The sequence below is a fragment of the Pseudomonas sp. Lz4W genome (genome assembly GCF_000346225.2).
In the GTDB taxonomy this organism is placed as follows: Bacteria; Pseudomonadota; Gammaproteobacteria; order Pseudomonadales; family Pseudomonadaceae; genus Aquipseudomonas; species Aquipseudomonas paraversuta.
Genome location: NZ_CP017432.1, coordinates 3,738,357 through 3,795,179 on the forward strand (window position 1 = coordinate 3,738,357; position 56,823 = coordinate 3,795,179).

Here is a 56,823-nt window from a genome sequence, read left to right on the forward strand (position 1 = left end):
GCTAGGAATGGGTTGCGCACACGCCGCCAGCGCCCCAGACGCATCCGAAGCAGCCCTGGCCAGCGCTCATGGCATCCCGCATCCGGCAGTCATCGCCCATCGAGGGGCATCTTTCGACGCACCGGAGTCTACCGCTGCGTCCTACAAGCTTGCCCGTGACCTGGGTGCCGACTACCTGGAGATGGATCTGCAACGCAGTAAAGACGGAGTGCTGTTTGCGCTACATGACAACAGCTTGTTACGCACCACGGATGTTGCGCAAAAATTCCCCGAGCGCAAAGACAGCCCGGCCAGCGCCTTCACCCTGGCAGAGCTGAAAACCCTGGATGCCGGTAGCTGGTTCAACCAGGCCTATCCTGACCGCGCCCGCCCCGCCTATGTCGGACTGCCAATCCTGACGCTGGACGAAATTATCGATATTGCCCAGGGCAACCCGCAGCACAAGCCAGGCCTGTACATCGAAACAAAAGAGCCCAAGCAGTTTCCGGGTATTGAGCGCGACCTGAAAAACAAGCTGGGCGAACGCGGCTGGCTAAAACCGGTCGTTTCAACTGCTGACAAGGGTGCGCTTCAAACCGGTGAGGGCAAAGGCCGGGTGATGCTGCAAACCTTTGAAAAAAGCAGCCTTGAATTACTGCAAAAAGAAATGCCCGAAACACCAAAAATCTTGCTCCTGTGGGTCGGCGAAGGCGGCATGGCAGCAAACTCCAGCGTCAGCTTTGCCGACTCGGGCGCGAAGGACAAAGCAGCCTATTACGCCAGACTTCAACCCAGGGACAAAGCCGAGTTCATGCAGTGGCTCGACTTTGCCAAGGCCAACGGTGCCATCGGCACAGGCCCGTCTGCGGCCTTGACCGCGGGAGGTGCCCAGAGCTATTTCGACCTGATTCAGCCGTGGATGAACCAGGCGACCCACGACAAAGGCATGCTGGTCCATGTCTACACCCTTGACGAGCCAGTGGACTTCAAGAAGGCCATGGATGTCGGCGTAGACGGCATCTTCACTAACCGCGCCAGCGAACTGCTCAAGTACTACCAGCGCCCCGCGACAAAGAGCGTGAACCAACTATTGGAACAGAACGGCTACTAAGAACTTGAGTAAGTGATTCAGACACAGGGCGAAAATTAAGGATTAATTAAGTTGTCATGGTTAATCTGATCCCACTTAAAGAGTTCACCCTGGAGGGATTAAACATGAAACCACTTAACCTGATGTTCGCCGCTGCCGCCCTGACCCTGACTGCCGGCCTGGCCCAGGCCGATGTACGCCCGGACCATATTCCGGGCCTGCTCAAATCGGGTGAGATCGCTTCATTTGAAAAACTCAATCAAGCGGCACTGGATAAACACCCCGGTTCGACCATTGTCGACACCGAGCTGGATCACTCCTACGGCAAACTGGTTTATGAGGTTGAACTGCGTGACGCCAAAGGCATCAAGTGGGATGTAGACCTCGATGCAAAAACCGCCGAAGTGCTGCAAGACAAACAAGATACTTGAGTCGCATAAATAAAAAGCCGCGCCCCTCGTCATGAGGGGCGCGGCTTTTTTATTACCCCTGCTCTCCTCGGACTTTCACACTCACCCAGTATGAATTTGCACGAGCTCCAGTTGTTCTGGCTAGAATCAGGTTTTTTCTGCGAGAACATTTCCCATGGGGCACAGTACGGCCGCCGATATCGCGACGATTAACCGGATCAGTGCCGTACCGGCGATTCTTCAGGTCATCACTGAAATGACCGGAATGCGCTTTGCCGCCGTTGCGCGTGTCACCCAACAAACCTGGACCGCGTGCGCGGTGCTCGACAACCTGGGTTTTGGCTTGCAGGCCGGCGGGGAACTGGATCTGATCAGTACCTTGTGCTTTGAAAGCATGACCTCACACCTGCCGATCATCATCGATCAGGCCAGCGCAGATCCGATGTACCAACACCATGCCACACCCAAAATGTATCGCTTCGAGAGTTACATTACGATTCCGGTATTTCGCACTGACGGCACGTTCTTCGGCACCCTCTGCGCCCTGGACCCGGAACCCGCAAGGCTCAAAAACAGCGCCATACAATCGACGATGGAGTCATTTTCGCGCTTGCTTTCGCTGCAAATTGAAGCCGAAGAAAACTTGCAGCGCACAGAGATGGCACTGATCAAGGAGCGTGAAAATGCTGAATTGCGCGAGCAGTTCATTGCCGTCATAGGCCACGATTTACGCAACCCGTTATTCTCCATTACCACAGCAGCCGAACGTCTATTGCACAAACACCCCGATCCGAAGACCGAGCATCTGGTGCAACACATTCTGACCTGCGGCTATCGCGCTTCGCAGCTGGTAGAAGATGTACTGGACTTTGCCCGTGGCCGACTCGGTGGCGGAATTCCCTTGACGCTGCGCGAATGCTCCGACCTCGATCAAGTGTTGCGGCATGTCATCTCGGAAGTACAAAGCGTTCATCCCCACCGCCTGATTCAGTTACAAATAGAGCCACTGGACAGCATTCGCTGTGACAGCGGCCGTTTGGCACAACTGCTTTCCAATCTGCTGGCCAACGCCATCACCCATGGTTCTGCCACCGATCCGGTTCACGTCGAAGCCCGGATCCTTGACCGGGTCTTTAGCCTTAGCGTCACCAATCAGGGGCCGCCCATTCCGGCAGAGGTCATGCCGTACCTGTTTCAACCCTATTACCGCCCAGCTAACGACACACCACAGGCCGGGCTGGGGCTGGGCCTGTACATTGCCAGCCAGATCGCCCTGTCCCATGGCGGCCATGTCGAGGTGATTTCCAATGAACAGCAGGGTACGGTCTTTACCTTTGAATTCGAGGCGCAACCTGGCTCGTGACGGGCAGTTTTCGCCGCAACCAGGAGCCACATTGCACGGGGAGTGATTTTTTGGCGCCGACCACTGGCGCGGGCCAGCTGGCCGATATGAACTAAGTTGGAGGACGTGTAGCTCTGTTTTTCCATCTTCGAAAGGACTCGTTCATGTTGACCAGATCCGAACACAAACCTCGCCCCCTCAGTCCCACAGCAAAAATTGCCTGCCTGCTCTACAGCCTGCTCTGCTACCTGTGTTTCCTGCTGGGCTTTCTCTACTTCATAGGCTTTCTGGGCAATGTAGCCGTTCCCAAAAGTATTGATTCAGGCCCGGGAATTCCGTGGCCGCAGGCACTTCTCGTCGATGTGCTGTTGATCAGTCTGTTTGCCGTACAACATAGCGTCATGGCCCGTAAAAGCTTCAAACTCTGGTGGCAAAATTTCGTGCCTGCCCCGATTGAACGCGCTACCTATGTACTGGCTTCCAGTGCGGTTCTGGCATTGATGTGCTGGTGGTGGCAGCCGATCGACACCCTGGTCTGGAAGGTCGATTCACCCTTGGCCACCGGGCTGCTCAGTGGCCTGTTCTGGCTCGGATGGGGCCTGGTATTCCTGGCTTCCGCGTTGATCAGCCATTTTGAGCTATTCGGGATCAAGCAGGCCCTCGATACCTTGCGTAAACCCAGAGCAGTGGACAGTACCTTCAAGACCCCACTGCTCTACAAAATCGTACGCCACCCGCTGTACCTGGGCTTTTTGATCGCATTCTGGGCCACGCCCGCCATGACTGTCGGGCATCTGGTGTTTGCGCTGACCAGTACGGTTTACATCATGATTGGCTCGTACCTGGAAGAAAAAGACCTGGTCGAAATATTTGGTGAGAAATACCGCCACTATCAAAAAACCGTCGGCATGTTGCTGCCCTTTCCACATCGCAAGTCTGACCCTCAGGACTGATATGCGGATATTTTCTGTATTTGAACTGCAGATGGGTAGAAACTGACGTGATCTTCAAACGGCCACTGAACCAACGGTTCGGTGGCCCCCATTGCACTTCGACAGAACCCCAGCATGAACACCCGACTCTGTGCCTATGAAGACCTGACACCGCGCCAACTCGAGCAGTTACAGACGCTTGAAGTTCATGCTGAACAAATCGCCTACTCGGGCAACATCGAGTCAGCCTTGTATTCACTGCCGGCCGAACCCCATCCGGGGATCAAAGGTTTCGTACTCTTGGGTGATGAGCGGCCAGTGGCCTTCTTGCTGCTCAGGCGCAAGCCGCTTTTGGCCCATTGGGCTGAAGCTGATTGCGCCACCCTGCATGCATTGCAGGTCGACAAGCGAGTACAAGGCCAGGGCCTGGGCAAAGCCTGCCTGCGGCAACTGCCCCTGGCAGTCAGTCTGCTATGGCCCGAGATCCGGCAGTTGATGCTGTCTGTCAGCCCTTTCAATACCAGCGCACTGGCCTTTTACCTGAGCCAGGGCTGGGTTGAATGTGGCGAGGCATATCTGGGTGAGCGACGCCTGGTGCTCGATCTGGCCGAGGCCCACGGCACACATGCTCAGGCGAGCTAGGACCGCGGCTTGACCGGCAACCAGATCTCCAACAGACCGGCACCGGTATGCGGATTGAAGTCGGCACTGTAGCGCTCGAACTCTGGAGCATCCGCGGCTTCATAGGATGATTGGGGCAGCCAGTCTTTCCAGATCGACTGAAAGGTCTGACTCAAACCGGCCAGCGAGCCACGATGCTCGAATACGGCGTACTCCTGTTCTTGCAGCTCAATCCAGCGATAGCGCTCAGGCAAGTCATCCAGCTTGCTGATGGCAACCCCGGCGATGTACTCGAAGCCGCCCTGGCCATCCGGGTTACAGCAAACGCCATAGGTTTCCTCGCCAACTTTGCAGGGGATGTTATCGCTTTCCGGCAGAAACTGTTCCCACAGCAGTGGAATCTGCTCAGCACTCTCCTGGGTAAAACGTCCGCCCAAACCGGCAATCAACTGAAAGTGACCTTTGGTAAATCGCGGGGCTGGTAAATCGAACTTCTCTGCCTGTTCCATAAGATCGTGCTCATTGAGTGAGTAGGAAACGGATCGGGTCAGTATAGGAACAAAAAACCCGGGGGTGATGACAGGTCAAAAACTTGTATCTGGACAAAAGGCCATCAGCGCCTTTATTGTCTCGCCCAGACCACCGCAGTGGTCAGCGTCGCTCGGACGGTTCCGGGCGCTTACGTACCAGAGGCACACATGGCAGACCAAGGTTCGCCGCGCCGCTTTGCGCGCATAGATCGACTCCCCCCTTATGTATTCAACATCACTGCCGAGCTGAAAATGGCGGCACGGCGCCGTGGCGAAGACATTATCGACTTCAGCATGGGCAACCCCGACGGCCCGACGCCACCGCATATTGTCGAAAAACTTTGCACCGTCGCACAGCGTGAAGACACCCACGGCTACTCAACTTCCCGCGGAATCCCACGCCTGCGCCGGGCCATTTCTCGCTGGTATGCCGACCGCTATAACGTTGAGATCGACCCCGAACACGAAGCCATTGTTACCATCGGTTCCAAGGAAGGCCTGGCGCACCTGATGCTCGCCACGCTGGATCAGGGCGACACGGTGCTGGTGCCGAACCCCAGCTACCCGATTCACATTTACGGTGCCGTGATTGCCGGCGCCCAGGTGCGCTCGGTACCCCTGATTCCCGGCGTTGACTTCTTTGCCGAACTGGAAAAAGCCATTCGCGGCTCGATTCCAAAACCCAAAATGATGATCCTTGGGTTCCCGTCCAACCCCACGGCCCAGTGTGTCGAACTGGACTTCTTCGAGCGCGTGGTGGCCCTGGCCAAGCAATACGATGTGCTGGTGGTTCACGACCTGGCCTATGCAGACATCGTCTACGACGGCTGGAAAGCCCCGTCGATCATGCAGGTACCGGGCGCCAAGGACATTGCGGTTGAGTTCTTCACCCTGTCAAAAAGCTACAACATGGCAGGCTGGCGTATCGGTTTTATGGTGGGCAATGCAGAGCTGGTCAACGCCCTGGCACGGATCAAGAGTTACCACGACTACGGTACTTTTACCCCGCTGCAGGTCGCGGCAATTGCTGCCCTCGAAGGCGACCAGCAATGCGTGAAGGATATTGCAGAGCAGTACCGGCAACGCCGTAACGTGCTGGTCAAAGGCTTGCATGAACTGGGATGGATGGTCGAAAACCCGAAAGCCTCGATGTATGTCTGGGCCAAGATTCCCGAGTCCTATGCACACTTGGGCTCACTGGAGTTTGCCAAGAAGCTGCTGGCGGACGCCAAGGTTTGTGTCTCACCAGGCGTAGGATTTGGTGAGTACGGGGATGATCATGTGCGCTTTGCCCTGATTGAAAACCAGGACCGCATCCGTCAGGCCTTGCGTGGTATTCGCGCGATGTTCCGGGCGGATGGCCTGAGCGCCAACTGAGGTTTCTTATCTGCGCCAGGAGCGGGCTCGCTCCTGGCGCAGCAGAAGGCTTTAAATCACCAGCGACAGCAGCAAGATAAAGATCAGGGCCACGATCGACAGAATGGTTTCCATCGCAGTCCAGGTCTTGAAGGTTTCAGCCACGGTCATGTTGAAGTACTGCTTCACCAGCCAGAAACCCGCATCGTTGACGTGGGACAAAATCAGCGAACCTGCACCTGTTGCCAGTACCAGCAGTTCCCGGTTAACCCCGGGAATCAAATCCACCACCGGCAACACAATCCCCGCCCCGGTAATAGTTGCAACAGTGGCAGAACCGGTTGCAATGCGGATCACCGCAGCCACCAGCCACGCCAGCAAGATCGGCGAGATCTGCGCGTTGACCGCCATGTGACCGATCACATCACCCACACCGCTGGCTACCAGCATCTGCTTGAAACCGCCGCCCGCACCAATGATCAGAATGATCGCTGCGGTGGGCGCCAGACTCGCGTCGAGCAACTTGAGAATGCGCTTGGAGTCGATGCCCTGGCGTGCACCAAAGGTGTACAGCGCCAACAACAAAGCCAGCAACAGGGCGCTGATCGGGTGACCGATCATGTCCATCCAGACACGGAAGAAGTTGCCATCGGGCAACGCCACGTCCGCGAACGTCTTGAGCAACATCAGGAACACCGGCAACAGCACGGTGATCAGAGTAATGCTGAAGCTCGGCAGGCTGCTGGACTCAGGTTCGCTCGCCAGTTGGTCCATCAATTCCTGGGATGGAGTGCCGGGAATGTATTTGGCAATGAAAGTGCCGTAGATCGGACCGGCAATGATTGCCGTCGGCAACGCGACGATCAGGCCGTACAGAATGGTTTTGCCGATATCAGCACCGAACACGCCAATGGCCAGCAATGGCCCCGGGTGCGGCGGCACCAGGCCGTGCACTGCCGACAAACCGGCCAGCAGCGGAATGCCGATTTTTATGATCGATACTCCGGTGCGGCGCGCCACAATAAATACCAGCGGGATCAGCAATACAAAACCGATCTCGAAAAACAATGGAATCCCGACTAAAAACGCGGCAAACATCATCGCCCACTGCACCCGCTCCTTGCCGAAGGCACGGATCAGGGTACGGGCGATCTGGTCGGCACCACCGGAGTCAGCCATCATTTTGCCAAGCATGGTGCCCAGAGCCAGGATGATCCCGACAAAGCCCAGCACGCCGCCAAAACCATCCTGGAACGACTTGATGATCAGGTTGGCAGGCATGCCCGCCGTCAGGCCCAGAAACGCAGAGGCGATGATCAAGGCAATAAAGGGATGCAGCTTGAACCGGGTGATCAATACGATCAGCCCGATAATGGTCACAACTGCATCAAGCAGCAGAAAGGTATTGTGGGACATGCCTAGCATGGGGCGTCTCCTGTCTTGTTGTTATCAACTACGCAAATGCAGCCATGGCTGAGGCGGGTAGCGCTGTCTATCTGTAACAAAATCATGACGTTGCCAACAGTGATTGCTCACGCCACCAGTCACGGGTAGCGCGCGCCAGTTGGTCGATGTCCAGTTGCGCGGCATTCAATGTCAGCACCAGGGGCTCATGGACAGGTGACTCGAGCGCAGCGAACTGACTGTCGATCAGCGTCTTGGGCATGAAGTGCCCCGGACGATGGGCCACTCGATCAGCGGCAACCTCTGGCGTCAGCTCCAGGAACACAAATCCAAGACCGTCGACCGCACTGCGCAGACGCTCGCGATAACGCAATTTCAGGGCCGAACAGGTCAAGACCGGATGCTGGCCTTTGGCTACGGCACGACGCAGTTCATCGCACAGGCTGTCTAGCCAGCCGGCACGGTCGTCATCGGTCAGGGGAATACCTGCACTCATTTTTGCAATGTTGGCCGCAGGGTGAAACGCATCGCCTTCAATCGGGGTCGCGCCGTTGAGCTGGCACAACGCCTGGCTCACGCTGGACTTGCCGCAGCCGGCAACACCCATTATGACCAGGGCAGTGATAGGTTGACTCATGAAACACCTCAGTCCGTAGACAGCGCTGTCTTTGTTGCTGCGTTCAATAGTTGAAAGCAAAGCACAAAGACCAGGCTACCGACGTCTATTTCTCGTTTTTATGGGGAGACGCGGTGGCGCTCTCTACATACAAAGCTGGGGTAACTGCCCTACACGCAATCAGGCAATTGCGGGGATCCTAGGACAGCGCTACCTTAGTGACTTGTTTTTTGTTTGGCAAGCCGCCCGATGACCTCCTTTAAAAACGATAAAAACACCCGAACCACGGGTCGCCCCACCCTTAATGAAGTCGCCCGCCTTGCCGGCGTCAGCCCTATTACCGCCTCGCGGGCCTTGCGCGGGATCAGCAGTGTTGCCACCGAGCTGGCGGAAAAGGTACGCAAAGCGGCCGATGAGCTGAACTATGTGGTCAATCCGGCTGCCCGGGCGCTGGCTTCGGCGCAGAGCCATTCGGTGGTGGTGCTGGTGCCGTCATTGTCCAACCTGCTGTTTATCGACACCCTCGAAGCTATCCATGCCGTACTGCGGCCCAAGGGCTTTGAAGTGCTGATCGGCAACTTTCACTACTCACGGGACGAAGAAGAAAACCTGCTGCGCAACTACATGGCCTATCAGCCACGGGGGCTGTTATTGACAGGTTTTGATCGTTCCGAAAGCTCGCGCCGGATGATCGAAAACAGCAATGTGCCCTGCGTGTACATGATGGAACTGGACGCCGCCGAGGGCCTCAACTGCGTAGGTTTTTCACAGTTGAAGGCCGGTGAGACCGCTGCCCGGCACCTGATTTCACGGGGCCGCCGCCAACTTGCCTATATAGGTGCACAGCTTGATCAGCGCACCCTCTTGCGCGGCGAAGGCTATCGCCTGGCCTTGCAGCAGGCCGGGCTGTACAACCCCGACCTGGAAATCCTGACTCCCCGCCCCTCTTCTGTCGGCCTGGGCGGCGAGATGTTCTTGCAGTTGCTGGCCAACCATCCGCAGGTGGATGCAATATTTTTCGGCAATGACGACCTGGCGCAGGGCGCCCTGCTGGAAGCCGCACGCATCGGCATCAAAATCCCCGGACAAATTGCCATTCTGGGATTCAATGACCTTCCCTCCTCCGAGTTTATGGTGCCGCGCCTCAGCAGCATTCGTACTCCGCGAGAAGCCATTGGCCGTCATGCAGCCGAGCAGATGCTCACGTTGATGGCGGGAAACAGGGTTGCCAACCCGGTGCAGGACATGGGCTTTGACCTGATGGTGCGCGAAAGCACCTAGCCCCGATTAAGCTGGCGCAGCATAAAGCACTAATTTGTAACCATTTATGGCAACAAGGCGCTGAATTCCTCCGCCCGGGGCCTGAACTTCACAAGCAATAACCTTGGCAAGCGAACTACCCTTTCTGACTTACAGAAAAAGGAAGTTCGCCAATGCCTGAAGTCTCCTCTACCTACCCTGGCGCAACGGCCGCCCAAGCGGACGGAATCGATCCTGCCCGTGCGGCCTGGATCAGCGCACGGATTGATCGCCTGCCGGCCGTGGCCAGTGTCTGGAAATTAGTGGCACTGCTTTCAATAGGCGGTTTTTTTGAGCTTTACGACCTGTTCCAGACTGCCTATATAAGCCCGGGCCTGATTCGTGACGGTATTTTCGCGACGGGCGCACAAGGGGTGTTCGGTTTTTCTGATCAGGCTGCATTTGCCTCGGCCACTTTTCTTGGCCTGTTCCTTGGCGCCAGTATGCTCAGCCCTCTGGCCGACCGCTTCGGACGGCGCGCAATTTTCACCTTCGCCCTGATCTGGTACACCCTGGCCACGGTGTTGATGGGCATTCAAAGTTCGGCTGCAGGCATCATCTTCATGCGTTTCCTGGTGGGCATTGGTCTGGGTATCGAGCTGGTCACGATTGACGCCTACCTGTCAGAACTGGTGCCCAAGCGCATGCGCAGTTCGGCCTTCGCCTTTGCGTTTTTTATTCAGTTCTTGTCAGTGCCAGCCGTTGCATTGATGTCCTGGTGGCTGGTGCCACAGGCGCCGTTTGGCGTCTCGGGCTGGCGCTGGGTGGTGCTGGCCAGCGCCGTGTTTGCCCTGTTTATCTGGTGGTTACGCTCAAGCCTGCCTGAGTCTCCGCGCTGGCTGGCGCAAAAGGGTCGCTTTGAAGAGGCCAACAGGATCCTTGATGATCTGGAAGCCCGCTGCCTGAGTGACCACAAAAAACCATTGGCTACGCCCGAACCTGAACCCGTGAACCTTGAAGGTGAAGGCCGCTTTGCCGATATCTGGAAACCGCCGTATCGCCGACGCGCCATCATGCTGATCGTGTTTCACGTCTTTCAGGCCATCGGCTTCTTTGGCTTCGGCAACTGGTTGCCCGCGCTGATTTCAGGACAGGGGGTCAGCGTCACCCACAGCCTGATGTACGCCTTCATCATTACCCTGGCCTACCCTCTTGGGCCGCTGCTGTTCATGCGCTTTGCCAACCGCTTTGAAAACAAGTGGCAGATTGTTGGCTCAGCGCTTGGAGCAATGATTTTCGGTACCTTGTTCGCGTTTCAGACCAGCGCGCTGGGCCTGGTGTTCTGCGGTGTGATGATCACCTTCTGCAACGCCTGGCTGAGCTTCAGCTATCACTCTTATCAAAGCGAACTGTTCCCGACCAATATCCGGGCGCGTGCGGTCGGCTTCTGCTATTCATTCAGCCGGCTGTCCACTGTGTTCAGCAGTTTGCTGGTGGGTATTTTCCTGGAGCACTTCGGCACACCGGGGGTATTGGCGTTTATCGTCAGCAGCATGCTAATCGTGATGATCACCATCGGCGGGTTTGGTCCGCGTACCCGTAACCTGGCACTGGAGAGCATTGCCCATCGGTAACAACGGTGAGCCGGGGTGCCGGCTCACACAATCGGTCGGGGGGGGGTTGGCCTTTAATGCAGTTGCAGCGTCGAGTTGAACTGGCTGATGGCATCCACCACATGCTTGGAGCCCTGCTGGATTTCCAGAATCGCCTCCCCGGCCTCATTCGCCAGCGAAACCCCGAGCCCGGTCCGGCTCAGGCTCGACTGCATGCTGCTCACCGCGCTCAGCGACAAATCATGGTTCTTGCGCACCACCTCGACAATTTCCACAGTTGCCGCGCTGGTACGTGCCGCCAGGCTTCTGACCTCATCCGCCACCACAGCAAAACCCCGCCCATGTTCACCGGCCCTGGCCGCCTCAATCGCAGCATTGAGCGCCAGTAAATTGGTTTGATCCGCAATACCACGAATGGTCTGCACGATTTTGCCAATGATGTCGGACTGCTTGTTCACCGCATCGATGCTTTGCGCGGCTTCATTGAGATCTTTGGAGATGGCTTCGATGATTTGTACAGTCTGCTGAACCACCTGAGAACCCTTCTGCGCACAGGCGTCGTTCTGTACCGAAGTGCTGTGGGCCGACTCGGCGGCGGTTTGCAGGTTAGTCACTTGGGCGGTGATGTTGCTGGCGAATTTGACGACCTTATACAGTCGGCCCTTGGCATCAAAAATCGGGTTGTAGGACGCTTCCAGGAAAACTGTATGGCCGTATTTATCGACCCGTTCAAAGCGTCTGGAATGGTATTCGCCGCGATTCAGGGAAGCCCAGAAAGCTTTATAGGCGCCAGACTCGCTCTCACTGCTGCGACAGAACATGCTGTGGTGCTGCCCGACAATTTCAGACAGTGAATAATGCATGGTGTCGAGAAAGTTCTGATTGGCGTTGATCACACGGCCATCGGGCGAGAACTCGATCATCGCCATGGCGCGGCTCAATGCATTCACAATGCTTTGATTTTCCCGCTCTTTGTTGATCCGCTCGGTAATCTCGGTTGCCACCTTGAGGACCCGGGTCACCTCATTGTTCGGGCCGGTGATCGGCATGTAGCTGGCCTCAAGCCAGATCTCGCGCCCGGCTTTATCAAGCCGCAAGAAAGTGCCGCTCATGGGCACCCCACTGGCCAGGTCCTTCCAGAACTGTGCGTATTGTTCAGTGCGCAGATAGTCCGGTTCACAAAAAAGACGGTGATGTTTACCGCAGATCTCATCGACCGAGTAACCCGTCACGCGACAGAAATTTTCGTTGGCATCCACAATGACGCCATCGGCAGTGAACTCAATGATTGCCATTGAGCGGCTGACGGCCATCAGCTTGGCCTTGCTCTCATCCAGAGAACAGGTGAGGCGCTGATTCTCAAGCAGGTCGGCTTTGTGATGAAAGTTGAACATGGCTCAATTCCTGAAGATGCTTTCTATTGATAATTCAAACGCTTCACGACACAAGAAAACGTGCCTGCTGCCTTTAACATAGAGATGTGCGCACTTCGGGGATGTAAGTTTTATATGTTCAACCCCCAAGAATTGAAGCATAGCCAGCCAGATACAGCGTGCAAGCAAATCGCCATCAGTGTGCGACGAAGTGCTCAATTGCGCAGAATAATCCAAATCGACGTTGCGCCAATCAAAAAACCAAGGAGCCCGGAATACGGGCTCCTGTAAATCACTCAGTGACCAAACAATCCGACTTCGGATTTTTTGGTTTTCTTGTCCGCGCGTTTTTCATCGGCTGTTTTGGCCGGTTTCTTTTTCGCGGCCTTCTTTGAATCCATACCTTTAGCCATGTTAAGCGCTCAACTGTTCAGGGGGTGTGGCACAGGTATAACACCTATCGGGAACCCACTCGGATTTAAAACCCTTTATTCAAAAAACAATGATAAACAAAGCGTTTTAATTGCAAATAAGCGGCAATACCCAAGGTTTATAAAGTTCAAGCACTTATTTGTTTATACTGCCGCTCCCTTTTCAAGCCTGTGGACTTATGACTGCCATTGCTTATTCTTCGCTCGACGCGCCGTTGTGGCCCTTGCTGAACAAGTTTTACCGCTCTCACCAATCGTCGATGAAAGCGAGCAAGGAAGCTCAATTGTGGGTTGCCCGCCAGGACCAGATAGTCGCCGGTTTGTGTCTGCGACCAATGGCCAACGGTTACTGGTTGACCGGCCTGTTTGTCGATCCGGCAGTACGCGGGCAAGGCATAGCCACCACGCTGGTCAACGCGGCAATATCGCAGTGCGAAGGCACGGTCTGGTTGTTTTGCGACCCTGAACTGCAAGGTCTCTATGAAAAGATGGGGTTCAGTCTGGAGGTTGACTTGCCCCATGCCCTGTATGAGCGGCTGGTGCGCTATCAACGCAACAAGGCGATGATAGCGATGGGCCGTTAAGCCCGGCGCTCCCCTCCCTGCAGGGGCGAGCTGTTTGAAGAGCATTCAAAGAGCTCGCCCCTGCAAAGCAAGGCAGTTATTCCCGGGTGCCCGGCTCCAGGTCCGGGAACAACACCTCGATAAAACCGAACTTGCTGAAATCCTTGATCCGCGACGGGTACAGGCGACCGATCAGGTGGTCGCATTCATGCTGCACTACTCGTGCATGAAAACCTTCCGCCACACGTACGATCGGTTCACCTTTAGGCGTGAAACCTTCGTAACGGATCTTCTGAAAACGCTCGACTGCCCCGCGCAAACCAGGCACCGACAGGCAGCCTTCCCAGTCTTCTTCAAGCGCCGGACCGAGCGGAGTGATCAACGGATTGATCAGGATGGTTTGTGGTACGGCTTCAGCATCAGGGTAACGTTCGCTGTGCTCGAACCCGAAGATCACCATCTGCAGGTCAACCCCGATTTGCGGGGCCGCCAGCCCCACACCGCCCGCGTGCTCCATGGTCTGCAACATATCGTCCAGCAACTGCCAGAGTTCCGGGGTATCGAACATTTCAGCCGGCACCGGCTGGGCAACGCGCAATAAACGCTCATCGCCCATTTTCAGAATTTCACGAATCATAGTCAGGCTTCATCTGGAGTGGATGGAATGGAATGGTCACGCCCCAGCCCGGAGACGTGTTGCTTGGGATCAGGGTCGTCGGAGCCATCGAAGGTTTTTTCGCCCGGATCCTTGCCCTCTGCCGACATGTGCTCGATCACGGCGTTCATTTCAGCCCCCAGCAGCAGCACCGCGGCAGAAATGTAGAAGTACAGCAACAGCACGATGATCGCACCGATGCTGCCATACATGGCGTTGTAGTCAGCAAAGGTTTTGACATAAAAGGCAAAGCCCAGCGAAGCCACGATCCATACAACCACCGCCAGCACCGAACCCGGGGTGATAAACCGGAATTTTTGCTCCACATCCGGCATGACGTAGTAAATCACTGCCACCGCCACCATCAGCAATAGCACAATCACAGGCCAGCGCAGGATGGTCCACAGTGTCACCACGAACTCTTCGAGCCCGACCTGTCCTGCCAGCCAGCTCATCACCTGCGGCCCGAGCACCATCAGCGCGGCGGCTGCCAGAAGCATTCCGGCAATGCCGATGGTGTAAAAAATCGACAGCGGGAATCGCTTCCAGACTGGCCGCCCCTCGACCACATCGTAGGCGGCATTCATGGCGCTCATCATCAGCCGCACACCGGCCGAAGCGGTCCACAGTGCAATTACGATACCCACCGACAGCAATCCGCCCTTGGACTGCTGCAACTGATCGATGACCGGGTTGACCTGCTCCAGAGCCTGCGGCGGCAGTACCAGTTCAGACTGCAGGCGCAACCAGGAGAAAAAGTCCGGCAGATGCAAGAAGCCGATCAGGGCAATCAAAAACAGAATGAAAGGGAATAACGAAAACAGCATTTGATAGGCCAGTGCCGAGGCGTAAGTCGACATTTCATCGTCGATAAACTCTTTCACCGTGCGAATCAGTACTTTGCCCAACGGCAGGCCATTCAAGACCGGGAATAACATAGCGTCTCCTTTCGCCGCTTAAAAAGTAGGTTGTGCAAGCCAGCCATAAGCTCTGGGTTGGGGTTTTACCTCAAATGTAGTCAAGTTGGCGACTATGGAAACACTTATACAAAAACGGCCATCACATGGATGACCGTTCATGTTCGCCACAGGTACCCGACGCACCTGCGGCAATCCTGGGTTATCAGGCTTTATCGACGGTTTTCTTGACCGCATCTTTCACCTTGCCTACCGCTTGCTGGCCTTCGCCTTTCAGCTCCTGGGCCTTGCCTTCGGCACGCAGCTTGTCATTGTCGGTCGCTTTCCCCACCGCTTGTTTGACATTACCTACTGCTTCGTTCGCTTTGCCTTTGATCTTATCGCCAGTGCTGCTCATGGGATTTCTCCTGATGAAATTTCGGATGTCATTACATCGACAGAATCATTGACCCGATCGTCACCGCAGGAGTTTCATTTATTTTCTGGCCATCATTTCGTCGTTCCGCGCAGGTTGAGCTTTATGTTTGCCGCCTAACCCCCGAGAATGCGCAACGGATTCAGGCTATGGCGCTGAAGATCAGCAATTGTAGGAAGGTTATGAAACTCGATAAAAAGCTGGCCATTGCCCGCAGAAACCAGGAACTTGGCGGCGCTGTGCTTGGCGTCAACAACTGCCATTTCGCCACATTGAACACCAACAAGAACATCTGGTGGTTCGATATTCCCCTGGCGCGTCTGGCCGTCGGTCAGTACGAATGGGTGCATCTGTTGCTGCATACCCCAAGTACCGATGAACTGCTGCACCTGAAGGTCACCACTGCGTTCCTGCGCGAGAAACGCGAAGGCATGGTGGTACGAGCGACGCACAAGCGTACGCCGACCATGAGTCTTGAGCTGAGCGCGGACAAAGACTCCTTCCTGCAGGACGTGCGTCCGACAGGCACAGGCGTCAACTTTTCGCAGTTTCTGCAAAAATAAACAGCGCAAACCCTGCAGGGGCAAGTTCGCTCCTGCACAGTGGTGAACGCGAGCTGAAACAAAAAAGCCCCGCAATGCGGGGCTTTGTTGTTTAAGGGCAGATTACTTTTTAAGACCCAGTTTCTTCATCTCTTCGTCACGCAACTCACGGCGCAGGATCTTGCCTACGTTGGTGGTCGGCAAACTGTCACGGAACTCGACAACTTTCGGCGCTTTATAAGCGGTCAGGTTCGCGCGCATATGCGCCATGACCTGCTCTTTGCTCAGGGTCATGCCCGGCTTGACCACAATAAAAACCTTGATCAGCTCGCCGGTTTTTTCATCAGGAATACCGATCGCCGCCGACTGCAACACTTCCGGCAATGAGGCCATCACATCTTCCAGCTCGTTCGGGTAAACGTTAAAGCCAGAGACCAGGATCATGTCTTTTTTGCGATCGACAATGCGCATATAGCCATCAGGTTGAATCAGCGCGATGTCACCGGACTTCAACCAGCCTTCGCTGTCCATGATCTCGGCAGTTGCATCAGGACGCTCCCAATAACCTTTCATCACCTGCGGGCCCTTGATGCACAGCTCGCCGATTTCACCCAACGGCAGCTCTTCACCCGCATCATTGATCACTTTGCACAGGGTCGAAGGCATCGGAATGCCGATAGTGCCGATCTGAATGTGCTGGATCGGATTGACCGAGGCCACCGGGCTGGTCTCGGTCATGCCGTAGCCTTCGCAAATGGCACAGCCGGTTACCGTCTTCCAGCGCTCGGCCACGGACAGTTGCAGGGCCATGCCCCCCGACAGGGTCACTTTCAGGGACGAGAAGTCCAGCTTGCGGAACCCGTCGTTGTTGCACAGCGCTATAAACAGGGTGTTAAGCCCTACGAAGCCGGAGAACTTCCACTTCGACAGCTCTTTAACCATCGCCGGCAGGTCACGCGGGTTGCTGATCAATATGTTGTGATTGCCCAGCAGCATCATTGCCATGCAATGAAAGGTGAACGCGTAGATATGATAAAGCGGCAATGGCGTGATCAGGATTTCGCAACCTTCGTTGAGGTTGGAACCCATCAGCGCCTTGCACTGCAGCATGTTGGCGATCAGGTTACGATGGGTCAGCATCGCCCCCTTGGCCACACCGGTGGTGCCGCCCGTGTATTGCAGAACCGCGACGTCATTGGCAAGCGGGCTGGCTTCGTTTACTGGCTGGCCATGCCCCTTGCTCAACACATCGTTGAACTTGATGGCCTTGGGCAAGTGATACGCCGGGACCATTTTTTTCACGTACTTGATGACACTGTTGATCAATACGCGCTTGAAGGGCGACAGCAGGTCAGCCACTTCAGTAACGATCACATGCTTGATCGAAGTCTGGGGCACGACCTTTTCGGCCAGATGCGCCATGTTCGCCAGGCATACCAGCGCCTTGGCGCCGGAGTCATTGAATTGGTGTTCCATTTCCCGCGCGGTATACAGCGGGTTGGTATTAACCACGATCAAGCCGGCGCGGATGGCTCCGAACACAGCGATCGGGTATTGCAGCAAGTTGGGCAACTGCACAGCAATGCGATCGCCGGGTTGCAGGTCGGTGTGCTGCTGCAGGTAGGCGGCAAATGCACCTGACTGTTGGTAAAGCTCACCATAGGTGATGGTTTTACCGAGGTTGCTAAATGCGGGTTTATCCGCAAAACGTTGGCAAGATTGGCGCAGTACCGTCTGAATATTCGGGTATTCATCCGGGTTGATTTCAGCAGCAATCCCAGCTGGGTACTTATCCTTCCAAAAGTCTTCAATCATGGAAGCCCACTCCTCAGCGTCGCGAATTCTTCACCGCATTGATGCGGTTATTATTTGTGTGATTTTTGTAATGGATAAATCTGGCTTTTCACTTACCGAGAAGTCACAAAGCGCGCCGAGAGTAGCAGCTTTGCCAGAGGCCGCCTAGAGCCAAAGATGGCCCGCAGAGTCACAAACCTGACTGTAGGACAATCCAAAGTCATCATTAGTACAATAGCTCTATTGATAGTAAAACCGCTCTAATTCAGGCATTACGGCGCCCCCTCAGAGATCCAGATCAAACCCTGTCTATTGTTATAGACGAATAAAAACGCCCGCCTGCTCAAAGCAAACGGGCGTTTTTCACCAGGCTGATGGAATCAGGCGTTATCACGCAACTCGCGACGCAGGATTTTCCCCACGGGAGTCATGGGCAAGGAGTCACGCAGCACTATCTGCTTGGGTACCTTGTAAGCGGTGAAGTTGTCCTTGCAGTACGCCTTGAGCTCTTCAACGCTGACCCCGCCTTCGCGCGCGACTACAAAGAGTTTGACGGCCTCCCCGGTGCGCTCGTCAGGCACGCCGATTACCGCGCAATTCACCACTTTGGGGTGGGCCATCACGATATCTTCGATTTCATTGGGGTACACGTTGAAACCCGAAACGATGATCAGGTCCTTTTTGCGATCGACAATCCGGACAAAACCATCGGGATCAATCACCGCAATATCACCCGTCTTGAACCAGCCCTCGGCGTCCAGCACTTCGGCCGTTGCCTGCGGGTTTTGCCAGTACCCCTTCATGACTTGCGGGCCTTTGACGCATAGCTCGCCGCGCTCCCCCAAACCCAGGTCGCTGCCATCATCGCTGACTACTTTCATCGCCGTGCCCGGAACCGGCATGCCCACGGTGCCCAGCCGGGCCAGAGAACCACAGGGGTTGGCACTGGCCACCGGCGACGTTTCAGTCAGGCCGTAGCCCTCAACGATGCGGCATCCGGTGATTTTTTCCCAACGCTCGGCCGTGGCCTTGACCAGCGCAGTACCGCCCGAGTTGGTGACCTTCAGCCCCGAGAAGTCCAGGCTCTTGAAGTCCGGATGGTCCATCAGCGCGACAAACAGGGTGTTAAGCCCCAGAAAAGCGGTGAACCGCCAGTTCTTCAGCTCCTTGATGAAACCTTTGATATCACGCGGATTGGTGATCAGGATGTTGTGGTTACCCGTGACCATCATGCCCATGCAATTAGCGGTAAATGCATAGATATGGTACAGCGGCAACGGCGCCACCATGACCTCCCGACCGTCCCTGAGAATCGGTTGCCCACTCTCGTCATGCTGGGACAGACAAGCACGCACCTGCTGCATATTGGCCACCAGATTGCCGTGACTGAGCATTGCGCCCTTGGGCAGTCCGGTGGTGCCACCGGTGTATTGCAGGACTGCCGTGTCATCCAGCGTCACCGGCACCGGCCGAATCGGCTGGCCTGCGCCCCGGTGCAATACGCTTTTAAAGGCAATGGCCTGGGGCAACTGGTAGGCCGGCACCAGTTTTTTGACCTTGTCGACCACCAGGTTGGTAATCCAGCCTTTGGCAGCGGGCATCATGTCGCCCATTCTGGCTTCGATCAGGTACTCGATCTCGGTATCTGCCAGCACTTCCTGCACGCGCTTGCCGAACATGTTCAAGTACACCAGCGCCCGAATCCCGGCACTTTTGAACTGATGGCGCATTTCGCGAGAGGTGTACAGCGGGTTGGTGTTGACCACGATCAGACCGGCGCGCAACGCACCAAATACCGCGATCGGATATTGCAGCACGTTGGGCATCTGTACAGCGATGCGGTCGCCGGGCTTTAGGTCGGTATGATTTTGAAGATAACCGGCAAACGCTGCGCTGTGGCGCTCCAGTTCGGCATAAGTGATGGTCACACCCAGGTTGCTGAACGCCGGACGATCGGCGAATTTCTTGCACGAGCGTTCAAACACATCAACGACCGATGTGAAGGCCGTCATATCTATATCCAGCGGTACACCGGCAGGACGTTTGTCATTCCAGAAATCAGGTTGCATTATTTTTGTCCTCGGACCTGAATGTGCCTGGCCGCTTCCCTTGGGCGTTGAAAAGCGGAGCTAACTGACGTTAACAGTTATCAAGTTGTAGGCAAATACACCGATATTCGCCATTTACATCTTGAATCTTATTACCGCGGCATCGCCAGTTAAGTGGTTTGCCTGTGAATGCGCTATACACTGCTCCTACTCCGTGTAAAGGAATGGCCATGATTCATCAGACTTTCTGGCTGGACGCGAATGACCGTAGCGGCCTTTTGGTTAATCAGTGGCTGCCTGGCGCTACGCCCAAAGCCATTGTGTTGCTGGTCCACGGCATGGCGGAACACACTGCTCGCTATGCCCGACTGGGCAAGGCGCTAAATGAAGCCGGTTTTGGCCTGTATGCCCACGACCAGCGCGGACACGGTAAAACGGCCGAACGCGGAACACCGGGCTACTTTGCTGACCATGATGGCTGGTGCGCGGTGGTCAGTGATGTCGCCAGCCTCCATCAGCACATCGGCCAGGCCCACCCGGGGCTCCCGATCTTCCTGCTTGGCCACAGCATGGGCAGCTACATCGCCCAGGCGTACTTGCTCCACCACAGCAACAGTCTGCAGGGGGCAATTCTGAGCGCCTCCAATTTCCAGCCTGTCGCGCTTTACCGGGCTGCCAGCCTGATAGCCCGACTGGAACGCTGGCGCCAGGGCCCGAAAGGACGCAGCGCGCTGATCGAGTGGTTGTCCTTTGGCTCGTTCAATAAAGCATTCAAGCCCAATCGCACCCGCTATGACTGGCTCAGTCGCGATCCGGCCGAAGTCGATGCCTACGCCAACGACCCCTTGTGCGGGTTTCGTTGCACCAATCAACTCTGGATTGATCTGCTGGGCGGCTTGCAGCAAATCAGCAAAGCGTCCAACCTCGTGCAAATTGATTCAGCCCTGCCTTTGCTGGTGATGGGTGGCGCCTGTGACCCGGTCAGTGAAGGCAAGCGCCTGGAATCCCTGGCCGGGGCTTTACGCAAAGCCGGCAGTCAGGACTTGCAACTCAAAATCTACCCCCAGGCACGGCATGAGCTCTTCAACGAAATCAACCGTGACGAAGTGACTGCAGATGTTGTCGAATGGCTTGACCAGGCCCTGCTTCGCTCCCGCCCGCCCCACAGCGAATAGCTCGACCATTCTAAAAAATACTTTAAAATCAAAAACTTGAAATTAAACACTCGTCACAGGACATGCGCTAGATGACTCAGGTTACCAACACCCCGTACGAAGCCCTTGAAGTCGGCCAGACTGCCAGTTACAGCAAAACCGTCGAAGAGCGCGACATTCAGCTTTTTGCGGCCATGTCCGGTGACCACAACCCGGTGCACCTGGATCCGGAATTTGCCGCCGCAACCATGTTCAAGGAACGCATTGCCCACGGCATGTTCAGTGGCGCGCTGATCAGTGCAGCCGTGGCCTGTGAGTTGCCTGGCCCGGGCACTATCTATGTCGGCCAGCAAATGACCTTTCAGAAGCCGGTGAAAATTGGCGACACCCTGACCGTGCGTCTGGAAATTCTCGAGAAACTGCCCAAGTTCCGCGTGCGTATAGCGACCCGTGTGTTCAATCAACGCGATGAAATCGTGGTCGATGGCGAAGCCGAAATCATTGCCCCGCGCAAACAACAAACCGTAACCCTGACCCCGTTGCCGGCTATCAGCATTAGCTGATTTGCACGACGTGCAAATGCCCGCAACGCAAAAACCCGGCCTGGATGACAGGCCGGGTTTTTGCTGTATGCGAGTCAGCCCTCAGCTACCAAGGGCTACGCAGGCGTTTACGTTTAAGAGCGGGCACGAGCTTGGTTGCGCAGAGCCTTGACCTGGTCGTGATTGCGTTGTACGCCATGGTACTGACGCTCTACCAGATCACGAATGTGCAGCAGTTGGTGCTTCTCGATTTTTTCCAGCGCTTCCTTATAAGCCTTCAGCGCATGGTCTTCGCCGCGCTCGGCTTCATTGAGCACTGCCTCTTCATCCTTGCCGGTAAACATCGATTTCACATCGACCCAGCGACGATGCAAATCACCCGCCACGCTTGTACTGGTCTCCGGGTCGCCACCCAACTGGCGTACCGCGGCCTGCAACTCGGCAGCCGCAGCCGCACAATCTGCAGAGCGTTTTGCAAACAGGGCCTTGAGCTCAGGATGCTTGATATCTTCGGCACAGGTCTTGAATCCTTCCTGACCGTCTTTACTGGTTTCGATCAGATCGTTCAGGACAGAGATGGCTTCTTTATTGAGGTCAGTCATTATTCAATTCCTTACAAGGTTGAGGATCGTGCATTAGTATTTGCAGACCCCGTGCCAGTTGCTGAATTTGAATAAATCCTTATATATCAACAAGTTATAGAAATCATAACTATCTGTATCCGGTTTTTTTGCATGATCTGTCAATTGGCCTGCATGCAAAATGCCTGTATTTATCATTCGTTGCATCACGTATCTGAAGGCTGCTGCATGAACCCCGAAAAACTCGAACTGCTGGTGACCCGCGAAATGCCATTCGGCAAATACAAAGGGCGGATCATTGCCGACCTGCCGGGCCAGTATTTGAACTGGTTTGCCCGAGAAGGCTTTCCACACGGCGAATTGGGCGGTCTTCTGGCCCTGATGCAGGAAATCGATCACAACGGTCTGTCAGACCTGCTCGACCCGTTGCGCGCCAAACACGGAAAACCCAAACCCCGCCACTGATAGAGTTGCCCCATGCCAAGGATTGAAGAGAACGCCCGCAACGAAGATTATTGGCACAGCATCGCCGAGCGCTACGACGTAGCAGCCGGTCCGGTCAATCTGGAAAACGGCTACTTCGGGCGCATGACCCGAGGAGTTGCCCAGGACTACCAGCGCAATATCGACTTTATCAACCGCAAGAACTCGGTGCATGTGCGCCCGCAATTCGATGGTCCGCAGAATATCGAGATCCATCATCAACTGGCAGGCTTGCTCGGCGTTGAAGACGCCAGCATCGCCCTCACCCGCTGCGCTTCGGATGCCCTGCAATCGCTGATTCGCAACTACAACGCCTTGCAGCCCGGCGATCAGTTGCTGATCAGCGACCTGGAGTACCCCAGCGTCGAGTCAGCCATGCGCTGGGTGGCCCGGCAGCGCGGGCTTGAGATCATCGAAATAATCCATGAGCACCCCGCCAGCCATGACAGCCTGGTCGCCAGCTATCGTGAGGTATTGGCACGTCATCCGCGAATCAAGCTGATGGCGCTGACCCACGTGACACACCTCACCGGACTGGTCATGCCGGTGCAGGCGATAGTCGATGCGGCCAACGCCCACGGCGTGGACGTGGTGCTGGACGGTGCCCATGCGCTTGGCCAGATCGAGTTCGACCTGCAGGCCCTGGGCGTGGCCTTTGCCGGTTACAACCTGCATAAATGGATCGGCGGACCACTGACCCTGGGGGTCATGTATATCGACCCGCGGCGTCTGGCAGACATTAGCCCGGACATGGGCAGTCAACGTTACCCGGAACCTGATATTCGTAACCGGGCCCCCTATGGCACGGTCAATATTCCGGCATGGCTGACCCTGCCAAAGGTGCTGCAAGAGCACAAAGACCTGGGTGGCGCCCGGGCCAAAGGCGAACGCCTGAACTATCTGCGCGAGCTATGGGTGAGTGAAGCGCGAAAAATGCCGGGCATCGAAGTGCTCACGCCTGATGACCCGCGTCTGCAATGCGCCATTTCTGCCCTGCGATTCACCCACCTGCAGGATCAAACACCGATGGCAGATCGTCTGCTCAAGGATTACAACCTGTTCACCGTGGTGCGCGGCGGTTCAGCCTGCGGTAGCTGTATTCGCATCACCGTGGGCCTCACCACCTCGCTGGATGACATCAACAGGTTGATCAGGGCACTGCGCGAGCTTTCCCGGGGCTAACTGCAGGAGCGAGCTTGCTCGCGATCTTTGAAAGATCGCCAGGCAAGCTCGCTCCTGCAGGTGACTCATCGTTGGGAATTGCGGACAAAAAAAAGGTGCGCCGACCAAGCGCACCAAAAACCGTAGAACACACAACAAATTCGTTACACAGGTGGTCAATCCAGCAAAGCCAGGGCCTCGGCGGTGCATTCCTGGATTCGGGCCCAGTCGCCGTTCTTGATCCACTCGCTGTCGAGCATCCAGCTACCGCCCACACACATCACATTTTTCAATGCCATGTAGTTGCGAATGTTCGCCGGGCTAACACCGCCGGTCGGGCAGAATTTCACTTCACCGAAGGGGCCGCCCAGCGCCTTGATCGCCGCCACACCGCCGCTGACTTCAGCCGGGAACAGCTTGAATCGACGGTAACCCAGACCGTAGCCTTCCATAATTCCGGACGCATTGCTGATACCCGGCAGCAGCGGGATATCGCTGGCCACGCTGGCTTCCAGCAGGTCACGGGTAATGCCCGGGGTGACAATAAATTGCGAACCGGCCTCTTCGGCAGCCGCCAGCATGTGCCGGTCCAGCACGGTGCCCGCCCCCGTTACCAGCTCGGGCCGTTGCTCGCGCAGAACACGAATGGCCTTGAGCCCGAACTGTGAACGCAAGGTCACTTCAAGTGCCGTCAGGCCGCCCGCAGCCAGCGCATCGGCCAGCGGCAGAATGTCTTGCTCACGAGCGATGGTGATCACCGGCAGAATTCGCGCCGAGGCACACAGTTCATCGATCAGGGCGACTTTATCGGCCATCGATACGTTCGCAGTTTTTATTGTCATGGCAGCTGATCCTTGGCTCATGGGCACCAGTAAATCTCTAACGTAGGTTGCAGAAAGGCACGAATCGGCAAGGCGGCAATGTCAGTGCCCGCCAGCGCTTCGTTGAGGGTATTCAATTTGGCCTGCCCTTGAATCGACAGCACCGTGTTCCTGGCGCTCGCCAGCAGGCTGCGGCTCATGCTCAAGCGTTGATGAGGCACGGTCGGTGCCAGCATCGGCCAGCAACGACGCTCGCCATCCGCTTTCAAGGCTTCAAGCAGATTCGGGCTGTCGGGGAACAGCGAGGCGGTGTGCCCGTCGTCGCCCATGCCCAGAATCAGGACATCAATCGGCGGTAGCTCGGCCAATGCGCGGTCAGCTTGCTCTGCCGCAGCGTCAAGATTGGCCGCCACGTTATACAAGCCGACAAAGCGCGCCTTGGCTGCCGGCCCTTGCAGCAGGTTCTTTTTGAGCAGGCCGGCGTTGCTGTCGGCGTGCTCCACCGGGACCCAGCGCTCATCGGCAAGACTGACCACCACTTTCGACCAGTCCACCGGTTGCTTGATCAGGCTCTGAAAGAACGCCACCGGGCTACGCCCACCGGATACCACCAGGGTGGCAACGCCTTGCGCGCCAATGGCTGCATTCAATTGCCCGGCCACTTTTTTTGCCAGTTCCTCGGCCAGAATCGCCGGGTTCTTGAAGGTGTGCGCGTTGACCCCTTCAGGCAGTTTCAAATCAGATATCGCCATACCAAGACCTCCCGTCCCGCGTAATCAATGCTATGGAACTCATCGGTCCCCAGGAGCCCGCCGCGTACGGCTTGGGCGCATCACCAGACTTTTTCCAGCCGGCGATCAACTGGTCACACCACTTCCATGCCGCTTCAATTTCGTCTTTGCGCACAAACAGGTTCTGGTTGCCGCGCATCACTTCGAGTAACAGACGCTCGTAGGCATCCGGAATCCGCGCACTGCGGTACGTGTCGGAAAAATTCAATTGCAACGGGCCGCTACGCAGTTGCATGCCCTTGTCCAGGCCCTGCTCTTTGGTCATCACCCGCAAGGAGATACCTTCGTCCGGCTGCAGGCGAATAATCAGCTTGTTGCCGATTTGCAGACGCTGCTCCGGGGCGAAGATGTAGTGCGAGGGTTCCTTGAAGTGGATCACGATCTGCGACAGTTTTTGCGGCATGCGTTTGCCGGTGCGCAGATAAAACGGCACCCCCGCCCAACGCCAGTTACGAATGTCGGCACGCAGGGCAACGAAGGTTTCGGTGTCGCTCTGGGTATTGGAGTTTTCTTCCTCCAGATAGCCCGGGACCGACTGCCCTTCGCTGTAACCGGCGATGTATTGGCCACGTACCACCTGGGTGGTCAGACCTTCGGCGCTGATCGGGGCCAGCGCCTTGAGAACCTTTACTTTTTCATCGCGAATGCTGTCTGCCGACAGGTCCGCAGGCGGATCCATGGCAATCAGGCACAACAGCTGCAACAGATGATTCTGGATCATGTCCCGCAGTTGGCCGGCCTTGTCGAAATAGCCCCAGCGGCCCTCGATGCCGACTTTCTCGGCCACGGTGATTTCAACGTGGGAGATGTAGCGCTGGTTCCACTGGGTTTCGAACAGGCTGTTGGCAAAACGCAGGGCGATCAGGTTTTGTACGGTTTCTTTACCCAGGTAGTGGTCGATGCGGTAAATACGCGTCTCGGGGAAGAACTGCGCGACGGCATCGTTGACCTTACGCGATGAGTCCAGGTCCGAACCAATGGGTTTTTCCAGCACCACACGGGTATTTTCAGCCAGACCGACCCGGGACAGGTTCTCGCAGATGGCCCCATACACCGCCGCCGGCGTCGCGAAATACGCGATCAGGCGCTGGGCCGTTCCGGCTTGTTCAGCCAGAGGCAAATAATCTTCTGTCTTGAGAAAGTCCACATGCAGGTAACTCAAGCGAGCCAGGAAGCGGGTTAGCGCTTCTTCTTCGATTTCCTTGGCTCCAACGTACTGACGCAACTGGCTGTCGATGTGTGCCAGATGCGTAAGGGCGTCACCCGGCTCGCGAGCCAGCGCAAAAATGCGCGTATCGGCATGCAGCAGGCCGGCACGATCCAGTTGATATAAAGCAGGAAACAGCTTGCGCAAGGCCAGATCGCCAAGGGCGCCGAACAAGGCAAAGGTGCACGGTTCAACCGTAATCGAAGGCATGATGTTTGTTCTTTTATCAAGTTAAGCTACAAATACCTTTTTTCAAGGTATCACTCAAGGAAAAATGTAGTAATAAACACAACATTTTCTCAAAATACAGATTCCTGCTAGTGGTCGTAACAGGCCACCAGTAGGATAGGCCACCTTCCAGAGCTGCTTTAGAACCCGGCTCTTTGCATCGCTGAACCAAGGAACATAAATGGACCGCGTGCGAAATTTACTCGAACAGATCAAAAGCCGCCTCGAAGACCTGAACAAGGCCGAGCGCAAAGTGGCAGAAATCATCCTGCAGAATCCGCAACAGGCGACCCGGTTCAGCATTGCGGCGCTCGCCCAGGCGGCTTCCGTCAGTGAACCTACGGTTAACCGGTTTTGCCGTTCGTTCGGGGTTAGCGGTTATCCGGAGCTAAAGCTGCAACTGGCGCAAAGTCTGGCCAGCGGCGCCGCCTATGTCAGCCGCGCAGTTGAGGCCGACGACAATCCCGAAGCTTACACCCAGAAGATTTTCGGCAGTGCAATTGCATCGCTCGACAGCGCCTGCCAGGCACTGGACCCCAACCTTATCAGCCGCGCCGTCGACTTGCTGATCCAGGCCCGCCAGATTCACTTCTTTGGCCTGGGTGCCTCGGCGCCGGTGGCGCTGGATGCACAGCACAAGTTCTTTCGTTTCAACCTGGCCGTCACTGCCCATGCCGACGTGCTGATGCAGCGCATGATTGCGTCAGTGGCGCACACCGGCGAGCTGTTCGTGATTATTTCCTACACCGGACGGACGCGGGAGCTGGTAGAGGTAGCACGCATTGCGCGGGCAAACGGGGCCTCGGTACTGGGACTGACCGCAGAGAATTCGCCACTGGCCAAGGCCAGTACCTTGAGCCTGAACATTCCGCTGCCTGAAGACACCGACATTTACATGCCGATGACCTCGCGCATCATCCAGCTCACCGTACTGGACGTATTGGCCACCGGCATGACCCTGCGCCGCGGCGTGGATTTCCAGCCACACCTGCGAAAAATCAAGGAAAGCCTGAACGCCAGCCGCTATCCGGTGGGTGACGAGTTCAACTGACCACCTGCAGGAGCGAGCTTCAAGGCAACCGCAGCTCGCTCCTACAGAGGTGCGGCACTCACCAAACCGGCCCGGGCCTGCAGACTCAGATGCGCTTGCTCGCCAGGGGCCAGGGTCTGATTGTGGGTACCGCCGCTGGTGGACTCGACACACACAAACCCCATCACTTCGTTCCAGCTCACACCCAGTAACGGCCGCTTGCCCGGATGCCACACCACCGTGTTGCCACTGGCGCCGGTGTCGATGCTCAGCGCCCGCCGCCAGGCGTGGTCATTGAGCTGCATTTCGCCGTCATGCCGGAACACCCGCTGACAACCGCCCGCAACCCGTAACTCGCCCTGCTGCTGGCAAACTTCGCGGTTGAGCTGGTCGTAGCCCTGTACCCCGTCAAGACCGGACAGCGCTATCTGCGCCACATCACCAATCCGCCAGTAAGCGCGCAAAGCCTGACTCAGCTGGCAAGGCTCATCGTCCTGGTGTTCGGTGCTCAGGCGCAGCTCCATGTCTTCGCCCAGTCGCGCATGCAGATCCACCTGCCAGTCGCACAGCTGTAACCGCCAGTGCAGGCTCACGCCCTCTTCGTCTGCATGACTGTCCAGCAACTTCCAGTCGATCAAACGCGCCCAGCCATGGGACGGCCACGCATTTTCGCTTGGATGACGGCCATACCACGGCCAGAAAATAGGCACGCCACCACGGATCGCTCCAACTTGCGGCCATTTGGCAGCACACCACAACCAGGGCTTCTGGCCGGCGGGTTTGAAATGCAGAAGTTGCGCACCCTGACGGCTGAACACGGCCTGACAATGGGGGTGGTCAATCACCAGGATGTCACGCTGCTGAAAGCGCTCCCACTGGAAGACCGGCTGTTCGCGTCTGGATTTGAAAAAACGGTGAAGCGGATGCTCATGCATGTGCCGCAGTCCTGAAAATCATGTCGCCCAAACCTTAGTAGAACCTGTGGGAGCTGGCCTGCCTGCAAGGAGGTGCCAGATCCAGAAAAGATATCGACGGGTAAACCGCTATCGCGGTCTCACTAAAGCCCGAAAGCTCCTGCACAAAAAAACGGATAGCCATGGCTATCCGTCAAATGCGCATAAGGACAGGAGCTTATCGCAACAACGTTAGAACACCGACTGAATTTTCAGGCCGGCCACCAACGCGTTATCAACCTGGTCAACACCGCCCGGGTGGGTGATGTATTGCAGGTTAGGACGCACAGTCAGCCAGTTGGTCACGTGGATGCCGTAGTTGAGTTCGTAGTTGTATTCGGTGGAGCGCAGCGGTGAGTACAGCGGGTTGTCATAGTCGGTGACACCAATGGCCTCGTTGGCCAGCTCGGCGTTTTTCTTAACATCACTGTTGACGTGGATACGGGCAAAACCGATACCGATGTCATCTTTTGGACGGGCATCGAACGGACCTTTGTACACAAACATCAGCGACTGATAGTTGTCGACAATGTTGGTGGCCTTGTCGTGGAAAGTTGCGTTGGCTGCAACATTCAGACCACGGGAGGCATCACCGTTGTGGCTGGTGAGTTGCTGCTGGGCCACAAACCAGTAACCGTGCTTGCTGTTGCGCACACGGTAGCTTTGACCGGTGGTCGCAGCATCTGCGCCGTTGATGTCTTCGCGCAGGTCATCCGCAGGTGCCGTGCTCTTGTAGTAGCCCACACGGTATTCGCCCGGCAGGTTGTTGACCTTGGGCGACCAGACCAGTTCGACCGGTAGCACTGTACCCTTGGTCCCGCTGCCGCTGAGTTTGAAACCGTTACCGTGCTCAAGTTGTGACGGGTTCTGGTTGTACGCACCGATCTGCGCATAGAACTCGGGGGTGATGTTGTATTTCACCCGCAGTGCAGCCTGGCTGACCGGCCAGTTGTACCAGATGTTGGTGGCCCAGTTACCCACCTGGGAACCGCAGAACGCCAGGTTCTGGAATTCGCACGGGAAGGTATTGAAGTCTTCGCCTTCACCGAAGTAACCGGCCTTGACGTCCAGTTTGCCGTCCAGGAATTGATGCTGGATATACAACTGGGTCAGACGAACCATGTGGCCGCGGCCGTAGACTTCCTGGGAGGAGCTCAGGGTTCCGGCACGCGGGTCGCCGATACGGTCATTGGAGATGCTCTGACCATTACGGTTAGTGAGCTGGATCTTGGCCTGGGTGTTATCCCAGCCCCACAGTTTTTGCAGGTCCAGCGCCACGCCCAGCCCGAACTGGTCGCTGTAGCGCGCGGTCTTGTCGTGGTTATAGCCGCCATGCAGGTTGGCGCCTACTTCGCCGACGTAATCGGCCTTGATGTCGATACCCTGCTCGATCAGCTTGGTCCGCTCACCGCCCCAATCACCGGTCATCCATTTTGAATCTGCACTGAAAGCGTCGTCGGCCATCGCATTGGCAGAAAGCACCAGCGCGGCGACGGCTGACAGCTGGCAGATCAACCGGGTATTTGCGTGTTGCTTTTTCATCCCTAAATCCTCGTCTTTTATTGTTATTAACTGTTTTTATCCAACTCGGTCCACTTTTAAATTCCCGACCGTTCCAATGCCCGCAACGGCACTACCCCTGTGTAACTGTGGGGGCGGGTCGCTTGCAGCTCAGACGGCCCCGGCTCCTCCATGAACACCCCCACACTTTGAAACTCAGCGCCCCTTGATTCGGGTGACGTTGTCGGCACGATCCTGTACCGGCAACGAAGCAGCAGTGCCCAGGCGCTCACCGGTTTTGGCATCGAACAGCAACACCTTGGCCGGGTCGAATTGCAGGGTCAGGGTTTCACCCACTTGCGGCGCCACATCAGGCGCCAGGCGACAGCAGACCTTGGCCTCATTGAGCTGAACAAAGACCAGAGTGTCCGGACCTGTGGGCTCGGTCACCTGGACTTCGGCGCGAATGGTTGGCATGCCGGCAGCATCGGCCGAGGCCAGCACGATTTGCTCCGGGCGCAGCCCCAGAATCACCTCGCGGTCTTCCAGACCGGCGTCATCCATGCTCATCGGCAACTCACAACGCGCCTGGCCACTGTCCAGCAGCGCCAGCAGGCGGCCGTCCTTGCGCTGCAGGCGCAACGGAATGAAGTTCATCGGTGGCGAACCGATAAAGCTGGCAACAAACAGGTTGGCCGGATCGTTGTAGATCTGCTTGGGAGTACCGAACTGCTGAATGATGCCGTCCTTCATGACCGCCACCTTGTCGCCCAGGGTCATGGCCTCGATCTGATCGTGGGTGACGTAGACGGTGGTGGTTTTCAGACGCTGGTGCATCAGTTTCATTTCGGTGCGCATCTCCACCCGCAACTTGGCATCGAGGTTGGACAATGGCTCGTCGAACAGATAGATCTTCGGCCGCCGGGCCAGGGCCCGGCCCATTGCCACACGCTGTTGCTGACCGCCGGACAATTGCCCCGGCTTGCGGTTGAGCAAATGCTCGATCTGCAACAACTTGGCAACCCGGGCCACTTCTTCGTCGATGTCAGCCCGGGGCATCTTGCGGATCTTGAGACCGAACTCGATGTTCTCGCGCACACTCATGGTCGGGTACAGTGCATAGGACTGGAACACCATGGCGATGTCGCGATCCTTGGGACTCAAGCCGCTGACGTCCTGATCATCAATCATGATCGCGCCGCCCGTGATGTTCTCCAGGCCGGCGATGCAGTTCATCAGCGTCGACTTGCCACACCCGGAAGGCCCCACCAGGATCAGGAACTCTCCTTCCTTGATCGACAGTTCGATGTTCTTCAGGGTGTCCGGCAAGCCGGCACCGTAGGTCTTGTTTACATTACGAAGTTCAAGCGTTGCCATGATTACCCCTTGACTGCGCCGGCCGTCAGCCCGCGCACGAAATACTTGCCTGCGACCACATAGACCAGCAGGGTCGGCAGCCCGGCGATCATCGCCGCGGCCATATCCACGTTGTATTCCTTGACCCCGGTACTGGTGTTGACCAGGTTGTTCAGCGCCACGGTAATGGGCTGTGAGTCACCACTGGAGAACACCACGCCGAACAGGAAGTCATTCCAGATCTGCGTGAATTGCCAGATCAGGCAGACCATGATGATCGGGGTCGACATCGGCAGAATGATCATGCGGAAAATCGTAAAGAAACCCGCGCCATCCAGACGCGCCGCCTTCACCAGCGCGTCGGGAATGCTGACGTAGTAATTGCGGAAAAACAGTGTAGTAAACGCCAGGCCGTAAACAATGTGCACAAACACCAAGCCGGTGGTGGTGCTGGCCAGACCCATTTTGCCGAGGGTGAACGAGGCTGGCAGCAACACGGTCTGGAACGGCAGGAAGCAGCCGAACAGCAGCAGGCCGAAGAACAACTGCGAACCGCGAAAACGCCACATCGACAACACGTAGCCGTTGAGCGCGCCGATGGCGGTGGAGACCAGTACCGCCGGGACGGTGATCTTGATCGAGTTCCAGAAGTAGCCGTCGACCGTGGCCCAGGCCTTGACCCAGCCAATGCCGGTGACCACGGCGGGCCAGCTCAGCAGGTTGCCGGTACTGATGTCTTCCGGGGTTTTGAAGCTGGTCAACAACATGACCACCAGGGGGACCAGGTACAGCAGTACAGCGAAGATCAGCACCGCGTAGATCGCGATGCGGCTCAGGCTGATGGCGGATTTGCCGGCAAGACTAGTCATTACGCTTGGCCCTCAGCTCGGAATACAGGTAAGGCACGATGATGGCAAGAATCGCTCCGAGCATCAGAATCGCACTGGCCGAACCGACACCCATCTGACCGCGACTGAAGGTGAAGGAATACATGAACATCGCAGGCAAGTCGGACGAGTAACCCGGACCACCGGCCGTCATTGCCGCCACCAGGTCAAAACTCTTGATCGCAATGTGCGCCAGAATCATCACCGCACTGAAGAACACCGGACGCAGGCTTGGCAGCACCACTTTCCAGTAAATCCGCGGCAAACTCGCGCCATCGATCTGGGCGGCACGAATGATCGATTGATCGACCCCGCGCAGGCCGGCGAGGAACATCGCCATGATAAAACCCGAGGCTTGCCACACTGCCGCAATCACCAGGCAATACACCACGCGGTCGGGATCGATCAGCCAGTCCAGACGAAAGCCTTCCCAGCCCCAGTCCCGCAGCAGCTTGTCCAGGCCCATGCCCGGGTTCAGCAACCACTTCCAGGCGGTACCGGTGACGATCATCGAGAGCGCCATCGGGTACAGGTAAATAGTGCGGATGAAGCCTTCACGCCGGATGCGCTGATCGAGGAACACCGCCAGCGTCACGCCAATCACCAAGGTAATGGCGATGAACATGCCACCGAATACCGCCAGGTTTTTGCTGGCGACCCACCAGCGGTCGTTGTCGAACAGGCGTGCGTATTGCGCCAGGCCTACCCATTTGTAGGTCGGCAGGAAAGTCGAGTTGGTGAACGAAAGAACGAACGTCCACAGGATATAGCCGTAAAAGCCCACCAGGACGATGAACATGCTGGGCGCCAGCACCAGTTTGGGAAGCCAGCGCTGCAGTGCATCGAACGGCGAGGCTTTGCTGAAGGCAGCAACAGAACTCATGGGGAAATCCATAAAAAAGGAAAGAGCAGTTACCCGCTACAAGTTTCAAGCTGCAAGACAAGCAGGACAGTGCTCTGACTTGCAGCTTGCAGCTTGAAACCTGCCGCTACGGGTTACTTGGCAGACTTGACCGCTGCGCCGAGTTTCTTGGCCGTTTCAACCGGGTCGGCTTTCGGGTCGTTGATGTAGTTGGTCACCACATCAAAGAATGCGCCCTGCACCGCCAGCGTGGTTGCCATGTTGTGCGCCATGCTCGGCTGCAGGCCACCGCTTTTGGCATCAGCCAGGAAGTCCTTGGCCGCGGTCTGGGCGCAAGAATCGAAACCGTACTTGGCCATGTCGTTCAGCATGTCGATCCGCACCGGGATCGAGCCTTTGTTGATGCTGAAGACTTTCTGGAAGTCTTCCCCCAGGGTGACCTTGGCAATGTCCTGCTGACCCGCCGCCGTGCCCTTGTCTTTCTGCTTGAACACCGCCAAGGAGTCGATGTTGTAGGTAAAGGCTTTATCGGTACCCGGGAAAGGCACGCACTGATAATCCTTGCCCGCGACTTTCTTGGCCGCCGTCCACTCGCTCTTGGCCCAGTCACCCATGATCTGCATGCCGGCCTTGCCGTTGATGACCTTGCCCGCTTCCAGGTTCCAGTCCTGCCCCTTGCCGTCTGCGTCCATGTAGGTCGCGACTTTCTTCAGTTCGGTCAGCGCCTTGACCATTTCAGGACCGGTCAGGGTGGCGTTATCCAGCTCTACCAGTGCCTTCTTGTAGCCATCGACCCCCATGACCGAGAGCACCACGGCTTCGAACACAGTGCTGTCCTGCCAAGGCTGGCCACCGTGGGCGAGCGGAATGAAACCGGCAGCCTTGAGCTTGTCGCCCGCGGCATAGAATTCTTCGAGGGTGGCAGGGGCTTTTTCGATACCGGCTTTCTTGAACACTTCAGGGTTGATCCACAGCCAGTTGACCCGGTGGATGTTCACCGGCACGGCCACGTAATTGCCTTCGTATTTCACGGTATCGGAGACTTTCTTGTCGAGCAGGCTGTCCCACTTCTCTTCTTTGGCAACGTCCTTCAGGACTTCAGTGTCGAGCAAGCCCGTGGAGGCCCACTCCTGGATGTCGGGGCCTTTGATCTGAGCCATGCCTGGCGGGTTGCCGGCGACAGCACGGCTTTTCAGTACGGTCATGGCCGTGGCTCCGCCACCGCCGGCGACTGCGCCGTCTTTCCAGGTGAAGCCGTCTTTTTCGACCTGGGCCTTGAGGACATCAACGGCCGCTTTTTCACCGCCCGAGGTCCACCAGTGCACCACTTCGACCGTGCCTTTGGAATCGGCAGGTGCGTCGGCGGCATAGGTTGTCAGGGGAAATGCACAGGCGAGAGAGATGGAAACGGCGAGGCGACTGAGTGAATTCATGAGATGTCCTTTCTTGTTGTTATAGCTGGGCAAGTCTTTTGCTTGCGCTGCCGAAGAGTGTATCCATCACCGCCCAGGCTCGCGTAACGAAGAGACGCGCAAATGTCACGATCCGGTTACATAAGGATCAACCCGATCAGTCGGCATTTCGCGGCAGGTACAAAGTGACCCGCAGCCCGCCGACGCGCAGGTTCTGCAGACTGACTTCGCCCCCATGGCTATGGGCGATGCTGCGGGCAATACCGAGCCCCAGACCATAGCCCTGCTGCTGCCCGGCCAGACGAAAGTGCGGTTCAAATACTTGTTCCAGACGCTGCTCCGGTACGCCCGGGCCCTCATCGTCAACGGTCAGAACGAAGGCGCGCTCATTGTCATCAATGCGCAGGTGAGCATTTTTTCCGTATTTGAGTGCGTTATCTATCAGGTTGCCCATGCAGCGACGCAGGGCCAGGGGCTTGCCCGAGTAAGGCTTGAGGGCTCGCCCCTGTAACGTCACACGGCCATTTCCCTGGGGCAATAAATAAGGCTCTATCAGACAATCGAGTAACAGATTGAGGTCCACCTGCTCGATATTTTCGTGAATATCGGTGTCCTTCACACATTGCAGTGCACCTTTGACCAGCAGCTCGAGCTCATCCAGATCGCGGCCAAACTTGTGCTGCAGTTGCTCGTCTTCAAGCAACTCGACCCGCAGCCGCAGGCGGGTGATGGGGGTACGCAAATCATGGGAGATGGCACTGAACAACTGGCTGCGCTCCGTCAGATAACGGCTGATACGGGCGCGCATGGTGTTAAAGGCCCGGCCGACTTCCACCACTTCGCTGCCGCCACCGATTTCCACCGGCTTGAGCTTGTCCTCCCCCAGCGACATATCCCGCGCCGCCCGGGCCAGACGCTTGAGCGGGCGACTTTGCCAGTGCACCAGCAGTCCGATAAACAACAGCAGGAAGATGCTGCTCAGGGCGATAAACCACAACTGCACGGCCGGCAGGCCTTCCTCCTCAAGGCTGGTATAGGGTTCGGGCAACAAGGAGGCGATGTACAGCCACTCGCCGGGGGCCATCTGAATTTGCGTCACCAGTACCGGCGGATTGACCGGCTCCAGGGTCAAGGCGAAATGCGCCCAGGAACGCGGCAACTCTTCGAGCCTCATGCCGGCATTGAAGATGCGCAAGTCCCGGGGGCTGACAAATTGCACGGTCATGTCGACATCAGCCCCCAGGGACTGGCGCAACACTTGATCCACCGCGCTGAGCACCGCCTTTTTGCGCTGGGTCGGCTGCAGCACCGGCATCTCCAGCGGCTTGTCATTCAAGCTTACGAAGAACCGCGTACCGCCCATGCTGCGCATCTGGTCGAGCACCATGGGCCGGTAGGCCAGGGGTAGTGACCGCAAGTACGTCACCGTGGCATTCATCGAATACGCCAGGCTGCGGGCACTGGTGACCAGGCCTTCGAGCTGGGTGGTACGCAATTGCGAGAGCCAGATGGCACTCGATAGCGTCTGCGCCAGCAAAATGGCAAGCAGGGTGAGTAACAGCATGCGCCCGAGCAATGAACGGGGGATACGGACTTGGGGCCGGAATTTAAAGGCCATGGACGGCGCTGACCTGGGCCGCCAGCTGATAACCGCTGCCGCGAACGGTGCGGATCAGCCGGGGAGGCTTGTCGGTGTCACGCAAGCGTTGGCGCAAGCGGCTGACAGCCATGTCGACGATGCGGTCCAGCGGCATCAGATCCCTGCCGCGGGTTGCGTTGCCGATGGTATCGCGATCGAGGATCTGTTGCGGATTGTCCAGAAACAGCTTGAGCAAGGCGAAGTCTGCTCCCGACAAGATCACTTCTTCCCCGTCGGTATGAAACAGGCGATGGGTCACAGTGTTCAGGCGCCATTCGTCAAAGGCCATGACCTCGTTGCCGGCCGTCACATTGACGCTGGAAAACTGCGCCCGGCGCAGCAACGCCTTGATCCGCGCCTGAAGTTCACGGGGGCTGAAGGGCTTGCCCAGGTAATCGTCTGCGCCCAGCTCCAGGCCAATCACCCGGTCAGCCTCGTCGGAGCTGGCAGTGAGCATGATGATCGGGATTGTGGCAAAGCGCGGGTGTTGCCGCACCCAGCGGCACAGGCTGAAGCCATCTTCATCGGGCAACATCACATCAAGTATCAGCAGATCGCCGGGTGTGTCTTCCAGCGCCTGGCGAAAGCCGGCACCGTCACCCACGGTACGTACCTGAAAACCGGCTCGGGTGAGATAGATATCAAGCAGTTCACGAATGTCCTGGTCATCGTCGACCAGCAAAATTGATTTGCCGAGTGCGCTCACAGCGATGTTCCTTATTGTTTTTTACCCCCCCTTGATGCAGGCGCGGGGTTGCTGACGACAGTATCGCTGCGGGTGTTCAGCCGAACGCTTGCTGCAACGCCACCCCCGCACCGATCAGACCCGAGTAAGGGGCAGTGACCAGCCACACGGGAATACCCCTGAGGTAGTCACTCATGCAGCCCTTGTCAGTGAAACTTTGGGCAAAGCCGCTGGCCAGAAAAATATCGGCAAAGCGCGGGATCACCCCGCCTACGATATACACCCCGCCTCGTCCGCCGACGGTCAGCACATTGTTGCCCGCCACTCGCCCCAACCAGCAACTGAACTGCTCCAGCACCTGCAATGCCAGCGGGTCTCCAGCCAGGGCCGCAGCGGTGATGGCATGGTCACTGTCCAGCACCGGGGTATGGCCATCTACCGCACAGATCGCCCGATAGACGCGGGGCAAGCCGCTGCCGCTCAAAACGGTTTCGGCACTGACATGCCCGATGTCGTTGTAGATGTGCTGCCACAGCTGCACTTCACGCGGGTTGCTCATGGGCAGATCAACGTGACCACCCTCCCCCGGCAACGCCATCCACTGCTCGCCCCCCAGGTTGAGCAGAGTCCCCACCCCAAGGCCGGTGCCCGGGCCAATCACCACTGCCGGCCGTGCCGGGTCAGGAGTGCCGGGGCAGACCTGACGCACATCTTCGGGTTGCAAGCGGGTCATGCCCAGCGCCATGGCGCTGAAATCATTGACCAGCAACAGATTGTCGACCTGCAACGCCTGGCAAAACGCCGAACGGCTCAGACGCCAATGGTTGTTGGTGAAGCGAAACTCATCACCGCTCACCGGCCCGGCCACGGACAAACACACCGAGCCGACCGCCCCCGGGGCCAGTTGCAGATCGTGCAGGTAAAGCCTGATGGCGTCTTCCGGGCAGACGAAGTCCACCGTGGCCAGTACGCGGACCGAATGCAGCTGGTCGTTTTCCCACAACGCAAAGCGTGCGTTGGTCCCTCCGATATCACCGACCAGCGCCAGTTTCATTTCAAGTTTTCCAGAGACGAGGTGAAGGTACTCGCGCCCTGCTCAGCCGAACTGAAGGCCTGACGCATAAACGCAAACAGCTCGCGCCCGGTACCCACGGCATTGCTCAAGGTGCCGATCGCCGGAGTGCGCGCTGCGAATTCTGCCTCATCCACCAGCAGTTGCAATGTGCCTTTGACCCCGTCGACCCGGATCATGTCGCCATCCTGAACCCGGGCCAGAGCGCCACCAATCGAGGCTTCGGGGCTGACATGAATCGCGGCCGGGATTTTGCCCGAGGCGCCCGACATCCGGCCGTCGGTAATCAGTGCCACCTTGAAGCCACGGTCCTGCAAAACGCCCAGAAACGGCGTCATTTTGTGCAGCTCGGGCATGCCGTTGGAGCGCGGGCCCTGGAAGCGCATCACCGCGACAAAATCATGTTCCAGCTCGCCGGCCGCAAACGCGTCGGCCAGCTCTTGCTGATCCTGGAAGACCCGGGCCGGGGCTTCGACAATTTGATGCTCGGGTGCCACCGCCGATACTTTCATCACGCCGCGCCCCAGATTGCCTTCCATCACCCGCAGCCCGCCCTCTGCCGAGAAGGCACGGGCCACAGGCCGCAAAATGGATTCATCCAGGCTTTCAATCGGGCCTTCACGCCAGACCAGATTGCCATCTACCAGGAACGGCTCGCGGGTGTAGCGGCTCAGCCCAAAACCGGCCACGGTATTGACGTTTTCGTGGAGCAAGCCGGCCTCGAGCAGTTCGCGAATCAGGAACGCCATACCGCCCGCGGCCTGGAAATGGTTGATATCGGCCTTGCCGTTCGGATACACGTGGGACAGGGTTGGCACCACCTCGGACAGGTCGGCCATGTCTTGCCAGGTCAGCTGGATACCCGCGGCCATGGCAATCGCCGGCATATGCAGGGTGTGGTTGGTCGAGCCGCCCGTGGCGTGCAGCGCCACAATGGAGTTGACCAGCGAACGCTCGTCGACGATCTCGCCCAACGGCATGAAGTTGCCGTTTTGCTTGGTCAGACGGGTGATCTGGTGCGCGGCTTCCCGCGTCAGCGCATCACGCAATGGGGTGTAGGGGTTGACGAAGGAGGCGCCTGGCAGGTGCAGGCCCATGACTTCCATCAACAACTGATTGGTGTTGGCGGTGCCATAAAACGTGCAGGTGCCGGGGCTGTGGTAGGACTTCATTTCCGATTCCAGCAGCTCTTCGCGGCTGGCCTTGCCTTCGGCGTAACGCTGGCGCACGTCGGCTTTTTCTTTGTTGGAGATCCCCGACGGCATAGGCCCGCCCGGAACAAAGATGGTCGGCAGATGACCAAAGCGCAGCGCGCCCATCAGCAAGCCCGGAACGATCTTGTCGCAAATCCCCAGCATCATCGCCGCATCGAACATGTTGTGCGACAGCGCCACGGCCGTCGACAAGGCAATCACTTCACGGCTCAGCAGGCTCAGCTCCATCCCCGCCTCACCCTGGGTCACACCATCGCACATGGCCGGGGTACCGCCGGCAAACTGGCCGACCGAGCCCATTTCACGCAGTGCCTGCTTGATTTGCTCCGGAAAATGCTCGTAAGGCTGATGCGCCGACAGCATGTCGTTATATGACGAAACAATTGCGACGTTGGCCGCGTTCATCAGCTTCAGGTTGTTTTTATCATCCGCCCCGCACCCGGCTACGCCATGGGCAAAGTTGGCACATTGCAGCTTGCCGCGTTGCGGACCGTCACTGGCGGCCCCGCGAATAAGCGCCAGATACGCCTCGCGGGTAGCTCGACTGCGGGCAATAAGACGCTCGGTGACTTCAAGAACGCGGGGATGCATGTGTTGAACTCCAGGCTAACGGATGTGGCGACCGGGACGTGTCCTATGCTGATCGAAGGGCGCAGACACGCGACTTCAATCATTCGGACCCGTTGATTCAGGTCACTCGTTGTAGATAAAACAAAATATTGCCACTTAAATGGCTTGTTTTCTATTTTTATGCGAATAATCTTGTAATTCCAACAACAAATCGATGGCGGACGCTTTCCATGACTCTACGAATCGCAATCAATGGCTTTGGCCGAATCGGCCGCAACGTCCTGCGTGCACTGTATACCCAAGGCTACCGTCAGGACCTGCAGATCGTCGCCATCAACGATCTGGGCGACAGCTCGATCAATGCTCACCTGCTCAAGTTCGACACGGTTCATGGCACTTTCGACGCAACGGTCGAGCATGATCAGGAAAGCCTGACCGTCAATGGCGACCGCATCGCCGTCACTGCCATTCGCAATCCCGCTGAACTGCCTTGGGCCGCCCTGAAGATCGACGTGGTGTTTGAATGTACCGGCCTGTTCACCGAACGCAGCAAAGCCGAGGCACATATTAGCGCCGGCGCACGCAAAGTGATCATCTCCGCCCCGGGTAAAAATGCTGACGCGACGGTGGTCTACGGGGTAAACCACGACATCCTGCGTCAATCGCACCAGATTATTTCCAATGCCTCATGCACCACCAACTGCCTGGCACCGGTAGCGCAAATTCTGCATCGCGAATTCGGCATTGAAAACGGCCTGATGACCACCATTCACGCCTACACCAACGATCAGAACCTGACCGACGTTTACCACTCCGACCCTTACCGCGCGCGCTCGGCCACCCAAAACATGATCCCGAGCAAAACCGGCGCCGCCGAAGCCGTGGGTCTGGTGCTGCCTGAACTGGCCGGCAAGCTGACCGGCATGGCCGTACGGGTTCCGGTGATCAACGTGTCACTGGTGGACCTGACCGTTGAGCTCAAGCGTGAAGTCAGCGCGGCCGAAGTCAATGCACTGTTCAAAGAGGCCAGCCAACACTCCAAAGTCCTGGGGTACAACACCTTGCCGCTGGTTTCGAGCGACTTTAACCACAATCCGCTGTCGTCGATCTTCGATGCCAATCACACCAAAGTCAGCGGCAAAATGTTGAAAGTGCTGGCCTGGTATGACAACGAATGGGCGTTCTCCAACCGCATGCTCGATAACTGCCTGGCGCTGTGTAACGCGGAGTAACGCGATGATCGGTATCAGCTTCACCTCGGCCCCCCTGGCGGCGCGCAAGCGTATCGCCCTGGTGGCTCACGATCACTGCAAGGGTTTCTTGCTGGACTGGGCCGAGCGGCACAAAACAGTGCTCAGCCAGCACGAGCTGTGCGCCACTGGCACCACGGGTTTGCTGTTAAGCCAACGCCTGGGCTTGCCGATCGAAAGCATGATCAGCGGCCCATTGGGTGGCGACCAGCAGGTCGGCGCGCGGATCGCCGAGCAACGGGTCGACATGCTGGTGTTTTTCTGGGACCCCTTCGAGCCCCAGCCCCACGATCCGGATATCAAGGCACTGCTGCGGGTAGCCGCGGTGTGGAATATTCCGGTGGCATGCAATGAGTGCAGCGCCGATTACTTGATCAGCAGCCCATTGATGAGCCAGCCCCACGAGCATCGCATCCCCGATTACAGCGCCTATCTCAAGGGGCGCGTGTAAGGCACCAGCACCTCATCCACACTGTGGGGGCTGGCAAGCCAGCTCCCGCAGATGGAAAGTGGCCTCACAGATTCTCCCCCGCACAAAACAGCACTTGACCAAAGGCATGGATGATAAGCATTATCATTCGCTCAAAATCGGTCGGGTAACACAGTGAGTCAGTCCCGCTTCAATCAAGTCTTCCTTGCCCAACGGGTAACCCTGCTGCGCACGCTGGAGCGAATGGTCAATAACCACAGCACCGCAGAGGATCTGTTGCAGGAGACCTATCTGCGCGTGACCCGGGCCTTGAGCGAACGAGCGGTCGAGCACCTTGAGCCATTTGTGTTCCAGACGGCGCGCAACCTGGCGCTTGATCATCTGCGGGCACGGCGCATCCAGTCCCGGACAGTGGTTGAAGATGTACCGATTGAAGTCATCGAGGGCGTTGCCTCTCCCCTCAGCACCCCCGAAGAAGCCCATCAAGCCGCACAATTACTGGAGCGTTTGAGTGTGAGCCTGAGCCAGTTAAGCGCACGCCAGCAGCGAATTTTCATCCTCAGCCGCCTGCATGGCTGCAGTTATCAAGAGATCGCCGAAGAGCTCGACGTCTCATTGAGTACCGTCCAAAAGGAACTCAAATTGATCATGGCAATCTGCATCGGGGTAGCCGACAGGCTGAGTCGGCCTTAATCTTCACCCTCGAAGCCTGCAAAAATGTCCTGAGACTGCCAAGGAACATCTGTGACAGACACTCACAAATCCGCTCAAGAGGTGCTGCAAGACAGCGCCATGGATCAGGCACTGGACTGGCTGATTACCCTTGAGTGCGCAAACGATGCGCAAAAGTCAGCCTTCAATGACTGGCTGAATGCCGACCCGGCCCATGCCCGGGCCTATGCCAAAGCCAACGCCGTGTGGAACGGGCAGCCGTTGCTGGCCGCGGCCCACACCCTGCAAACCCGCCGTGTTCCCGGGGTGATGCGCCGCGTCAGCCGGTACTGGAAACACGCGGCAGCCGCTGCCGTGCTGGTGATCACCGTGGGTGGCTACAGCAACGTGCCCTTACGTCTGCAAGCCGATCACCTGACCATGGTCGGCGAACGCCAGCGCCTGCAGCTCGAAGACGGCTCGAAGGTGCTGCTCAACACCAACTCGGCGTTTTCCAGCAAGCTGGTCAATGCCCAGGGCAATGCTCGCCTGTATCAAGGCGAGGCATTTTTTGAGGTCCCGGCCAATCTGGAATTGCCGATGCTGCTTGACGCCGGTCCGGTACGCGCCAGCGTGCGCGATTCCGCCTTCGCCGTGAGCTACCTCAATGGCGAAGCCCATGTGCGGGTACAGCGTGGCGATGTTGAACTGCGGGTAAAAAGTGTCGGCACACAAATGCGCTTGTCTGCCGGCAATAGCGTGAGCATCGGCCCCAACGGATTCGGCCAGCCCGTCAAGCTCAACCCGCAGACTGACCTCGCCTGGGTTCAGGGTCGTCTGGTATTTGAAAACTGCCCGATGGGCAAAGTGCTGGACGAAGTCCGGCGCTATTACCCCGGCTGGATCATGAGCAACAACGACAAACTGGCGAACGTGGCGGTGACCGGTAATTACCGGCTGGATCAGCCCCTGGACATTGTCCGCTCCCTGGCCCACATCACCTCGAGCAGCCTTTCGGAATACCCGGCGCTGGTGATCCTGAATTAACCAGCCCGATTAATTAAATATTTTTTTACTCGATAGCCAGGGGCCATACGTCTCGTTGTAGTCAATGCAACTGATTCGCATTTTGAATCATGTTCGCAACTATAAGATTCGTTCACCACGGAGCGCTATCAATGCCCACTCGTTTCAACCGCCGGTCCTCCTCCAACGCCCGTTCGGGCGGCTTGCAGCAATGCACGTTGTCGTTGTTGACCGTCGCCATGTTCCTGGCCGGTGTGCAAGCAGCCCCGGCCATGGCCGCGACCGATGAGCCAGCAGCCACCCGCTCCGTGGGCAATTACAAGTTTGCAATCTCCCAGCAGCCATTGGTGTCGGCGCTCAATGCTTTTACCAGCGTGACCGGCTGGCAGGTCGGCTTGCCGGCCGAGCTGGGACAGGATGTTTCCTCACCGGGGGTACGTGGCTCCCTGTCCCCGGAGAAAGCGCTGGATCGCCTGCTGATCGGTACTAACCTGGGCTACCGCAAGCTGAGCAACAACAACATCGTGCTCGAAAAGCGCAGCAACAGCAGCGGCACCCTGGCCCTGCAACAGGTGACCATCAGCGCCACCCGCCAGGAACAGGACGTGAACTCGGTCCCCAGCACTATTTCCGTGCATGACCGCCAGGAACTCGACCGCCAGAACGTCAACACCATCAAGGAACTGGTGCGTTATGAACCCGGTGTTTCGGTGGGCGGCACGGGCCAGCGTGGCGGGGTCAGCGGCTATAACATTCGCGGTATTGACGGTGACCGGATCCTGACCCAGGTCGACGGCGTCGAAATTCCGGACTCGTTCTTCAACGGTCCCTACGCCAAGACCCAGCGCAACTATGTCGACCCCGAAATCGTAAAACGGGTTGAAATCCTCCGTGGCCCGGCGTCGGTTCTTTACGGCAGCAATGCCATTGGTGGCGCAGTCAGCTATTTCACCCTCGACCCGGATGACATCATCAAACCGGGCCAGGATGTCGGGGCACGTCTGAAAACCGGTTATAGCTCCTCCGATCGCAGCTGGCTGAAATCCGGCACCGTGGCCGGCCGTGCAGGTGACTTTGACGGCTTGCTGCACTTGAGCCAGCGCGATGGCCACGAAACCGAATCCTATGGCAATCATGGCGGCACCGGCCTGAGCCGCACGGCCGCCAACCCCGAAGACGTGAAAACCACCAACGTGCTGGCCAAGGCAGGCTGGAACTACAACGATGACGATCGCCTGGCCTTCACCTACGAAAAATTCAAGAACCGGATCGACGCCAATGAAAAAAGCGCAGTCGGCGGCCCCTTCAACCAGGGCCAGCCACTGGGCATGTATCGCTCGCGCACCGGTACCGACACCGTCAGCCGCGAGCGTTTCGGGCTCGAAAACAGCATGGTTGTTGATAGCGCCGTGGCCGACAACCTCAAGCTGAGCCTGAACTACCAGACCGCCAAGACCGACCAGAACACCCTGGAAGACTACTTCCCCTTCACCCGCAATGTGCTGCGCTCGCGCAATACCACCTACGAAGAGAAACAGTGGGTGCTGGACGCCCAGGCAGATAAAGCCTTTCAGATCGCTGACACCGATCATTTGCTGACCTACGGTGCCACCGTCAAAAACCAGAAAGTCACCGGCTCGCGCAGCGGTTCGGGGGTATGTCTGGCCGTCGGCAGAGGCTGCTCGGCAGTGGGCGCCAACAGCCCAAGCGACTATCTGGTCAAATCCAGCGATTTCCCGGACCCGACCATCAACACCTACAGCCTGTTCGCCCAGGACGAAATCAGCTGGAACGACTGGACCTTCATGCCGGGGCTGCGCTACGACTACACCAAACTCACGCCACACATCACTCAGGAGTTCCTCAATACGGTGGCCGCCGCTGACAAGAGCAGTGTCAGTGACAAGGAGAAAGTCTGGCATCGCCTGTCGCCCAAGTTCGGCCTGACCTACGCCCTGAGCGATGAGTACACCTGGTACGGCCAGTACGCCGAAAGTTTCCGTACACCTAGCGCCAAAGCACTGTATGGCCGGTTTACCAATCTGGGGGAAGGCTATTCGGTTGAGCCCAATCCGGATCTGGAGCCGGAAAAAAGCAAAAGCTTCGAAACCGGGCTGCGCGGCACTTTCGATGCCGGTTCATTCGATGTTGCCGTGTTCTATAACAAGTACCGCGACTTCATCAATGAAGATGCGATCACCCCCGGCTACGACGAGCTGACGTTCCAGAGCAACAACATCAAACACGCCACCATCAAGGGCGCCGAAATCAAAGGCCGCTTGAATCTGGATGCGTTCGGTGCACCCCATGGCCTGTACAACATCGGCTCGGTGGCTTATGCCCACGGCAGAAACGACGACACCGGCGAGCCGATCAACAGCGTCAACCCGCTTAAAGCAGTGCTCGGCCTTGGCTACGAGCAAGAGAACTACGGTGCTCTGGTGAGCTGGACCCTGGTTAAACGCAAGGACCAGGTCGACGACAGCAACTTCTTCTCGCCCGACGGCACCAGCACCCAGTTCAAGTCCCCGGGCTACGGTGTGATCGATCTGTCCGGCTTCTACAAGGTCACCCGGGACGTCACCGTCAACGCTGGCCTGTACAACCTGACCGACAAGAAATACTGGAACTGGGATGATGTTCGCGGCTACGACAGCGTAGGTGAAGCCGGGGTCATCAACCCCGCCAACATGGACCGCCTGACGGCCCCGGGCCGCAATTTCGCAATCAATCTGGTGTGGGATATCTGATCCCGAGCCCCATTGCGCAGTCCATTCAGGCTGCGCAGTGAGGATTTTTTACTGTGACGCGTCTTCTGGTTCGTCTAGTTACAAAGCGCATCTCATTCTCAAGGACATTTGCATGAATACTCCAGATTCCGCACAGCGCCCGACCCTGCGCTCGCAACGCCTGAACCAGATCACCAACGAGCCGCACCAAAAGCTCGACGCCCTGGTCAAGGCACATTCGCCCTTTGCAACCGTGCCTAACTTTGCCCGTTTTGTTGTGGCCCAATACCTGTTTCAGTCAGAACTCAAAGCCCTGTACACCGACCCGGCCCTGAAAGAAATCGTTCCGGATCTGCCAGAGCGTTGCCGTGCCGAGCAAGCCAGGGCCGATCTGGCCGACCTCGACACTGCAGTCCCTGCACCTGTTGCCGGCGCAGTGACCGCACCGAGCAAGGCCGAAGCCCTGGGCTGGATTTTTGTATCCGAAGGTTCCAAGCTCGGTGCCGCGTTCCTGATCAAGCGTGCTGTTGGCCTGGGCCTGAGCGACACGTTCGGCGCTCGCCATCTGGGTGAGCCTGCAGGCGGCCGCGCCGAAGGCTGGAAGAGCTTCATCAGAACCCTCGACGGCCTGGATCTCAGCACCGAAGAAGAAGCTGAGCTGGACAAGGGTGCAGTGGCCGCCTTCGAACGCTTCACCGTATTACTGGAACACGCTTACGCTGCTGAACCGGAACTGGCTTAAGCTTGACCTGCCCGGCCGGCACTCGCTGGCCGGGCGTCCTTTCATGCGTCTTGAGCTTATGACCCGCCAAACTCAATCCTCGTCGAAAATAGCTCGCGTGCTGTTTGGCCTGCTGGCCTACGTGAGCCTGGGCATTGGCCTGATCGCAATAGTGATTCCGGGCCTGCCGACCACTGAATTCATTCTGCTTGCGGCCTGGGCCGCGACCAAAAGCTCACCACGCCTGAGTGCCTGGCTCGAGAACCATCGTTTGTTTGGCCCGATTCTGAGCAACTGGCGCAACGGCAAAATCATCCAGCGCAAAGCCAAAGTCAGCGCCACGGTCAGCATGCTGCTCTGTGCCGGGCTGATGCTGTATGTGCTGGATCACGACTGGCCCGTATTCCTCGCCATTGCCGGCATGAGCATGGGCAACCTGTGGATCTGGTCCCGGCCAGAGCGCCTGCCCAAGGCAGCTACCGCCCCGCAGAACCACTGACCCGCAACCCTGCTGCGGGCGCAGGCACAGGGTTATGGGTTGATCGCATTACAGGGTCAGCAAGCCGCTATAAAGCCCGTACGCCGCCGAGAGTGCCGCGCACAATACCGCAGCAAAAATCAGTTTCTCCCAGTGCTTGAATAGCGGCTCACCCTGCTCCCGCTTGGCCTTGGCAAAAAACAACACCCCAGGGGCATACAGCAAAGCCGAGAGCAGCAGGTATTTGGGGCCCGCCGCATACAGCAGCCACATGGCATAAATCAAAGCGACCGCGGCCACGAGCAGGTCCTTGACCCGCCGCCTGCTCGCCAGCGAGTAGGTCTCTCCTCGTATGCACAACAATACCGAATAGGCGGCCGACCACAGGTAGGGCACCAGAATCATCGAAGACGCCAGATAGATCAGACTGGTGTAGGTGCCCGACGACACCAGGGTGATGATCAGGAAAATCTGAATCATCGAGTTGGTCAGCCACAAGGCGTTAACCGGTACATGATTGGCGTTTTCCTTTTTCAGGAACGCCGGCATCATTTTGTCCTTTGATGTGGCAAACAGGATTTCGGCGCACAGCAGCGCCCATGACAACAACGCCCCCAACAGCGAAATGGCCAGCCCGATGCTGATCAGGATCGCCCCCCAGTCCCCTACCAGATACTGCAGCACACCGGCCATCGACGGGTTCTGCAGACTGGCCAGCTCCGGCTGGGTCATGACCCCGAGCGACAGCACATTCACCAGCATCAGCAACGCCAGCACCCCGAGAAAACCGATCACCGTGGCCTTGCCCACATCCGAGCGTTTTTCGGCCCTGCCCGAGTACACACTGGCGCCTTCGATACCGATAAACACAAACACTGTGACCAGCATCATGTTGCGCACCTGGTCCATCACGCTGCCCAGATCTGGCGCACCGCTGCCCCACAGATCCCGGGTAAAAATGTCCGCCTTGAAGGCTACCGCTGCAATCACGATAAACATCACGATCGGGACAATTTTCGCCACAGTGGTCAACTGGTTGATGAACGCTGCTTCCTTGATTCCGCGCAATACCAGAAAGTGCACGCCCCACAGCAACAAGGAGGCACAGCCGATGGCTACCGGTGTGTTGCCCTGGCCAAACATCGGGAAGAAATAGCCCAGAGTGCTGAACAGCAGCACGAAGTAGCCGACGTTGCCCAGCCAGGCACTGATCCAGTAGCCCCAGGCCGATGAGAACCCCATGTAGTCACCAAAGCCGGCCCTGGCATAGGCGTATACACCTGAGTCCAGTTCTGGCTTGCGATTGGCGAGTGTCTGGAAGACAAAGGCCAGCGCCAGCATGCCCACTGCCGTGATCCCCCAGCCGATCAACACGGCACCGCCAGCAGCATGCGCGGCAATATTTTGTGGCAAAGAAAAAATACCGCCGCCAATCATTGAGCCGACCACCAACGCAATCAGGGCGTTGAGTCGAAGCTTGTGTGCCTGCTGTGACATTGCCACCTCTTTTTCAGTTAATTATTAATGGGCATCCGATCACAACCGCTGGCTGGCTAAATATAACTGCACCCTGAACGTTCATTAAGGTTAAGCCATAAGTAAGCTTTTTTTAATAACAACCTTTTCTATTGAAACCTAAAAGACAACTCATATGTAAATGACATTTTAATTTTTAGACCGGCAGATGAAACCTCGCAATCACATTTGCAAATCTGAAAATACTGTCTAGCTTCAATCCCCACGCAAATGCAGTAAAGCTGCAGCGTCAACCGAGAGTATCCCTGTCTGGAACACGCTTTCCAGAGCGCGTCAAAATAAGCCGCAATGGCGACTTCTCTTCACTACTAACAATGGAATGTAGTAATGCCCTGATCTAAGTCAACTGGCTCAAAAAACCAACGGACTAACCTTTAGGCCTCACTTCTCCTAGATTGGAGTCACTACAAATGTCTGATACTCCTGGAAAACTTCGACTGGGTGCATTGGTTGCGCTGGTAGTCGGCTCAATGATTGGCGGCGGTATTTTTTCACTGCCCCAAAACATGGCTGCAAGTGCCGATGTAGGCGCTGTTCTTATCGGGTGGGCAATCACTGCGGTAGGCATGCTGACCCTGGCTTTCGTCTTCCAGACCCTGGCTAATCGCAAACCGGATATCGACGGCGGCGTTTACGCCTATGCCAAGGCCGGCTTTGGCGATTACATGGGTTTCTCATCGGCCTGGGGCTACTGGATCAGTGCCTGGCTGGGCAACGTCGGTTACTTCGTGCTGCTGTTCAGCACCCTGGGCTACTTCTTCCCGATCTTCGGCGAAGGCAATACCCCGGCAGCCATCATTGCGGCCTCGATTTTGCTCTGGGCCGTGCACTTTCTGGTATTGCGCGGGATCAAGGAAGCAGCGTTCATCAACCTGGTAACCACCGTTGCCAAGGTAGTGCCGCTGGTACTGTTTATCCTGATTGCCCTGTTCGCGTTCAAACTGGACATCTTCACCAGTGACATCTGGGGCCTGAAAAACCCGAGTCTGGGCAGTGTGATGGATCAGGTGCGCAACATGATGCTGGTCACCGTCTGGGTGTTCATCGGTATCGAAGGGGCGAGCATCTTCTCCTCCCGCGCCGAAAAACGCTCTGACGTGGGTAAAGCCACCGTGATCGGCTTCATCACCGTATTGCTGTTGCTGGTACTGGTGAACGTGCTGTCGCTGGGCATCATGACTCAACCGGAACTGGCAAAACTGCAGAACCCGTCGATGGCTGCCGTGCTTGAGCACGTAGTGGGCCACTGGGGAGCGGTACTGATCAGTGTCGGCTTGATCATCTCGCTGCTGGGTGCCCTGTTGTCCTGGGTGCTGCTGTGTGCCGAAATCATGTTCTCGGCGGCCAAGGACCACACCATGCCGGCCTTCCTGAAAAAGGAAAACGCCAACCATGTACCGGTCAATGCCCTCTGGCTGACCAACGCCATGGTGCAGTTGTTCCTGGTGATCACCCTGTTCTCGGCCAGTACCTACCTGTCGCTGATCTACCTGGCCACCTCGATGATTCTGGTGCCCTACCTCTGGTCCGCAGCCTACGGTTTCCTGCTGGCAGTGCGCGGCGAGACCTACGAAAACGCCCTGAGAGAACGCAAGAAAGACCTGATCATCGGCGGTATCGCCCTGATCTATGCCATCTGGCTGATCTATGCCGGCGGCCTTAAATACCTGCTGCTCTCGGCCCTGCTGTATGCACCTGGCGTCATTCTGTTCGCCAAGGCCAAACATGAGAGTGGCCAACCCGTCTTCACCAATATCGAGAAAGTGATTTTTGCCGCAGTAGTGATTGGCGCCCTGGTGGCGGCCTATGGACTCTACGACGGCTTCCTGACCCTGTAAAACCCTGTTTATGCACTTTGGAGGATGACTGTAATGACCACGGAAAAAGTGAAGTACGGCGTACATTCCGAAGCCGGAAAGCTGCATAAGGTTATGGTTTGCTCCCCGGGCCTGGCTCACCAGCGCCTGACACCGAGCAACTGCGATGAACTGCTGTTTGATGACGTGCTGTGGGTCAACCAGGCTAAACGCGACCACTTCGATTTTGTGACCAAGATGCGTGACCGCGGCATCGATGTGCTGGAAATGCACAACCTGCTGACCGACATCGTGGCCATGCCGGAAGCGCTGGACTGGATTCTGGATCACAAGGTCACACCCGATCAGGTTGGCATCGGCCTGGTCAGTGAAGTCAAAGCCTGGATCAAAAGCCTCGAACCACGCCAGGTTGCCGAGTACTTGATCGGCGGCGTGTCTGCCGACGATCTGCCGGACAGCTTTGGTGGCAAGACCATCCAGATGTTCCGCGATTTCCTGGGTCACACCAGCTTTATCCTGCCGCCGCTGCCCAACACCCAGTTCACCCGTGACACCACCTGCTGGATCTACGGCGGCGTGACGCTGAACCCGATGTACTGGCCGGCCCGTCGTCAGGAAACCCTGCTGACCACGGCGATCTACAAGTTCCACCCTGAGTTCACCAACGCTGACTTCCAGATCTGGTACGGCGACCCGACCATCGACCACGGCAACGCCAGCCTCGAAGGCGGCGACGTAATGCCTATCGGTAAAGGCGTGGTCCTGATCGGTATGGGTGAACGCACCTCACGCCAGGCCATCGGCCAGCTGGCGCAGAACCTGTTCAAGAACAAAGCAGTGGAGCGGGTCATCGTCGCGGGCCTGCCCAAGTCCCGCGCCGCAATGCACCTGGACACGGTATTCAGCTTCTGCGACCGCGATCTGGTGACGATCTTCCCTGAAGTGGTCAACCAGATTGTTGCTTTCTCGCTGTATCCGGACGAAAGCAAGGCCGGCGGCGTAGACGTGCGCCGTGAAGAAGCCAGCTTCCTCCAAGTGGTAGCCAAGGCCCTTGGCCTCAAGGCTCTGCGTGTGGTCGAAACCGGGGGCAACTCCTTTGCCGCCGAACGCGAACAGTGGGATGACGGCAACAACGTGGTGGCCCTGGAGCCTGGTGTGGTGATCGGTTATGACCGCAACACCTACACCAACACCCTGCTGCGCAAAGCCGGAGTCGAAGTAATCACCATCAGCGCCTCCGAGCTGGGTCGCGGCCGTGGCGGCGGCCACTGCATGACCTGCCCGATCATCCGCGACCCGATTGACTATTAATTCATTCATTAGATTGCTTGCGCCCCGCCCCATAAGGGACGGCGCAAGCCGGTTAACCAGAAACCCAGGAGATCCCCATGGCGTTTAACATGAAAAACCGCAGCTTGCTCAGCCTGATGCATCACACTCCCCGTGAGCTGCACTTCCTGCTGGATCTGTCCCGCGATCTCAAGCGCGCCAAGTACACCGGTACCGAAGAGCCGCACCTGAAAGGCAAAAACATTGCCCTGATCTTCGAGAAAACCTCAACCCGCACCCGTTGCGCGTTTGAAGTGGCCGCCCATGACCAGGGTGCGCACGTGACCTACATTGATCCGGTTTCTTCGCAAATCGGTCACAAAGAAAGCATGAAAGACACCGCTCGGGTTCTGGGTCGCATGTTCGATGCCATCGAATACCGTGGTTTTGCCCAGGAAATCGTTGAAGAGCTGGCCAAGTACGCAGGCGTACCGGTATTCAACGGCCTGACCGCCGAGTTCCACCCGACGCAAATGATCGCTGACGCGCTGACCATGCGCGAACACAGTGACAAGCCGCTGCACAACATCAGCTACGCGTACCTGGGCGATGCCCGCAACAACATGGGTAACTCGCTGCTGATGATCGGCGCCAAGCTGGGCATGGACGTGCGCATCGGCGCGCCGAAAAGCCTGTGGCCAGAAGAGTCATTCGTGAAGCAGTGCCAGGAATTCGCCAAAGAAAGCGGCGCTAAAATCACCCTCACCGAAGACCCTAAAGCGGCGGTCAAAGGCGTGGACTTCATCCACACCGACGTATGGGTATCGATGGGCGAGCCCGTTGAAGCCTGGAACGAACGCATCAAGCTGTTGCTGCCGTATCAGGTCAATGCCGAGATGATCAAAGCGGCAGAAAACCCACGGGTGAAATTCATGCATTGCCTGCCCGCATTCCACAACTGCGAAACCAAAGTCGGCAAGGATGTGGCCGAGCACCATCCAAACCTGAAAAACGGTATTGAAGTGACCGAGGACGTGTTTGAGTCACCGGTGAACATTGCCTTTGAGCAAGCAGAAAACCGCATGCACACCATCAAGGCAATCCTGGTAGCAGCACTGGCTGACATCTAAGGCCCGCTGGTTTCGTGCGGCAGCCGGCTTGCCGGCGATGCCATCACCCCGGAGCAGGACCAATGACCGGGGCGTCTGCATCGCGAGCAAGCTCGGCTCCAGCGGGACTCGAGCCGCTCCCCGTTTTTTATAAGGACATTTTTATGCGTATCGTCGTAGCACTGGGCGGTAACGCCCTTTTGCGTCGCGGTCAGCCCATGACTGCAGAGAACCAGCGTGAAAACATCCGCACCGCTGCTCAGCAAATTGCCCTCATCGCCCCCGGTAACGAACTGGTGGTGGCCCACGGCAATGGCCCGCAAGTAGGCCTGCTGTCGCTGCAGGCGGCGTCTTACACTGCCGTCGACCCGTACCCGCTGGACGTGCTGGGCGCTGAAAGCGAAGGCATGATCGGTTATATGATTGAGCAAGAACTGGGCAACGTATTGCCCAAGGAAACGCCGCTCGCCACCTTGCTGACCCAGGTTCAGGTCGACCCGAAAGACCCGGCGTTCCAGAACCCGACCAAACCGATCGGCCCGGTTTACAGCAAGGCCGAAGCTGAAAGCCTGGCTGCGGAAAAAGGCTGGAGCATCGCCCCGGACGGTGACAAGTTTCGTCGTGTAGTGGCCAGCCCGAAACCCATGCGCATTTTCGAAATCCGTCCGATCAAGTGGATGCTGGAAAAAGGCACCACCGTCATTTGTGCAGGCGGTGGCGGGATCCCGACCATGTATGGCGAGGACGGCAACCTCAAGGGCATCGAGGCCGTCATCGACAAGGACCTGTGCTCGTCGTTGCTGGCCCAGGAGCTGAAAAGTGACTTGCTGGTAATCGCCACTGACGTCGTCGCGGCCTTTATTGACTGGGGCAAGCCTTCGCAAAAAGCTATTGCCCAGGCGCACCCGGACGAGCTGGAAAAACTCGGCTTCGCCAATGGCTCCATGGGCCCTAAAGTCGAGGCAGCTTGCGAGTTTGCCCGCAAAACCGGCAAGACCGCCGTAATTGGCGCCCTGGCGGATATCGAAGCTATCGTTCAAGGGAAGGCGGGTACCCGGGTCAGTACTGAAAAGCCCGGCATCAGCTATTTTTGAACCTGGGGGCAGACCTGGCGGTCTGCCCTTTACCCCTCATACACTCAGGAGTTGCCCCTATGGCCTCGTTCGAACCCGGTCACCTGCATATCCATCGCGAACCGCTTCAGCCGGGTGACTTCGGGTATGACATCAAGATCGATTACCAGGTCGTTCAAGATCCCAAGGAAGGCAAGTCGATGCAGTTCGACATGCACGGCCGGATCAACCAGAACGACTTCAAGGAGTCGTTCACCCTGCCCAAGGATCAGTGGTTCGACTTCGCCAGAGTCGGCTTTAAAATTGCCGTGGATAACGGCATGCCCACCTCGGCCAACATCCTGTCGATGCATAAGTATTACGACCTGATGTTCAAGGATGTCCGCCAGCAGCTGGACGTGCAGCTTGGCGACCCGGTCAAACCCGAACACCTCGAATAATGCGTGAACCCTGATCGCCGGCAGCCGGCTCCCACATCGTTCAAGTCAATTTGAAACCTTGTGGGAGCCGGCTTGCCGGCGATGCAACCAACGCCCCCTCGCCCTCCGATTTCACCAATCTCCCGCGCCAAGGCATACTGGCGGCCTCCGCTGGCCAGAAGTGTTCTTTGTTCCCATGCGTATCCACGTCAGTTTTATCGACCGCGTCGGCATCACCCAGGAAGTTCTGGCGTTGCTCGGCGGGCGGAACCTCAACCTGGATGCGGTGGAAATGGTCCCGCCCAACGTTTATATCGACGCTCCGACCCTGAGCCCGCAAGTGCTCGACGAGTTGCGCGAGGCACTGTTCAGCGTCAACGGGGTGCAGGCCGTGACGGTGGTCGACATCCTTCCCGGACAACGCCGCCATCTGCAACTTGATGCGCTGCTCGCGGCCATGACCGACCCGGTACTGGCGCTGGACAGCGATGGCCACGTACTGCTGGCGAACCCGGCGCTGATTGCCCTGTACGGCCATGAACCCACCGGTGAAAGTATCGGCGAGCTGTTCAGTGACCCCGGCCTGCTCGATGTACTGCTGGAGCACGGCTTCCGCCTGCCCCTGCGCGAAGTGACGCTCAACGGCCACCCGCTGATGCTCGACGCCACCCCGATTACCGATGCCGGCGCCCTGCTGACCCTGTACCAGCCAAGCCGCATCGGTGAGCGCCTGGCCGCGCTGCACCACGATCACGCAGAAGGCTTTGACGCCCTGCTCGGTGAGTCACCCGCCATCCGCACCCTCAAGGCCCGGGCCCAGCGTGTAGCGGCCCTGGATGCGCCGTTACTGATCCAGGGCGAGACCGGTACCGGCAAGGAACTGGTGGCCCGTGCCTGCCATGCCATCAGCGACCGTTTTGGCGCCCCCTTTCTGGCCTTGAACTGTGCGGCGCTCCCCGAAAACCTGGCCGAAAGCGAACTCTTCGGCTATGCCCCCGGCGCCTTCACCGGCGCCCAGCGCGGAGGCAAACCGGGGCTGATGGAACTGGCCAACAATGGCACGGTGTTCCTCGACGAAATCGCTGAGATGTCGCCTTACCTGCAAGCCAAGCTGCTGCGCTTTCTGAATGACGGCAGCTTCCGCCGGGTAGGCGGCGAGCGCGAGGTCAAGGTCAATGTACGGATCCTCAGCGCCACCCACCGCAACCTCGAAAAGATGGTCAACGAGGGCACCTTTCGCGAAGACCTGTTCTATCGCCTGAACGTACTCAACATTGAAGTGCCGCCACTGCGCGAACGCGGCCAGGACATATTGTTGCTGGCACGCACTTTCATGCAGCAGGCCTGCACCCAGATCCAGCGCCCCGTTTGCCGCCTGGCACCCGGCACCTATCCGGCGCTGCTGGGCAATCGCTGGCCCGGTAACGTGCGCCAATTGCAGAACGTGATCTTTCGTGCAGCTGCGATCTGCGAAAGCACCCTGGTCGACATTGGCGACCTGGACATCGCCGGTACCTCGGTTGCACGGCAAAGTGACGGCGAGGTGGAAACCCTGGAGCACGCAGTCGAAACCTTCGAGAAAGCATTGCTGGAAAAGTTGTACGTCAGCTATCCCTCGACCCGTCAGTTGGCCAGCCGCCTGCAAACCAGCCACACCGCCATTGCCCATCGCCTGCGCAAGTATGGTATCCCCGGCAAGGCCTGACCTGTAGCGCCAGCCAGCCGGCTATCACCAAGCCCCCACCTGTCGTATCGAAATCATTCCACCGGATCGATTTCGATACACCCTGTCTATTCCACTGCTGTGCAAGGCCATGATCCTCATGGATTTTTTTTCTGCCCCAGCACTGTATCGATTTCGCTACAGCACAGTTTTCAATCTGCGCCGCTGAATCACTCAAGCCACTGATAAATAACGATATTTATAAACTGGCAACCATTTTGCAATGAACTCTCCCATAAGCTCGTTCCGAGCGAGCAATTACCCGTGACCACCAGACATGTCTGGCCCTGAGGAGTTTCCATGAGCGAATTGCGTTTTACTGAAGACCACGAATGGCTGCGCGCCGAAGCTGATGGCAGCGTGACTGTGGGAATTACCGCGTTTGCGCAAAACGCTCTGGGTGATGTGGTGTTTGTCCAACTGCCTGAATTGCAGTCCTACGACAAAGGCACCGAAGCCGCCACCGTTGAGTCGGTCAAGGCCGCCAGCGGCGTCTACATGCCCCTGGACGGTGAAGTGCTGGAAGTAAACCCGGCGCTCGAAGACAGCCCGGAACTGGTTAACGAAGACCCTC

53 protein-coding genes and 1 pseudogene (2 of these 54 running past the window's edge) are annotated in these 56,823 nt (G+C 57.4%); 29 read left to right on the forward strand and 25 right to left on the reverse strand.

The window, feature by feature from the left end; translation table 11 throughout:
* The 5 genes from B195_RS17090 to B195_RS17110 all read left to right on the forward strand — a co-directional run.
* A protein-coding gene (locus tag B195_RS17090) for a glycerophosphodiester phosphodiesterase (protein WP_003440808.1) crosses the window boundary here: on the forward strand, nt 1–1,090 show its 3' portion. 44 nt of this gene lie to the left of the window's left edge; the window shows 1,090 of its 1,134 coding nt (coding positions 45–1,134); its start codon lies off the left edge, out of view; it ends in the stop codon at nt 1,088–1,090.
* 104 nt (nt 1,091–1,194) lie between these two features.
* Entirely contained in the window at nt 1,195–1,500 is a 306-nt protein-coding gene (locus B195_RS17095; RefSeq protein ID WP_003440805.1) for a PepSY domain-containing protein, read from the forward strand.
* Nucleotides 1,501–1,654: 154 nt separating this feature from the next.
* Nucleotides 1,655–2,842, forward strand: a complete 1,188-nt coding sequence (locus B195_RS17100; RefSeq protein WP_003440802.1) for a GAF domain-containing sensor histidine kinase — start codon at nt 1,655–1,657, stop codon at nt 2,840–2,842.
* Nucleotides 2,843–2,985: 143 nt separating this feature from the next.
* Entirely contained in the window at nt 2,986–3,774 is a 789-nt protein-coding gene (gene mddA, locus B195_RS17105) for a methanethiol S-methyltransferase (RefSeq protein ID WP_003440799.1), read from the forward strand.
* Nucleotides 3,775–3,888: 114 nt separating this feature from the next.
* Nucleotides 3,889–4,395, forward strand: coding sequence for an N-acetyltransferase (locus B195_RS17110; RefSeq protein WP_003440796.1), 507 nt, complete (start codon nt 3,889–3,891; stop codon nt 4,393–4,395).
* Here B195_RS17110 and B195_RS17115 read toward each other — a convergent pair.
* Complete coding sequence (locus B195_RS17115) at nt 4,392–4,883, reverse strand: GyrI-like domain-containing protein (protein ID WP_003440794.1); 492 nt, start codon at nt 4,881–4,883, stop codon at nt 4,392–4,394. The two genes, B195_RS17110 and B195_RS17115, sit on opposite strands and share 4 nt — an antisense overlap.
* Before the next feature lie 189 nt (nt 4,884–5,072).
* Here B195_RS17115 and alaC point away from each other — a divergent pair, with 189 nt between their 5' ends.
* Nucleotides 5,073–6,281 carry an alanine transaminase gene (gene alaC / locus B195_RS17120; RefSeq protein ID WP_003440789.1) on the forward strand — a complete coding sequence of 403 codons (1,209 nt, stop codon included), beginning with the start codon at nt 5,073–5,075 and terminating at the stop codon, nt 6,279–6,281.
* Between the two features lie 51 nt (nt 6,282–6,332).
* Here the strand turns inward: alaC and B195_RS17125 are convergent, their stop codons facing one another.
* Together B195_RS17125 and B195_RS17130 are read right to left on the reverse strand one after the other, a co-directional pair.
* On the reverse strand, nt 6,333–7,685 hold the full coding sequence (locus B195_RS17125; protein ID WP_003440786.1) for a GntP family permease: 1,353 nt from the start codon (nt 7,683–7,685) through the stop codon (nt 6,333–6,335).
* An 82-nt stretch (nt 7,686–7,767) separates the two neighbouring features.
* The gene (locus tag B195_RS17130) at nt 7,768–8,301 is read right to left on the reverse strand and encodes a gluconokinase (protein ID WP_003440780.1); all 534 of its coding nucleotides are present in this window, start codon (nt 8,299–8,301) and stop codon (nt 7,768–7,770) included.
* A 228-nt stretch (nt 8,302–8,529) separates the two neighbouring features.
* On the opposite strand from B195_RS17130, the gene B195_RS17135 reads away from it, so the two are divergent.
* Both B195_RS17135 and B195_RS17140 read left to right on the forward strand, forming a co-directional pair.
* On the forward strand, nt 8,530–9,561 hold the full coding sequence (locus B195_RS17135) for a LacI family DNA-binding transcriptional regulator (protein WP_003440777.1): 1,032 nt from the start codon (nt 8,530–8,532) through the stop codon (nt 9,559–9,561).
* Nucleotides 9,562–9,713: 152 nt separating this feature from the next.
* Entirely contained in the window at nt 9,714–11,153 is a 1,440-nt protein-coding gene (locus B195_RS17140) for an MFS transporter (protein ID WP_003440773.1), read from the forward strand.
* Nucleotides 11,154–11,206: 53 nt separating this feature from the next.
* On the opposite strand, the gene B195_RS23255 is transcribed toward B195_RS17140, so the two are convergent.
* Together B195_RS23255 and B195_RS23260 are read right to left on the reverse strand one after the other, a co-directional pair.
* Complete coding sequence (locus tag B195_RS23255; protein ID WP_238143970.1) at nt 11,207–11,746, reverse strand: methyl-accepting chemotaxis protein; 540 nt, start codon at nt 11,744–11,746, stop codon at nt 11,207–11,209.
* Between the two features lie 9 nt (nt 11,747–11,755).
* Nucleotides 11,756–12,526: pseudogene (locus B195_RS23260) on the reverse strand (PAS domain-containing protein); the annotation flags it as partial.
* A 589-nt stretch (nt 12,527–13,115) separates the two neighbouring features.
* Between B195_RS23260 and B195_RS17150 the strand changes: the two are divergent.
* Nucleotides 13,116–13,520, forward strand: a complete 405-nt coding sequence (locus B195_RS17150; protein ID WP_003440755.1) for a GNAT family N-acetyltransferase — start codon at nt 13,116–13,118, stop codon at nt 13,518–13,520.
* Nucleotides 13,521–13,596: 76 nt separating this feature from the next.
* Here B195_RS17150 and def read toward each other — a convergent pair whose 3' ends face one another.
* From def to B195_RS17165, 3 genes are all read right to left on the reverse strand, one after another.
* A complete protein-coding gene (gene def, locus B195_RS17155) occupies nt 13,597–14,136 on the reverse strand; it encodes a peptide deformylase (RefSeq protein ID WP_003440752.1) in 540 nt (179 codons plus the stop codon).
* A 2-nt stretch (nt 14,137–14,138) separates the two neighbouring features.
* A complete protein-coding gene (locus tag B195_RS17160) occupies nt 14,139–15,092 on the reverse strand; it encodes a YihY/virulence factor BrkB family protein (RefSeq protein ID WP_003440749.1) in 954 nt (317 codons plus the stop codon).
* Nucleotides 15,093–15,276: 184 nt separating this feature from the next.
* On the reverse strand, nt 15,277–15,468 hold the full coding sequence (locus tag B195_RS17165) for a CsbD family protein (protein WP_003440746.1): 192 nt from the start codon (nt 15,466–15,468) through the stop codon (nt 15,277–15,279).
* Nucleotides 15,469–15,668: 200 nt separating this feature from the next.
* On the opposite strand from B195_RS17165, the gene B195_RS17170 reads away from it, so the two are divergent.
* A complete protein-coding gene (locus B195_RS17170; RefSeq protein WP_003440740.1) occupies nt 15,669–16,049 on the forward strand; it encodes a hypothetical protein in 381 nt (126 codons plus the stop codon).
* A 102-nt stretch (nt 16,050–16,151) separates the two neighbouring features.
* Here the strand turns inward: B195_RS17170 and fadD1 are convergent, their stop codons facing one another.
* On the reverse strand, nt 16,152–17,843 hold the full coding sequence (gene fadD1 / locus B195_RS17175) for a long-chain-fatty-acid--CoA ligase FadD1 (RefSeq protein WP_003440738.1): 1,692 nt from the start codon (nt 17,841–17,843) through the stop codon (nt 16,152–16,154).
* A gap of 359 nt (nt 17,844–18,202) precedes the next feature.
* A complete protein-coding gene (gene fadD2 / locus B195_RS17180) occupies nt 18,203–19,891 on the reverse strand; it encodes a long-chain-fatty-acid--CoA ligase FadD2 (protein ID WP_003440736.1) in 1,689 nt (562 codons plus the stop codon).
* A gap of 209 nt (nt 19,892–20,100) precedes the next feature.
* Between fadD2 and B195_RS17185 the strand changes: the two genes are divergently transcribed.
* Both B195_RS17185 and B195_RS17190 read left to right on the forward strand, forming a co-directional pair.
* Entirely contained in the window at nt 20,101–21,045 is a 945-nt protein-coding gene (locus tag B195_RS17185; RefSeq protein ID WP_003440734.1) for an alpha/beta hydrolase, read from the forward strand.
* A 71-nt stretch (nt 21,046–21,116) separates the two neighbouring features.
* Nucleotides 21,117–21,587, forward strand: a complete 471-nt coding sequence (locus B195_RS17190; protein ID WP_003440732.1) for a MaoC family dehydratase — start codon at nt 21,117–21,119, stop codon at nt 21,585–21,587.
* A gap of 113 nt (nt 21,588–21,700) precedes the next feature.
* Here B195_RS17190 and B195_RS17195 read toward each other — a convergent pair whose 3' ends face one another.
* Nucleotides 21,701–22,168, reverse strand: coding sequence for a PA2169 family four-helix-bundle protein (locus B195_RS17195; protein ID WP_003440729.1), 468 nt, complete (start codon nt 22,166–22,168; stop codon nt 21,701–21,703).
* Between the two features lie 207 nt (nt 22,169–22,375).
* Between B195_RS17195 and B195_RS17200 the strand changes: the two genes are divergently transcribed.
* Together B195_RS17200 and B195_RS17205 are read left to right on the forward strand one after the other, a co-directional pair.
* On the forward strand, nt 22,376–22,612 hold the full coding sequence (locus B195_RS17200) for a DUF3820 family protein (protein WP_019693207.1): 237 nt from the start codon (nt 22,376–22,378) through the stop codon (nt 22,610–22,612).
* 12 nt (nt 22,613–22,624) lie between these two features.
* Nucleotides 22,625–23,812: an aminotransferase class V-fold PLP-dependent enzyme gene (locus tag B195_RS17205; protein ID WP_003440723.1), complete on the forward strand. Its 1,188-nt coding sequence runs from the start codon at nt 22,625–22,627 to the stop codon at nt 23,810–23,812.
* 155 nt (nt 23,813–23,967) lie between these two features.
* Here B195_RS17205 and B195_RS17210 read toward each other — a convergent pair whose 3' ends face one another.
* From B195_RS17210 to zwf, 3 genes are read right to left on the reverse strand one after another with little or no spacing between them, the layout of a single operon-like run.
* Nucleotides 23,968–24,654: a bifunctional 4-hydroxy-2-oxoglutarate aldolase/2-dehydro-3-deoxy-phosphogluconate aldolase gene (locus B195_RS17210; protein ID WP_177412956.1), complete on the reverse strand. Its 687-nt coding sequence runs from the start codon at nt 24,652–24,654 to the stop codon at nt 23,968–23,970.
* On the reverse strand, nt 24,651–25,364 hold the full coding sequence (pgl, locus tag B195_RS17215) for a 6-phosphogluconolactonase (protein ID WP_003440717.1): 714 nt from the start codon (nt 25,362–25,364) through the stop codon (nt 24,651–24,653). Before pgl ends, B195_RS17210 begins: the two co-directional genes overlap by 4 nt.
* Complete coding sequence (gene zwf, locus B195_RS17220) at nt 25,351–26,820, reverse strand: glucose-6-phosphate dehydrogenase (RefSeq protein WP_003440716.1); 1,470 nt, start codon at nt 26,818–26,820, stop codon at nt 25,351–25,353. Before zwf ends, pgl begins: the two co-directional genes overlap by 14 nt.
* Nucleotides 26,821–27,028: 208 nt before the next feature.
* Between zwf and B195_RS17225 the strand changes: the two genes are divergently transcribed.
* Entirely contained in the window at nt 27,029–27,889 is an 861-nt protein-coding gene (locus tag B195_RS17225) for a MurR/RpiR family transcriptional regulator (RefSeq protein WP_177412960.1), read from the forward strand.
* 41 nt (nt 27,890–27,930) lie between these two features.
* Here the strand turns inward: B195_RS17225 and B195_RS17230 are convergent, their stop codons facing one another.
* From B195_RS17230 to edd, 10 genes are all read right to left on the reverse strand, one after another.
* Entirely contained in the window at nt 27,931–28,803 is an 873-nt protein-coding gene (locus tag B195_RS17230) for a D-hexose-6-phosphate mutarotase (RefSeq protein WP_003440712.1), read from the reverse strand.
* A gap of 210 nt (nt 28,804–29,013) precedes the next feature.
* Complete coding sequence (locus tag B195_RS17235) at nt 29,014–30,363, reverse strand: carbohydrate porin (RefSeq protein ID WP_003440710.1); 1,350 nt, start codon at nt 30,361–30,363, stop codon at nt 29,014–29,016.
* A gap of 174 nt (nt 30,364–30,537) precedes the next feature.
* Nucleotides 30,538–31,698: an ABC transporter ATP-binding protein gene (locus B195_RS17240; protein ID WP_003440708.1), complete on the reverse strand. Its 1,161-nt coding sequence runs from the start codon at nt 31,696–31,698 to the stop codon at nt 30,538–30,540.
* Nucleotides 31,699–31,700: 2 nt separating this feature from the next.
* Nucleotides 31,701–32,546: a carbohydrate ABC transporter permease gene (locus B195_RS17245; RefSeq protein ID WP_003440706.1), complete on the reverse strand. Its 846-nt coding sequence runs from the start codon at nt 32,544–32,546 to the stop codon at nt 31,701–31,703.
* Nucleotides 32,539–33,447 carry a carbohydrate ABC transporter permease gene (locus B195_RS17250; protein WP_003440704.1) on the reverse strand — a complete coding sequence of 303 codons (909 nt, stop codon included), beginning with the start codon at nt 33,445–33,447 and terminating at the stop codon, nt 32,539–32,541. Before B195_RS17250 ends, B195_RS17245 begins: the two co-directional genes overlap by 8 nt.
* 113 nt (nt 33,448–33,560) lie before the next feature.
* Nucleotides 33,561–34,859, reverse strand: coding sequence for an ABC transporter substrate-binding protein (locus tag B195_RS17255; protein ID WP_003440702.1), 1,299 nt, complete (start codon nt 34,857–34,859; stop codon nt 33,561–33,563).
* A 136-nt stretch (nt 34,860–34,995) separates the two neighbouring features.
* Entirely contained in the window at nt 34,996–36,456 is a 1,461-nt protein-coding gene (locus tag B195_RS17260) for an ATP-binding protein (protein WP_003440701.1), read from the reverse strand.
* The gene (locus B195_RS17265; protein ID WP_003440699.1) at nt 36,446–37,183 is read right to left on the reverse strand and encodes a response regulator; all 738 of its coding nucleotides are present in this window, start codon (nt 37,181–37,183) and stop codon (nt 36,446–36,448) included. The genes B195_RS17260 and B195_RS17265 overlap by 11 nt, the downstream gene beginning before the upstream one ends.
* A gap of 76 nt (nt 37,184–37,259) precedes the next feature.
* Nucleotides 37,260–38,216: a glucokinase gene (locus B195_RS17270; protein WP_003440697.1), complete on the reverse strand. Its 957-nt coding sequence runs from the start codon at nt 38,214–38,216 to the stop codon at nt 37,260–37,262.
* Entirely contained in the window at nt 38,213–40,039 is a 1,827-nt protein-coding gene (gene edd, locus B195_RS17275; RefSeq protein ID WP_003440689.1) for a phosphogluconate dehydratase, read from the reverse strand. Before edd ends, B195_RS17270 begins: the two co-directional genes overlap by 4 nt.
* A 209-nt stretch (nt 40,040–40,248) precedes the next feature.
* Between edd and gap the strand changes: the two genes are divergently transcribed.
* The 7 genes from gap (at nt 40,249) to B195_RS17310 (ending at nt 47,324) form a co-directional block, all read left to right on the forward strand.
* Nucleotides 40,249–41,250 (forward strand): type I glyceraldehyde-3-phosphate dehydrogenase, encoded by a 1,002-nt coding sequence (gene gap, locus B195_RS17280; RefSeq protein ID WP_003440686.1) that lies wholly within the window; start codon nt 40,249–40,251, stop codon nt 41,248–41,250.
* A 4-nt stretch (nt 41,251–41,254) separates the two neighbouring features.
* Complete coding sequence (locus B195_RS17285; RefSeq protein ID WP_003440683.1) at nt 41,255–41,719, forward strand: methylglyoxal synthase; 465 nt, start codon at nt 41,255–41,257, stop codon at nt 41,717–41,719.
* Between the two features lie 153 nt (nt 41,720–41,872).
* The gene (locus tag B195_RS17290; protein ID WP_003440680.1) at nt 41,873–42,391 is read left to right on the forward strand and encodes an RNA polymerase sigma factor; all 519 of its coding nucleotides are present in this window, start codon (nt 41,873–41,875) and stop codon (nt 42,389–42,391) included.
* A gap of 99 nt (nt 42,392–42,490) precedes the next feature.
* Nucleotides 42,491–43,396 (forward strand): FecR domain-containing protein, encoded by a 906-nt coding sequence (locus B195_RS17295; protein ID WP_238143971.1) that lies wholly within the window; start codon nt 42,491–42,493, stop codon nt 43,394–43,396.
* A 131-nt stretch (nt 43,397–43,527) separates the two neighbouring features.
* Nucleotides 43,528–46,125, forward strand: coding sequence for a TonB-dependent receptor (locus B195_RS17300; RefSeq protein ID WP_003440674.1), 2,598 nt, complete (start codon nt 43,528–43,530; stop codon nt 46,123–46,125).
* Between the two features lie 112 nt (nt 46,126–46,237).
* Nucleotides 46,238–46,846 (forward strand): biliverdin-producing heme oxygenase, encoded by a 609-nt coding sequence (locus tag B195_RS17305; RefSeq protein ID WP_003440671.1) that lies wholly within the window; start codon nt 46,238–46,240, stop codon nt 46,844–46,846.
* 58 nt (nt 46,847–46,904) lie between these two features.
* Nucleotides 46,905–47,324 (forward strand): YbaN family protein, encoded by a 420-nt coding sequence (locus B195_RS17310; RefSeq protein ID WP_051060445.1) that lies wholly within the window; start codon nt 46,905–46,907, stop codon nt 47,322–47,324.
* Between the two features lie 48 nt (nt 47,325–47,372).
* Here B195_RS17310 and arcD (B195_RS17315) read toward each other — a convergent pair whose 3' ends face one another.
* Entirely contained in the window at nt 47,373–48,800 is a 1,428-nt protein-coding gene (arcD, locus tag B195_RS17315) for an arginine-ornithine antiporter (RefSeq protein ID WP_003440663.1), read from the reverse strand.
* A 449-nt stretch (nt 48,801–49,249) separates the two neighbouring features.
* On the opposite strand from arcD (B195_RS17315), the gene arcD (B195_RS17320) reads away from it, so the two are divergent.
* The 7 genes from arcD (B195_RS17320) to gcvH all read left to right on the forward strand — a co-directional run.
* Entirely contained in the window at nt 49,250–50,677 is a 1,428-nt protein-coding gene (gene arcD, locus B195_RS17320; protein ID WP_003440661.1) for an arginine-ornithine antiporter, read from the forward strand.
* Between the two features lie 33 nt (nt 50,678–50,710).
* A complete protein-coding gene (gene arcA, locus B195_RS17325; protein WP_003440658.1) occupies nt 50,711–51,967 on the forward strand; it encodes an arginine deiminase in 1,257 nt (418 codons plus the stop codon).
* 77 nt (nt 51,968–52,044) lie between these two features.
* On the forward strand, nt 52,045–53,055 hold the full coding sequence (locus tag B195_RS17330) for an ornithine carbamoyltransferase (RefSeq protein ID WP_003440656.1): 1,011 nt from the start codon (nt 52,045–52,047) through the stop codon (nt 53,053–53,055).
* A gap of 143 nt (nt 53,056–53,198) precedes the next feature.
* Complete coding sequence (arcC, locus tag B195_RS17335; protein ID WP_003440653.1) at nt 53,199–54,128, forward strand: carbamate kinase; 930 nt, start codon at nt 53,199–53,201, stop codon at nt 54,126–54,128.
* 59 nt (nt 54,129–54,187) lie between these two features.
* Nucleotides 54,188–54,547: a DUF5064 family protein gene (locus B195_RS17340; RefSeq protein ID WP_003440650.1), complete on the forward strand. Its 360-nt coding sequence runs from the start codon at nt 54,188–54,190 to the stop codon at nt 54,545–54,547.
* A 175-nt stretch (nt 54,548–54,722) separates the two neighbouring features.
* Nucleotides 54,723–56,231: a sigma-54-dependent transcriptional regulator gene (locus B195_RS17345; protein WP_003440647.1), complete on the forward strand. Its 1,509-nt coding sequence runs from the start codon at nt 54,723–54,725 to the stop codon at nt 56,229–56,231.
* A gap of 318 nt (nt 56,232–56,549) precedes the next feature.
* Nucleotides 56,550–56,823, forward strand: the 5' portion of a protein-coding gene (gcvH, locus tag B195_RS17350; protein ID WP_003440638.1) for a glycine cleavage system protein GcvH. Its footprint extends 110 nt past the window's final position; 274 of the gene's 384 nt are visible here — the first part of the coding sequence; the start codon lies at nt 56,550–56,552; its stop codon lies off the right edge, out of view.

What these genes read in the sequence shown, in the direction of transcription:
- B195_RS17095 (WP_003440805.1), top strand. Translation starts at nt 1,195, where the DNA reads ATGAAACCACTTAACCTGATGTTCGCCGCTGCCGCCCTGACCCTGACT.
- B195_RS17100 (WP_003440802.1), top strand. Translation starts at nt 1,655, where the DNA reads ATGGGGCACAGTACGGCCGCCGATATCGCGACGATTAACCGGATCAGT.
- mddA (WP_003440799.1), top strand. Translation starts at nt 2,986, where the DNA reads ATGTTGACCAGATCCGAACACAAACCTCGCCCCCTCAGTCCCACAGCA.
- B195_RS17110 (WP_003440796.1), top strand. Translation starts at nt 3,889, where the DNA reads ATGAACACCCGACTCTGTGCCTATGAAGACCTGACACCGCGCCAACTC.
- B195_RS17115 (WP_003440794.1), bottom strand. Translation starts at nt 4,883, where the DNA reads ATGGAACAGGCAGAGAAGTTCGATTTACCAGCCCCGCGATTTACCAAA.
- alaC (WP_003440789.1), top strand. Translation starts at nt 5,073, where the DNA reads ATGGCAGACCAAGGTTCGCCGCGCCGCTTTGCGCGCATAGATCGACTC.
- B195_RS17125 (WP_003440786.1), bottom strand. Translation starts at nt 7,685, where the DNA reads ATGCTAGGCATGTCCCACAATACCTTTCTGCTGCTTGATGCAGTTGTG.
- B195_RS17130 (WP_003440780.1), bottom strand. Translation starts at nt 8,301, where the DNA reads ATGAGTCAACCTATCACTGCCCTGGTCATAATGGGTGTTGCCGGCTGC.
- B195_RS17135 (WP_003440777.1), top strand. Translation starts at nt 8,530, where the DNA reads ATGACCTCCTTTAAAAACGATAAAAACACCCGAACCACGGGTCGCCCC.
- B195_RS17140 (WP_003440773.1), top strand. Translation starts at nt 9,714, where the DNA reads ATGCCTGAAGTCTCCTCTACCTACCCTGGCGCAACGGCCGCCCAAGCG.
- B195_RS17150 (WP_003440755.1), top strand. Translation starts at nt 13,116, where the DNA reads ATGACTGCCATTGCTTATTCTTCGCTCGACGCGCCGTTGTGGCCCTTG.
- def (WP_003440752.1), bottom strand. Translation starts at nt 14,136, where the DNA reads ATGATTCGTGAAATTCTGAAAATGGGCGATGAGCGTTTATTGCGCGTT.
- B195_RS17160 (WP_003440749.1), bottom strand. Translation starts at nt 15,092, where the DNA reads ATGTTATTCCCGGTCTTGAATGGCCTGCCGTTGGGCAAAGTACTGATT.
- B195_RS17165 (WP_003440746.1), bottom strand. Translation starts at nt 15,468, where the DNA reads ATGAGCAGCACTGGCGATAAGATCAAAGGCAAAGCGAACGAAGCAGTA.
- B195_RS17170 (WP_003440740.1), top strand. Translation starts at nt 15,669, where the DNA reads ATGAAACTCGATAAAAAGCTGGCCATTGCCCGCAGAAACCAGGAACTT.
- fadD1 (WP_003440738.1), bottom strand. Translation starts at nt 17,843, where the DNA reads ATGATTGAAGACTTTTGGAAGGATAAGTACCCAGCTGGGATTGCTGCT.
- fadD2 (WP_003440736.1), bottom strand. Translation starts at nt 19,891, where the DNA reads ATGCAACCTGATTTCTGGAATGACAAACGTCCTGCCGGTGTACCGCTG.
- B195_RS17185 (WP_003440734.1), top strand. Translation starts at nt 20,101, where the DNA reads ATGATTCATCAGACTTTCTGGCTGGACGCGAATGACCGTAGCGGCCTT.
- B195_RS17190 (WP_003440732.1), top strand. Translation starts at nt 21,117, where the DNA reads ATGACTCAGGTTACCAACACCCCGTACGAAGCCCTTGAAGTCGGCCAG.
- B195_RS17195 (WP_003440729.1), bottom strand. Translation starts at nt 22,168, where the DNA reads ATGACTGACCTCAATAAAGAAGCCATCTCTGTCCTGAACGATCTGATC.
- B195_RS17200 (WP_019693207.1), top strand. Translation starts at nt 22,376, where the DNA reads ATGAACCCCGAAAAACTCGAACTGCTGGTGACCCGCGAAATGCCATTC.
- B195_RS17205 (WP_003440723.1), top strand. Translation starts at nt 22,625, where the DNA reads ATGCCAAGGATTGAAGAGAACGCCCGCAACGAAGATTATTGGCACAGC.
- B195_RS17210 (WP_177412956.1), bottom strand. Translation starts at nt 24,654, where the DNA reads ATGAGCCAAGGATCAGCTGCCATGACAATAAAAACTGCGAACGTATCG.
- pgl (WP_003440717.1), bottom strand. Translation starts at nt 25,364, where the DNA reads ATGGCGATATCTGATTTGAAACTGCCTGAAGGGGTCAACGCGCACACC.
- zwf (WP_003440716.1), bottom strand. Translation starts at nt 26,820, where the DNA reads ATGCCTTCGATTACGGTTGAACCGTGCACCTTTGCCTTGTTCGGCGCC.
- B195_RS17230 (WP_003440712.1), bottom strand. Translation starts at nt 28,803, where the DNA reads ATGCATGAGCATCCGCTTCACCGTTTTTTCAAATCCAGACGCGAACAG.
- B195_RS17235 (WP_003440710.1), bottom strand. Translation starts at nt 30,363, where the DNA reads ATGAAAAAGCAACACGCAAATACCCGGTTGATCTGCCAGCTGTCAGCC.
- B195_RS17240 (WP_003440708.1), bottom strand. Translation starts at nt 31,698, where the DNA reads ATGGCAACGCTTGAACTTCGTAATGTAAACAAGACCTACGGTGCCGGC.
- B195_RS17245 (WP_003440706.1), bottom strand. Translation starts at nt 32,546, where the DNA reads ATGACTAGTCTTGCCGGCAAATCCGCCATCAGCCTGAGCCGCATCGCG.
- B195_RS17250 (WP_003440704.1), bottom strand. Translation starts at nt 33,447, where the DNA reads ATGAGTTCTGTTGCTGCCTTCAGCAAAGCCTCGCCGTTCGATGCACTG.
- B195_RS17255 (WP_003440702.1), bottom strand. Translation starts at nt 34,859, where the DNA reads ATGAATTCACTCAGTCGCCTCGCCGTTTCCATCTCTCTCGCCTGTGCA.
- B195_RS17260 (WP_003440701.1), bottom strand. Translation starts at nt 36,456, where the DNA reads ATGGCCTTTAAATTCCGGCCCCAAGTCCGTATCCCCCGTTCATTGCTC.
- B195_RS17270 (WP_003440697.1), bottom strand. Translation starts at nt 38,216, where the DNA reads ATGAAACTGGCGCTGGTCGGTGATATCGGAGGGACCAACGCACGCTTT.
- edd (WP_003440689.1), bottom strand. Translation starts at nt 40,039, where the DNA reads ATGCATCCCCGCGTTCTTGAAGTCACCGAGCGTCTTATTGCCCGCAGT.
- gap (WP_003440686.1), top strand. Translation starts at nt 40,249, where the DNA reads ATGACTCTACGAATCGCAATCAATGGCTTTGGCCGAATCGGCCGCAAC.
- B195_RS17285 (WP_003440683.1), top strand. Translation starts at nt 41,255, where the DNA reads ATGATCGGTATCAGCTTCACCTCGGCCCCCCTGGCGGCGCGCAAGCGT.
- B195_RS17295 (WP_238143971.1), top strand. Translation starts at nt 42,491, where the DNA reads ATGGATCAGGCACTGGACTGGCTGATTACCCTTGAGTGCGCAAACGAT.
- B195_RS17300 (WP_003440674.1), top strand. Translation starts at nt 43,528, where the DNA reads ATGCCCACTCGTTTCAACCGCCGGTCCTCCTCCAACGCCCGTTCGGGC.
- B195_RS17305 (WP_003440671.1), top strand. Translation starts at nt 46,238, where the DNA reads ATGAATACTCCAGATTCCGCACAGCGCCCGACCCTGCGCTCGCAACGC.
- B195_RS17310 (WP_051060445.1), top strand. Translation starts at nt 46,905, where the DNA reads ATGACCCGCCAAACTCAATCCTCGTCGAAAATAGCTCGCGTGCTGTTT.
- arcD (WP_003440663.1), bottom strand. Translation starts at nt 48,800, where the DNA reads ATGTCACAGCAGGCACACAAGCTTCGACTCAACGCCCTGATTGCGTTG.
- arcD (WP_003440661.1), top strand. Translation starts at nt 49,250, where the DNA reads ATGTCTGATACTCCTGGAAAACTTCGACTGGGTGCATTGGTTGCGCTG.
- arcA (WP_003440658.1), top strand. Translation starts at nt 50,711, where the DNA reads ATGACCACGGAAAAAGTGAAGTACGGCGTACATTCCGAAGCCGGAAAG.
- B195_RS17330 (WP_003440656.1), top strand. Translation starts at nt 52,045, where the DNA reads ATGGCGTTTAACATGAAAAACCGCAGCTTGCTCAGCCTGATGCATCAC.
- arcC (WP_003440653.1), top strand. Translation starts at nt 53,199, where the DNA reads ATGCGTATCGTCGTAGCACTGGGCGGTAACGCCCTTTTGCGTCGCGGT.
- B195_RS17340 (WP_003440650.1), top strand. Translation starts at nt 54,188, where the DNA reads ATGGCCTCGTTCGAACCCGGTCACCTGCATATCCATCGCGAACCGCTT.
- B195_RS17345 (WP_003440647.1), top strand. Translation starts at nt 54,723, where the DNA reads ATGCGTATCCACGTCAGTTTTATCGACCGCGTCGGCATCACCCAGGAA.